This window comes from Ruegeria discodermiae, assembly GCF_030758345.1.
Classification (GTDB): domain Bacteria; phylum Pseudomonadota; class Alphaproteobacteria; order Rhodobacterales; family Rhodobacteraceae; genus Ruegeria_C.
The window spans coordinates 57,299-113,645 of record NZ_JAVAMO010000011.1 but is presented as its reverse complement, the minus strand read 5'-3'; the positions used below and the strand labels follow the sequence as shown (position 1 = coordinate 113,645).

Annotated in this window: 55 protein-coding genes and 1 riboswitch (2 of these 56 cut by a window edge); of the genes, 32 read left to right on the top strand and 23 right to left on the bottom strand. The window is 60.1% G+C overall.

The genetic code is table 11. The features are described from left to right. The 3 genes in view from coaE to Q5Y75_RS19775 are tightly spaced (each overlapping or abutting the next) and all read right to left on the bottom strand, a layout consistent with a single transcriptional unit that may run on beyond the window. Positions 1-237 carry the start of a dephospho-CoA kinase gene (gene coaE, locus Q5Y75_RS19785; protein ID WP_306200825.1) on the bottom strand. Its footprint begins 354 nt before the window's first position, so 237 of the gene's 591 nt are visible here — the first part of the coding sequence; the start codon lies at positions 235-237; its stop codon lies beyond the left edge, outside the window. Then, positions 234-1,067, bottom strand: a complete 834-nt coding sequence (locus tag Q5Y75_RS19780; RefSeq protein ID WP_306200823.1) for a shikimate dehydrogenase — start codon at positions 1,065-1,067, stop codon at positions 234-236. The genes coaE and Q5Y75_RS19780 overlap by 4 nt, the downstream gene beginning before the upstream one ends. Next, complete coding sequence (locus Q5Y75_RS19775) at positions 1,064-1,663, bottom strand: Maf family protein (protein WP_306200821.1); 600 nt, start codon at positions 1,661-1,663, stop codon at positions 1,064-1,066. Before Q5Y75_RS19775 ends, Q5Y75_RS19780 begins: the two co-directional genes overlap by 4 nt. A 402-nt stretch (positions 1,664-2,065) precedes the next feature. Here Q5Y75_RS19775 and hemJ point away from each other — a divergent pair, with 402 nt between their 5' ends. From hemJ to Q5Y75_RS19740, 7 genes are all read left to right on the top strand, one after another. Further along, complete coding sequence (gene hemJ / locus Q5Y75_RS19770; protein ID WP_306200819.1) at positions 2,066-2,515, top strand: protoporphyrinogen oxidase HemJ; 450 nt, start codon at positions 2,066-2,068, stop codon at positions 2,513-2,515. Between the two features lie 123 nt (positions 2,516-2,638). Then, a complete protein-coding gene (gene rho, locus Q5Y75_RS19765; RefSeq protein ID WP_306200817.1) occupies positions 2,639-3,910 on the top strand; it encodes a transcription termination factor Rho in 1,272 nt (423 codons plus the stop codon). Positions 3,911-3,940: 30 nt separating this feature from the next. Further along, the gene (gene mnmE / locus Q5Y75_RS19760; protein WP_306200815.1) at positions 3,941-5,227 is read left to right on the top strand and encodes a tRNA uridine-5-carboxymethylaminomethyl(34) synthesis GTPase MnmE; all 1,287 of its coding nucleotides are present in this window, start codon (positions 3,941-3,943) and stop codon (positions 5,225-5,227) included. Between the two features lie 12 nt (positions 5,228-5,239). Then, positions 5,240-7,108: a tRNA uridine-5-carboxymethylaminomethyl(34) synthesis enzyme MnmG gene (gene mnmG, locus Q5Y75_RS19755; protein ID WP_306200813.1), complete on the top strand. Its 1,869-nt coding sequence runs from the start codon at positions 5,240-5,242 to the stop codon at positions 7,106-7,108. Continuing rightward, the gene (gene rsmG, locus Q5Y75_RS19750) at positions 7,105-7,728 is read left to right on the top strand and encodes a 16S rRNA (guanine(527)-N(7))-methyltransferase RsmG (RefSeq protein WP_306200811.1); all 624 of its coding nucleotides are present in this window, start codon (positions 7,105-7,107) and stop codon (positions 7,726-7,728) included. The genes mnmG and rsmG overlap by 4 nt, the downstream gene beginning before the upstream one ends. Continuing rightward, positions 7,721-8,524: a ParA family protein gene (locus tag Q5Y75_RS19745; protein ID WP_306200809.1), complete on the top strand. Its 804-nt coding sequence runs from the start codon at positions 7,721-7,723 to the stop codon at positions 8,522-8,524. Before rsmG ends, Q5Y75_RS19745 begins: the two co-directional genes overlap by 8 nt. Positions 8,525-8,535: 11 nt before the next feature. Beyond that, the gene (locus Q5Y75_RS19740) at positions 8,536-9,429 is read left to right on the top strand and encodes a ParB/RepB/Spo0J family partition protein (RefSeq protein ID WP_306200807.1); all 894 of its coding nucleotides are present in this window, start codon (positions 8,536-8,538) and stop codon (positions 9,427-9,429) included. On the opposite strand, the gene Q5Y75_RS19735 is transcribed toward Q5Y75_RS19740, so the two are convergent. From Q5Y75_RS19735 to rph, 4 genes are read right to left on the bottom strand one after another with little or no spacing between them, the layout of a single operon-like run. Next, positions 9,419-9,772 carry a YbaN family protein gene (locus tag Q5Y75_RS19735; protein WP_306200806.1) on the bottom strand — a complete coding sequence of 118 codons (354 nt, stop codon included), beginning with the start codon at positions 9,770-9,772 and terminating at the stop codon, positions 9,419-9,421. The two genes, Q5Y75_RS19740 and Q5Y75_RS19735, sit on opposite strands and share 11 nt — an antisense overlap. 4 nt (positions 9,773-9,776) lie before the next feature. Next, on the bottom strand, positions 9,777-10,934 hold the full coding sequence (gene hemW, locus Q5Y75_RS19730) for a radical SAM family heme chaperone HemW (RefSeq protein ID WP_306200805.1): 1,158 nt from the start codon (positions 10,932-10,934) through the stop codon (positions 9,777-9,779). Continuing rightward, complete coding sequence (gene rdgB, locus Q5Y75_RS19725) at positions 10,924-11,538, bottom strand: RdgB/HAM1 family non-canonical purine NTP pyrophosphatase (protein WP_306200802.1); 615 nt, start codon at positions 11,536-11,538, stop codon at positions 10,924-10,926. The genes hemW and rdgB overlap by 11 nt, the downstream gene beginning before the upstream one ends. Beyond that, complete coding sequence (rph, locus tag Q5Y75_RS19720) at positions 11,535-12,248, bottom strand: ribonuclease PH (protein ID WP_306200800.1); 714 nt, start codon at positions 12,246-12,248, stop codon at positions 11,535-11,537. Before rph ends, rdgB begins: the two co-directional genes overlap by 4 nt. Positions 12,249-12,362: 114 nt before the next feature. Here rph and hrcA point away from each other — a divergent pair, with 114 nt between their 5' ends. Beyond that, positions 12,363-13,427 (top strand): heat-inducible transcriptional repressor HrcA, encoded by a 1,065-nt coding sequence (hrcA, locus tag Q5Y75_RS19715; protein WP_306200798.1) that lies wholly within the window; start codon positions 12,363-12,365, stop codon positions 13,425-13,427. A gap of 10 nt (positions 13,428-13,437) precedes the next feature. Beyond that, complete coding sequence (locus Q5Y75_RS19710) at positions 13,438-14,001, top strand: nucleotide exchange factor GrpE (RefSeq protein ID WP_306200796.1); 564 nt, start codon at positions 13,438-13,440, stop codon at positions 13,999-14,001. Between the two features lie 28 nt (positions 14,002-14,029). On the opposite strand, the gene mutS is transcribed toward Q5Y75_RS19710, so the two are convergent. Beyond that, positions 14,030-16,648 (bottom strand): DNA mismatch repair protein MutS, encoded by a 2,619-nt coding sequence (gene mutS / locus Q5Y75_RS19705; RefSeq protein ID WP_306200911.1) that lies wholly within the window; start codon positions 16,646-16,648, stop codon positions 14,030-14,032. A 156-nt stretch (positions 16,649-16,804) separates the two neighbouring features. Here mutS and Q5Y75_RS19700 point away from each other — a divergent pair, with 156 nt between their 5' ends. Beyond that, complete coding sequence (locus Q5Y75_RS19700; RefSeq protein WP_306200794.1) at positions 16,805-19,060, top strand: NADP-dependent malic enzyme; 2,256 nt, start codon at positions 16,805-16,807, stop codon at positions 19,058-19,060. Between the two features lie 68 nt (positions 19,061-19,128). Here the strand turns inward: Q5Y75_RS19700 and msrA are convergent, their stop codons facing one another. Next, the gene (gene msrA, locus Q5Y75_RS19695; RefSeq protein WP_306200792.1) at positions 19,129-19,791 is read right to left on the bottom strand and encodes a peptide-methionine (S)-S-oxide reductase MsrA; all 663 of its coding nucleotides are present in this window, start codon (positions 19,789-19,791) and stop codon (positions 19,129-19,131) included. Positions 19,792-19,933: 142 nt separating this feature from the next. On the opposite strand from msrA, the gene Q5Y75_RS19690 reads away from it, so the two are divergent. Both Q5Y75_RS19690 and Q5Y75_RS19685 read left to right on the top strand, forming a co-directional pair. Beyond that, complete coding sequence (locus tag Q5Y75_RS19690; RefSeq protein ID WP_306200790.1) at positions 19,934-20,845, top strand: D-amino acid aminotransferase; 912 nt, start codon at positions 19,934-19,936, stop codon at positions 20,843-20,845. Then, entirely contained in the window at positions 20,842-21,555 is a 714-nt protein-coding gene (locus Q5Y75_RS19685) for a sulfotransferase-like domain-containing protein (RefSeq protein WP_306200788.1), read from the top strand. Before Q5Y75_RS19690 ends, Q5Y75_RS19685 begins: the two co-directional genes overlap by 4 nt. A gap of 13 nt (positions 21,556-21,568) precedes the next feature. Here the strand turns inward: Q5Y75_RS19685 and Q5Y75_RS19680 are convergent, their stop codons facing one another. From Q5Y75_RS19680 to Q5Y75_RS19670, 3 genes are all read right to left on the bottom strand, one after another. Then, complete coding sequence (locus Q5Y75_RS19680; RefSeq protein WP_306200786.1) at positions 21,569-22,600, bottom strand: M48 family metallopeptidase; 1,032 nt, start codon at positions 22,598-22,600, stop codon at positions 21,569-21,571. An 18-nt stretch (positions 22,601-22,618) separates the two neighbouring features. Beyond that, positions 22,619-23,686, bottom strand: a complete 1,068-nt coding sequence (locus tag Q5Y75_RS19675) for a YjgN family protein (protein ID WP_306200784.1) — start codon at positions 23,684-23,686, stop codon at positions 22,619-22,621. A gap of 146 nt (positions 23,687-23,832) precedes the next feature. Next, positions 23,833-25,056 carry an argininosuccinate synthase gene (locus Q5Y75_RS19670; RefSeq protein WP_306200782.1) on the bottom strand — a complete coding sequence of 408 codons (1,224 nt, stop codon included), beginning with the start codon at positions 25,054-25,056 and terminating at the stop codon, positions 23,833-23,835. Positions 25,057-25,192: 136 nt separating this feature from the next. Between Q5Y75_RS19670 and Q5Y75_RS19665 the strand changes: the two genes are divergently transcribed. Together Q5Y75_RS19665 and ilvA are read left to right on the top strand one after the other, a co-directional pair. After that, positions 25,193-25,948, top strand: coding sequence for a hypothetical protein (locus Q5Y75_RS19665; RefSeq protein ID WP_306200780.1), 756 nt, complete (start codon positions 25,193-25,195; stop codon positions 25,946-25,948). A gap of 57 nt (positions 25,949-26,005) precedes the next feature. Beyond that, on the top strand, positions 26,006-27,232 hold the full coding sequence (gene ilvA / locus Q5Y75_RS19660; protein WP_306200778.1) for a threonine ammonia-lyase IlvA: 1,227 nt from the start codon (positions 26,006-26,008) through the stop codon (positions 27,230-27,232). Here ilvA and Q5Y75_RS19655 read toward each other — a convergent pair whose 3' ends face one another. Beyond that, positions 27,233-27,562 (bottom strand): Hpt domain-containing protein, encoded by a 330-nt coding sequence (locus tag Q5Y75_RS19655; protein WP_306200776.1) that lies wholly within the window; start codon positions 27,560-27,562, stop codon positions 27,233-27,235. A 159-nt stretch (positions 27,563-27,721) separates the two neighbouring features. Between Q5Y75_RS19655 and Q5Y75_RS19650 the strand changes: the two genes are divergently transcribed. Then, the gene (locus Q5Y75_RS19650; protein ID WP_306200774.1) at positions 27,722-28,993 is read left to right on the top strand and encodes a PP2C family protein-serine/threonine phosphatase; all 1,272 of its coding nucleotides are present in this window, start codon (positions 27,722-27,724) and stop codon (positions 28,991-28,993) included. A gap of 6 nt (positions 28,994-28,999) precedes the next feature. Here the strand turns inward: Q5Y75_RS19650 and Q5Y75_RS19645 are convergent, their stop codons facing one another. Continuing rightward, positions 29,000-29,446, bottom strand: a complete 447-nt coding sequence (locus Q5Y75_RS19645; protein ID WP_306200771.1) for an NUDIX hydrolase — start codon at positions 29,444-29,446, stop codon at positions 29,000-29,002. A 77-nt stretch (positions 29,447-29,523) separates the two neighbouring features. On the opposite strand from Q5Y75_RS19645, the gene hslO reads away from it, so the two are divergent. The 8 genes from hslO (at position 29,524) to Q5Y75_RS19605 (ending at position 38,771) form a co-directional block, all read left to right on the top strand. Continuing rightward, on the top strand, positions 29,524-30,510 hold the full coding sequence (gene hslO / locus Q5Y75_RS19640; RefSeq protein WP_306200769.1) for an Hsp33 family molecular chaperone HslO: 987 nt from the start codon (positions 29,524-29,526) through the stop codon (positions 30,508-30,510). Beyond that, positions 30,503-31,099, top strand: coding sequence for a CoA pyrophosphatase (locus tag Q5Y75_RS19635; protein WP_306200767.1), 597 nt, complete (start codon positions 30,503-30,505; stop codon positions 31,097-31,099). Before hslO ends, Q5Y75_RS19635 begins: the two co-directional genes overlap by 8 nt. Further along, positions 31,096-32,253 (top strand): CCA tRNA nucleotidyltransferase, encoded by a 1,158-nt coding sequence (locus Q5Y75_RS19630; RefSeq protein WP_306200765.1) that lies wholly within the window; start codon positions 31,096-31,098, stop codon positions 32,251-32,253. The genes Q5Y75_RS19635 and Q5Y75_RS19630 overlap by 4 nt, the downstream gene beginning before the upstream one ends. A gap of 198 nt (positions 32,254-32,451) precedes the next feature. Then, on the top strand, positions 32,452-34,290 hold the full coding sequence (locus Q5Y75_RS19625; protein ID WP_306200764.1) for an ABC transporter ATP-binding protein: 1,839 nt from the start codon (positions 32,452-32,454) through the stop codon (positions 34,288-34,290). After that, positions 34,287-36,119 (top strand): ABC transporter ATP-binding protein, encoded by a 1,833-nt coding sequence (locus Q5Y75_RS19620; RefSeq protein WP_306200762.1) that lies wholly within the window; start codon positions 34,287-34,289, stop codon positions 36,117-36,119. Before Q5Y75_RS19625 ends, Q5Y75_RS19620 begins: the two co-directional genes overlap by 4 nt. A 39-nt stretch (positions 36,120-36,158) precedes the next feature. Next, on the top strand, positions 36,159-37,391 hold the full coding sequence (locus Q5Y75_RS19615) for a class I SAM-dependent RNA methyltransferase (protein ID WP_306200760.1): 1,233 nt from the start codon (positions 36,159-36,161) through the stop codon (positions 37,389-37,391). A 20-nt stretch (positions 37,392-37,411) separates the two neighbouring features. After that, entirely contained in the window at positions 37,412-38,197 is a 786-nt protein-coding gene (locus Q5Y75_RS19610; RefSeq protein WP_306200758.1) for an ion transporter, read from the top strand. A 61-nt stretch (positions 38,198-38,258) separates the two neighbouring features. Beyond that, positions 38,259-38,771, top strand: a complete 513-nt coding sequence (locus Q5Y75_RS19605; RefSeq protein WP_306200756.1) for a L,D-transpeptidase family protein — start codon at positions 38,259-38,261, stop codon at positions 38,769-38,771. Here Q5Y75_RS19605 and Q5Y75_RS19600 read toward each other — a convergent pair. The 8 genes from Q5Y75_RS19600 to cysQ all read right to left on the bottom strand — a co-directional run bounded on the left by Q5Y75_RS19600 (position 38,768) and on the right by cysQ (position 47,655). Then, a complete protein-coding gene (locus tag Q5Y75_RS19600; RefSeq protein ID WP_306200754.1) occupies positions 38,768-40,201 on the bottom strand; it encodes a sulfotransferase domain-containing protein in 1,434 nt (477 codons plus the stop codon). The genes Q5Y75_RS19605 and Q5Y75_RS19600 overlap by 4 nt on opposite strands. A 6-nt stretch (positions 40,202-40,207) precedes the next feature. Then, a complete protein-coding gene (locus Q5Y75_RS19595) occupies positions 40,208-41,908 on the bottom strand; it encodes a DUF5927 domain-containing protein (protein ID WP_306200752.1) in 1,701 nt (566 codons plus the stop codon). Further along, positions 41,905-42,891, bottom strand: a complete 987-nt coding sequence (locus tag Q5Y75_RS19590; RefSeq protein ID WP_306200750.1) for a glycosyltransferase family 2 protein — start codon at positions 42,889-42,891, stop codon at positions 41,905-41,907. Before Q5Y75_RS19590 ends, Q5Y75_RS19595 begins: the two co-directional genes overlap by 4 nt. Positions 42,892-43,115: 224 nt before the next feature. Then, positions 43,116-43,877, bottom strand: a complete 762-nt coding sequence (locus Q5Y75_RS19585; RefSeq protein WP_306200748.1) for an FkbM family methyltransferase — start codon at positions 43,875-43,877, stop codon at positions 43,116-43,118. A gap of 103 nt (positions 43,878-43,980) precedes the next feature. Then, positions 43,981-45,033 carry a glycosyltransferase family 2 protein gene (locus Q5Y75_RS19580; RefSeq protein ID WP_306200746.1) on the bottom strand — a complete coding sequence of 351 codons (1,053 nt, stop codon included), beginning with the start codon at positions 45,031-45,033 and terminating at the stop codon, positions 43,981-43,983. 1 nt (position 45,034) lies between these two features. Further along, a complete protein-coding gene (gene galE / locus Q5Y75_RS19575; RefSeq protein WP_306200744.1) occupies positions 45,035-46,018 on the bottom strand; it encodes a UDP-glucose 4-epimerase GalE in 984 nt (327 codons plus the stop codon). A 39-nt stretch (positions 46,019-46,057) separates the two neighbouring features. After that, complete coding sequence (locus Q5Y75_RS19570; RefSeq protein WP_306200742.1) at positions 46,058-46,858, bottom strand: 3-deoxy-manno-octulosonate cytidylyltransferase; 801 nt, start codon at positions 46,856-46,858, stop codon at positions 46,058-46,060. Continuing rightward, on the bottom strand, positions 46,858-47,655 hold the full coding sequence (gene cysQ, locus Q5Y75_RS19565; RefSeq protein WP_306200740.1) for a 3'(2'),5'-bisphosphate nucleotidase CysQ: 798 nt from the start codon (positions 47,653-47,655) through the stop codon (positions 46,858-46,860). The genes Q5Y75_RS19570 and cysQ overlap by 1 nt, the downstream gene beginning before the upstream one ends. 120 nt (positions 47,656-47,775) lie before the next feature. On the opposite strand from cysQ, the gene Q5Y75_RS19560 reads away from it, so the two are divergent. Together Q5Y75_RS19560 and Q5Y75_RS19555 are read left to right on the top strand one after the other, a co-directional pair. Further along, positions 47,776-48,597 (top strand): ABC transporter permease, encoded by an 822-nt coding sequence (locus Q5Y75_RS19560; protein ID WP_306200738.1) that lies wholly within the window; start codon positions 47,776-47,778, stop codon positions 48,595-48,597. Then, entirely contained in the window at positions 48,594-49,190 is a 597-nt protein-coding gene (locus Q5Y75_RS19555; RefSeq protein ID WP_306200736.1) for an SH3 domain-containing protein, read from the top strand. Before Q5Y75_RS19560 ends, Q5Y75_RS19555 begins: the two co-directional genes overlap by 4 nt. On the opposite strand, the gene Q5Y75_RS19550 is transcribed toward Q5Y75_RS19555, so the two are convergent. Then, a complete protein-coding gene (locus tag Q5Y75_RS19550; RefSeq protein WP_306200734.1) occupies positions 49,187-49,789 on the bottom strand; it encodes an alpha-ketoglutarate-dependent dioxygenase AlkB family protein in 603 nt (200 codons plus the stop codon). The genes Q5Y75_RS19555 and Q5Y75_RS19550 overlap by 4 nt on opposite strands. A gap of 216 nt (positions 49,790-50,005) precedes the next feature. On the opposite strand from Q5Y75_RS19550, the gene dnaK reads away from it, so the two are divergent. The 7 genes from dnaK to Q5Y75_RS19515 form a co-directional block, all read left to right on the top strand. Next, complete coding sequence (dnaK, locus tag Q5Y75_RS19545) at positions 50,006-51,916, top strand: molecular chaperone DnaK (protein WP_306200732.1); 1,911 nt, start codon at positions 50,006-50,008, stop codon at positions 51,914-51,916. Between the two features lie 75 nt (positions 51,917-51,991). Next, positions 51,992-53,140 carry a molecular chaperone DnaJ gene (gene dnaJ, locus Q5Y75_RS19540; protein WP_306200730.1) on the top strand — a complete coding sequence of 383 codons (1,149 nt, stop codon included), beginning with the start codon at positions 51,992-51,994 and terminating at the stop codon, positions 53,138-53,140. 115 nt (positions 53,141-53,255) lie between these two features. Continuing rightward, positions 53,256-53,356: riboswitch (TPP riboswitch) on the top strand. Positions 53,357-53,399: 43 nt separating this feature from the next. Next, positions 53,400-54,203 carry a bifunctional hydroxymethylpyrimidine kinase/phosphomethylpyrimidine kinase gene (gene thiD / locus Q5Y75_RS19535; RefSeq protein ID WP_306200728.1) on the top strand — a complete coding sequence of 268 codons (804 nt, stop codon included), beginning with the start codon at positions 53,400-53,402 and terminating at the stop codon, positions 54,201-54,203. Beyond that, positions 54,200-55,177 carry an FAD-dependent oxidoreductase gene (locus Q5Y75_RS19530; protein ID WP_306200726.1) on the top strand — a complete coding sequence of 326 codons (978 nt, stop codon included), beginning with the start codon at positions 54,200-54,202 and terminating at the stop codon, positions 55,175-55,177. The genes thiD and Q5Y75_RS19530 overlap by 4 nt, the downstream gene beginning before the upstream one ends. Next, positions 55,161-55,355, top strand: coding sequence for a sulfur carrier protein ThiS (gene thiS / locus Q5Y75_RS19525; RefSeq protein ID WP_306200724.1), 195 nt, complete (start codon positions 55,161-55,163; stop codon positions 55,353-55,355). Before Q5Y75_RS19530 ends, thiS begins: the two co-directional genes overlap by 17 nt. A gap of 3 nt (positions 55,356-55,358) precedes the next feature. After that, positions 55,359-56,129, top strand: a complete 771-nt coding sequence (locus Q5Y75_RS19520) for a thiazole synthase (protein WP_306200722.1) — start codon at positions 55,359-55,361, stop codon at positions 56,127-56,129. Next, positions 56,126-56,347: the beginning of a thiamine phosphate synthase gene (locus Q5Y75_RS19515; RefSeq protein ID WP_306200720.1), read on the top strand. Its footprint extends 375 nt past the window's final position; only the first 222 of its 597 coding nucleotides appear in the window; its start codon is at positions 56,126-56,128; its stop codon lies beyond the right edge, outside the window. Before Q5Y75_RS19520 ends, Q5Y75_RS19515 begins: the two co-directional genes overlap by 4 nt.

The following is a 56,347-nucleotide window of genomic DNA, read 5'->3' as shown; positions in this document are numbered from 1 at the left end:
TTTCAGGGCGGCCGGATTGTCGGTGATGATCCGCTTCAACGCGGCGCGATCCACACGGCCATCATCAACCGCATCGGGAAAACGCGCCGCGATGGGTGCAACCGCTGCGCCCTTGTCATAAAGCCGATGCACCGCCGCATCCGCATCCCAAAGCGCGCAGCCTTCTGCGACAAACATGGCGGCGGTAGTGCTTTTGCCCATCCCGATCGAACCGGTTAGCCCGAGGCAGAAACTCATCTGAGCGCCGCCGCCCTGGTCCCCTCATCCACCACCGGGCGTTGGCCGAACCAGCGCTCAAATCCAGGCACTGCCTGATGCAGCAACATGCCCAGACCATCGACAGTGGTGCAGCCTGTCTCTTCGGCGACCCGCAGCAGCCGGGTCTTGAGCGGTGTGTAGACCAGATCGGTCACCACGCAATCGGGCGACAGCCCGTCCAGCGGCACGCGCAGTTCGGGGTTTCCGACCATGCCCAGTGAGCTTGTGTTCACCAGCAGCTTGGCCTCCTCGACCACATTGCCCGCCTGTACCCAATCAGCCACCACCACGCGCTGGCCAAAATTATCCTTGAGCCGCTCGGCACGGGAGCGGGTGCGGTTGGTCAGGATGATCTGCGGAACACCGGCCTCTGCCAGCGAAGCAATCACCGCGCGCGCGGCACCGCCCGCGCCAAGCACAACCGCCGGGCCCGCGCTCGGGTCCCAATCCGGCGCGCCACCGCGCAGGTTCGAGATAAAGCCGTAACCATCGGTGTTATCCGCGTGGATCAACCCATCATTGCGAAAGATCAGCGTGTTTGCCGCCCCGATCAGCGTCGCACGGTCGGTTACCTTATCGGCAATCGACATCACCGCCTCTTTATAAGGGATTGTCACGTTGAGCCCGACAAACCCGGCTTTGGGCAGGGTACGAATGACCGTTTCAAGATCCTGCGCAGCAACATCCATCGGGATATAGAACCCCGAGATCCCCATCGTGGTCAGCCAGTGACGGTGAATGAAGGGTGACTTGGAATGCGCAATCGGGTGCCCGATGACACCGGCCAGTGGTATCCGCATGTCTGTCATTGGTCGATAACCCCCCGCAAAGTCAGATAATTGAGCAACTCCAACAAAGGGATACCCAAAACGTTAAAATAGTCGCCGTCAATGGCGGTGAACAGCCGCACACCCTCTTCTTCCAGCTTGTAGCCGCCCACCGCGTGGCGGATGCTGTCCCAGTTTCGCCGGACGTAACCCTCCAGATAAGCATCCGTACTGTCCCGCATCCGCAGCCGCACCTGACCCACATGGCGCCAGACCGGCTTACCCCCCTCATATATCACAGCCGCCGATAATAACATGTGCCGCTTGCCGCGCATCTGTTGCAACTGGGCCAGCGCGGCCTCGGGCGAGACAGGCTTTGACAAAAGCTGCCCCTCGAAATCCAGTACCTGATCGCAACCCAGAACCATCGCCTCGGAGTTTCGTTCGCTGATCCGGCGCGCTTTCCATTCGGCCAGCGTATCTGCGATATCGCGGGGGGCTGCGGCTTCGGCCAATAGCGCCGCCTTGATCTGATCCTCGTCCACGCGCGGCACTTGAATCTCAAACGGGACAGCAGCGTTGCGCAATAACTGCGCCCGGATCTCCGAACCGGAAGCAAGCAGGAATGGGACAGACATGTGGAAAACCCCGTGAGAAAGACTGTGTTTCGATGTGAACCCTTTGCATGATTTTAAGCAAATCGCGCAAGAGCTATGAAAGATGCGGTTGCATCCCGAAATCACGCGTCATCTATCCATCCGGGACAAGGATAAGTCGCAACCGGGGGCTAATCGTGATCTTCCAGAGTTATCTCGGTTTTATCCACAAGTCACAGAGCTGTGATGTTATTTATCTTATTGTTTTAATAACATAATTTACGCCGTCAACATATCCCACCCGCTGAGCGGGCAACTTTTCCCCGCTGGGGACAAGCCCGGGTAAAACCCAATAATCCACCGAAACCTCTGTTCCAACAAAACCATCATCCTTTTTTCTTTCTTTCTTTTTTATTAGGGAGGGATCGAGCAAGGCGGGACACCATGACCGATTTTCTTTTTGTGCTTTATCCGTGGATCAAGTCACTGCACATCATGGCAGTGATATCCTGGATGGCCGGTCTCTTCTATTTGCCTAGACTTTATGTCTACCACGTCGAAAACGCCAAGGACGTCGAAGGTGCTTCGGCAATCTTCGAGACGATGGAAAACAAGCTGTTGCGAGTGATCATGCAGCCAGCAATGATTGTCAGCTGGGTCTGTGGCCTGATCATGGTGATGACCCCAGGCATTGTTGACTGGAGTTACGTCTGGCCTTGGACCAAGGGCGCATCGGTGGTTGCAATGACGTGGTTTCATCATTGGCTCGCGATCAGGCGCAAGGATTTCCTGGTTGGGCGCAACCGGCTGACCGGGCGACAGTTCCGCATGATGAACGAGGTCCCAACCGTCCTGATGGTGATCATTGTGGTCTCGGTCGTGGTAAAGTTCTGACTGGCATTTGACTCCGCCGCGCCTGCCGCCTATGTAGGCATGGTCCCGCCCGTCCGGGTGGCGTGTTTTCCAAGTCCATGAATGTCTGTGCCGCCCCTTATCGCGGCCAAGGGTCCTATCACCATGACAACCGAATCCCTCAATCTTGCCGATCTCAAAGCCAAGAGCCCCAAAGACCTTTTGGCGATGGCCGAAGAGCTGGAGATCGAAAACGCCTCGACCATGCGCAAGGGCGAGATGATGTTCCAGATCCTGCGCGAACGTGCGGACGAGGGATGGGCCATTGGCGGTGATGGTGTTCTTGAGGTGCTGCAGGACGGTTTCGGCTTTCTCCGCTCGCCTGAGGCGAACTACCTGCCGGGTCCGGACGACATCTATGTCTCGCCCGACATGATCCGCCAGTACAGCCTGCGCACCGGCGACACGATCGAAGGGCAGATCAAGGCGCCCAATGACAACGAGCGCTACTTCGCGCTGACCAATGTCACCAAGATCAACTTTGAAGCGCCCGAAAAAGCCAAGCACAAGATCGCCTTCGACAACCTGACGCCGCTTTATCCTGATGAGCGCCTGAAGATGGAGATTGAGGATCCCACCATCAAGGACCGCTCGGCCCGTGTTATCGACCTGGTGGCTCCAATCGGAAAAGGCCAGCGTTCGCTGATCGTGGCCCCGCCGCGTACGGGTAAGACCGTGATCCTGCAGAACATCGCGCACTCCATCGAGAAGAACCATCCGGAATGCTATCTGATCGTGCTGCTGATCGACGAACGCCCCGAAGAAGTGACGGACATGCAGCGCTCGGTGAAGGGTGAGGTTGTATCCTCGACCTTTGACGAACCGGCGACCCGCCACGTGGCCGTGTCCGAGATGGTGATCGAAAAAGCTAAGCGATTGGTCGAACACAAACGAGATGTTGTTATTCTCCTCGACTCGATCACAAGACTTGGTAGGGCATTCAATACTGTGGTGCCGTCCTCGGGTAAAGTTCTGACCGGTGGTGTGGATGCGAATGCGCTGCAACGCCCCAAGCGGTTCTTTGGCGCGGCGCGGAATATCGAAGAGGGCGGATCGCTGACCATCATCGCCACCGCCCTGATCGATACCGGCAGCCGGATGGATGAAGTGATCTTTGAAGAATTCAAAGGCACAGGTAACTCGGAAATTGTGCTGGACCGTAAGATTGCCGATAAGCGCGTCTTCCCGGCCATCGACATCCTCAAATCCGGTACGCGGAAAGAGGACCTTCTGGTCGACAAGGGCGATCTGGCCAAGACCTTTGTTCTGCGCCGGATTCTCAACCCGATGGGAACCACAGACGCCATCGAGTTCCTGCTGTCCAAACTCAAGCAGACCAAAACCAATTCCGAGTTTTTCGATTCGATGAACACCTGATCCTTTCGTGACCATCGCGAGGCCATCAGTATGGATACCATCTTTGCGCTGGCCAGCGCGCAAGGCAAAGCCGGCGTTGCTGTGATCCGTATCTCCGGGCCGCGAGCCCGGAGCGCGGCGGAACAGATATGTAGCGCCACCTTGCCCGCGCGTGGCATGCGATTTCACACATTGACGGATTCGTCCGACGCGGTTCTCGACGAGGCACTGGTGCTGTCCTTCCAGGCGCCCGCCAGTTTCACCGGCGAAGATGTGGTTGAATTTCAGATCCACGGCAGCCCGGCAACCATCACAGCTGTGCTGCGCACCTTATCGGACCATGACGCGCTGCGGCTGGCCGAGCCGGGTGAATTTACGCGTCGTGCGATGGAGAATGGTAAGCTCGACCTTGCTCAGGTCGAAGGTCTGGCCGACCTCATTGACGCCGAAACCGAGGCGCAGCGGAAGCAAGCGCAGACGATCCTCGCGGGTGAGCTTGGCAGGCTGGCGGAATCCTGGCGTCGCGATCTGATCCGCGCGGCCTCGCTGCTGGAGGCGGTGATCGACTTCGCCGACGAAGAAGTTCCGACCGATGTCACGCCCGAAGTACGCTCGCTGCTTAACGCCGTTATTGCCGACCTTGAGCGCGAGGCGGCCAGCGTCAAGATTTCCGAACGCATCCGCACCGGGTTTGAGGTTGCGATTGTTGGCCCTCCGAATGTCGGAAAATCCACTTTGCTCAACGCTTTGGCCGGTCGAGAAGCGGCGATCACCTCAGAGTTTGCAGGCACGACCCGCGATATTATCGAAGTGCGCATGGATCTGTCCGGGCTGCCCGTAACTCTGCTGGACACGGCTGGTCTGCGCGATACCGAAGACTACGTGGAAGGCATCGGCATCCAGCGCGCGAAGGACCGCGCTGATTGCGCTGATCTGAGGGTGTTTCTCAGTGAAACTTCGGATGACCTGAAAATTTCTCCACAGCCCGATGACATTCATGTCCGTCCCAAAGGTGACCTGCATGGGAATCAGCCTGGGTTCATATCGGGGTTGACCGGGGCGGGGATCAATCAATTGGTCACGCAAGTTTCGGAGCGATTGCTCAACCGTGCCAGCAGTCGTGGCATTGCAACCCGCGAACGCCATCGGACCGCGATGATCATAGCGATGGCAGCGCTGTCGAATGTCTCTTTGATTCTCGACTCCGGACCGGATCAGTATGATATAGCTGCCGAAGAATTGCGCACAGCAATCCGTGCGCTTGAATCTCTGGTGGGCCGGGTAGATGTCGAAAATTTGCTGGACGAAATCTTCGCGAGTTTTTGCCTAGGTAAGTGAGGAGTGTTTCACGTGAAACATTCAGAGTTTGATGTTGCTGTCATCGGGGCAGGGCATGCGGGGTGTGAAGCAGCCCACGCCGCAGCTCGGTTTGGCGTGCGTGTGGCGCTGATCACACTGAAGCAGGGTGATATCGGTGTGATGTCATGCAACCCGGCCATCGGGGGTCTGGGCAAAGGGCACCTCGTCCGGGAAATCGACGCGCTCGACGGGGTTATGGGTCGTGTTGCGGATCACGCCGGTATTCAGTTTCGCTTGCTGAACCGCCGCAAAGGACCCGCGGTCCAAGGGCCACGCGCCCAGGCAGATCGCGCACGTTACCGCTCGGCGATGCTTTCGGAAACTCAGAAACAGCGATGCCTGACCGTAGTTGAGGGCGAAGCCGTTGATTTCCTGATGAATGGCTCTGCTGTTGCAGGTGTTCTCCTAGCCGACGGATCGGAGATCCGGTCGCGCACGGTTATCCTGACCTCTGGCACCTTCCTGCGCGGGATCGTCCATATCGGCGATGTCAGCCATCCGGGCGGCCGGATGGGGGACAAGCCCTCAGTGAAGCTCGCTGAACGACTGGAATCTTTTGACCTCCCGCTGGGGCGCCTGAAAACCGGCACACCGCCGCGGCTCGACGGACGTACGATCGACTGGAGTGATCTGCAAATGCAGCCCGGCGACGATGATCCGGTCCTTTTCTCGTTCTTGTCCGATGCCCCGGTAGCGCAGCAGATATCCTGCGGCATCACACATACAAACGCACAAACGCATCAGATCATCGCTGACAATCTTGAGAGATCAGCCATGTATGGCGGCCATATCGATGGGGTGGGGCCCAGATACTGTCCGTCGATCGAGGATAAGATCGTCCGTTTCGCCGATAAGGAGTCGCATCAGATTTTCCTTGAGCCCGAAGGGCTTGATGATCACACGATCTATCCGAATGGCATCTCCACCTCTCTGCCGCGCGATGTTCAGGATGACTACGTCCATTCGATCAAGGGGCTTGAGCAGGCGGTTATTCTGCAGCCGGGCTATGCCATCGAATATGACTATGTTGATCCCCGGTCGCTATCCAACCGCTTGTCCCTGGAGTCGGTGCCGGGTCTGTTCCTGGCCGGGCAGATCAACGGGACAACAGGATATGAGGAAGCCGCAGCCCAGGGGTTGGTTGCGGGTTTGAACGCGGCTTTGGAGGCCAAAGGCGTTGAACCGGTGCTGTTTGGCCGATCCAACAGCTATATCGGCGTGATGATTGACGATCTGACGACACGCGGCGTGACTGAGCCTTACCGGATGTTTACCTCGCGGGCGGAGTTTCGATTGTCCTTGCGTGCGGACAATGCCGATCAACGGCTGACACCTGTTGGCATTGACCTCGGTTGCGTTGGCGATCGGCGTCGTGAGCAATTTCTGGAGAAAATGGAACAAGTCGATGCTGCCAAATCCATGCTCACGGAGCGCACATATACCCCGAAGCAATTGCAGGATGCGGGTATATCCGTAAATCAGGATGGAAATCGACGGGATGGGATGGCTGTTCTGGGTTTCCCGGATGTGTCTTTCGAGGATCTTCTGCCAATGATTCAAGGTTTGGACGCGGTGCAAGGACCGATCCGCCGTCAGGTTGAGCGCGATGCACTATATGCAAATTATATTGCGCGGCAGCAAAAGGACGTTGCGGCGTTAAAGCGCGACGAAAACCACCGCATCCCAGCCGGGTTCGACTTTTCGCTTCTCGAAGGGCTATCCACTGAGTTGAAACAAAAGCTTGTCTCCGCCCGACCAGAGAATCTGGCGCAGGCAGCGCGGGTCGAAGGAGTTACGCCTGCCGCGCTTGCGCTGATCCTCGCCCATCTTCGACGGTTGGATAGGGCGCGCAGCGCATGAGCGATGTCGCGCAGGAGGCCCTAGCGGGTTTCGATGTTTCACGTGAAACAATCGAGAGGCTGACAGTCTTTGGGGATTTAGTCAGAAAGTGGAATCCCAAGATCAATTTGGTTTCCAAGGCCAGTCTTGAAACCTTATGGACGCGCCATTTTGTTGATTCCCTCCAGGTCTTTCAAGTTGCGAAGCCCAGCGGCCATTGGGTTGATATCGGGAGTGGTGGAGGGTTTCCCGGGCTGGTCATCGCAATAGCTGCAATGGAAATCGAAGCAGACCTTCGCTTCACGTTGATCGAAAGCGACCAAAGAAAGTGCGCCTTTCTGCGCGCCGTACTCCGCGAAACCGGTTGTGATGCCAAAGTTCTGGCTAAGCGCATTGAATCCGTCGATCCGCAGCAGGCAGATATCCTGTCTGCCCGAGCGCTGGCCGATCTGGGGGCACTTTTTTCCTTTTGTGACAGACATTTGAAACCGGATGGCCTGGCGTTGTTTCCCAAGGGGGTCAGCTGGAAAAAAGAAGTGGATAACGCAGCGAAGCAATGGAATTTCACGGCGGATGCGATTACTAGTTTAACAGAACCCAATGCGGTCATTCTGAAAATCCGAGGAATTGCGCGTGTCTGATCTGTCTCGTCCCGAGGGCCCCCGTATCATCGCGGTTGCAAATCAGAAGGGGGGCGTTGGAAAGACAACCACTGCGATCAATCTGGCGGCTGGACTGGTTGAGCAGGGGCTGCGTGTTCTGGTGGTCGATCTCGACCCGCAGGGCAATGCCTCCACCGGTCTTGGTATTGATGAACGCGCGGGCACGACCTATGAATTGTTGATCGATGAAGCGCCGCTGACGTCGGTTATTCGGGCTACGGATATCGAAGGTTTGTCGATCGTGCCGGCAACGGTTGATCTCAGCTCGGCGGATATCGAGATGATCTCCAATGAAAAGCGCAGCTTCCTTTTACATGATGCGCTGCGACAAACAGCGATGGATGCGTTTGGCTGGGATTTTATCCTGATCGACTGCCCGCCATCGCTCAGCCTTCTGACTGTAAATGCCATGGTTGCGGCCCATTCGGTGCTGGTTCCGCTGCAAAGCGAGTTCTTTGCGTTGGAAGGCCTGTCGCAATTGATGCTGACGATCCGAGAAGTGCGGCAGACGGCAAATCCCGACCTCAGGATCGAAGGTGTTGTGTTGACCATGTTCGACAAACGCAACAACTTGTCCCAGCAGGTTGAACAGGATGCGCGTGACAATCTGGGCGCGCTTGTATTTGACACCAAGATTCCTCGTAATGTACGACTGAGTGAAGCCCCATCCTTTGCGCTGCCGGTGATGAACTATGATCCGACCTCGCAAGGTGCTGCGGCCTATCGGGCGCTGGCCGAAGAATTGCTGCGCAAACATAACAAAGCCGCCGCATAAGGCGGAGAGGAGTGAGCATGAAAACCTCGAAACCACGCGGGCTTGGGCGCGGTCTTTCTGCGTTGATGGCGGATGTGACACCCGAGCCTGTCAATTCCGAATCCGCTCCGACGCGGTCCGATATGACTGTTCCCATCGAAAAACTGCGCGCCAATCCGGATCAGCCGAGACGGAGTTTCTCACCGGAGAATCTGGAAGAGCTTGCGGCGTCGATCCGGGAGAAGGGGATCTTGCAGCCGTTGATTGTGCGTCCGGTGGATGGCGGTGAATACGAGATTGTTGCTGGTGAACGCCGGTGGCGTGCGGCGCAGATGGCGCAGCTGCACGAGGTTCCGGTCTTGGTTCGTGATCTGAACGATACCGAAGTTCTGGAAGTCGCCATTATCGAGAACATTCAGCGAGCCGATCTGAACGCGGTGGAAGAGGCGGCAGGCTATCGACAGTTGATGGACAGGTTTGGCCATACCCAGGAAAAGCTGGCCGAAGCGCTTGGCAAAAGCCGCAGTCATATTGCGAACCTGCTGCGGTTGCTGTCCCTGCCGTCGGACGTTCAGAGTTTTGTGGTGGATGGAAAACTGTCAGCCGGGCACGCGCGGGCGCTCATTACAGCGGAAAACCCTTCTGATCTGGCGAAACAGGTGGTGAAGGACGGTTTGTCGGTCCGGGCGACGGAAGCGCTGGTCAAGAAGCAGCAAAAGGATGGAAGGGGTGAGACCCCAGCCGCACCGCGCCCGTCAGCCCCAACAAAAGATGCCGATACCCGCGCTCTGGAGCGGGACTTGTCGGCGATCCTTGCGATGAAAGTGGCAATCAATCACAAGCCGGGCGCGGAATCGGGGCAGGTTGTCCTGACCTATGAAAACCTGGATCAACTGGATGATCTTTGCGCCAAGCTTAGCCGTTAGGGCGAGTCCAGATAAAGATCAGCACGCAGCTCAACACCAGCGCCTGAATGATCAGCACATAGCCGGGCGCCCCAAAAACAAGTGACAGCAGAAATACGGCGGCGACCGACATGGTAGCCGCCTTTTTTGCGCCGGGCCGGATTGCGCCGGAGCTGTGCCAATCGTCGATCATCGGGCCAAATATGCGATGGCTCAGCAACCAGTTATGCAGGCGGCTTGAGGATCGGGCAAAGAAGAACGCGGCGAGCAACAGGAAGGGAACTGTCGGCAGCAGGGGGAGCACCACGCCGATGATCGCAAGGCCAACACAGATCAGACCTAGCACTGCCCAGAGATACTGCATCCGATCAGTCCACCATCAATTCGCGCAGGATGGCATTCAGGACCGGGCGACCGCTTATCGTCGCCCGCAGTATTGCGCCGTCCTGCTCGACCATGCCCAGCTCGACGAGTTGTGACAGCTTGTGTGAGTCTATCGGGTTACCGGAAAGTTTGGTGTATCTGGCGGTATCTAGACCTTGAGACAGGCGCATACTCATCATCATGTATTCTTCGGCCTGTTCAGCGGTGGAAAGCGGCGTTCGGAGAGCGTCGCCCGAGCCGGACTTGACCGCCTTCACCCATTCGCCCGGCATCCGGTAGGTTTCGGTGGCGTATCTTTGCCCGTCAATCGTCAACCGTCCATGAGCGCCAGGGCCGATGCCTAGGTAATCGCCATAGCGCCAGTAGATCAGATTGTGCCGGGACTCCGATCCCGGGTGGGCGTGGTTCGAAACCTCATAGGCGGGCAGGCCGTGGCGGGCGCAGATGTCCTGCGTGGCCAGATACATGTCGGCGGCGGTGTCGTCCTCGGGCAATCCGCGCAGTTTGCCCCGCGCGTAACGATCGCCAAAGGCGGTGCCGTCTTCGATCGTCAACTGGTAGAGCGAAAGGTGGTCGACGGCCATGGACAGCGCTTGGGTCAGTTCGGCTGACCAATCTTCAAGCGTCTGGTTCTGTCGGGCATAGATCAGGTCAAAGCTGACCCGGTCAAAGCACTTGCGGGCGATGTCAAAGGCCGCGCCCGCTTCGGCAACCGTGTGGATGCGGCCCAAACGGCGCAGATCGTCATCGTTAAGCGATTGAATTCCCATGGAAATACGACTGACCCCGGCATCGCGGAATCCGGCAAACCGCCCGGCCTCGACCGAGCCGGGGTTGGCCTCAAGCGTGATTTCCAGATCGTTGGCGACCGGCCAGTGTTTGCGCGCGGCCTCTATCACTGCAGCAACGGTTTCGGGGTCCATCAAGGAAGGCGTGCCGCCGCCAAAAAAGATCGTGTTCAACACCCGGCCTGAAAGTGCGGGCGCGGTGCGGCTCAACTCGCTCAGATAGGCGTCGATCCAGATCTGTTGGTCGATCTGGGATGAAACATGGCTGTTGAAGTCGCAATAGGGGCATTTGGCCTGACAGAACGGCCAATGCACATAGAGGCCAAAGCCACCCTGTTGCCAGTCATCCGTCAAAGCAGCCGGTCACGAATTTCGCTACCGCATCGGCGCGGTGGCTGATCTTGTTCTTTTCCCAACGATCCATTTCCCCGAATGTCTGATCATAGCCCTGCGGCACAAACATGGGGTCATATCCGAACCCGTCAATGCCGCGCACCGGCCAGACCAGATGTCCGGGGGCAACGCCTTCGAACACTTCGTCGTGACCATCGGGCCAGGCCAGCACAAGGGTGCAGCGAAATTGCGCGAGGTGAGGGTGCGCTGTGCCCTTCGCTTCCAGTTCGTCATGCGCGCGCGTCATCGCCATCATGAAATCGCGGCCATCATCGGTTTCTGCCCAATCGGCAGTATAGACACCGGGCGCGCCACCCAGCGCGTCGATAGTGATGCCGGAATCATCGGACAGCGCGGGCAGCCCGGTCGCTTTGGCTGCGGCATGGGCCTTGATCCGGGCGTTGCCGACAAATGTGTCCTCGGTTTCCTCCGGTTCCGGCAAGTCCATTTCACCGGCGCCAATGACCGTAACCCCAAAAGGTGTTAGGAGATGCGCCATCTCCTCCAGCTTGCCTTTGTTATGGGTCGCGACCAGCAGCCGGTCGCCGGTGAATTTGCGGGTCATGCAGCGGCGGCCTTTTGTGCGGCGGCCAGTTCCGAGACGCCTTTTTCCGCCAGATCCATCAGCCGGTTCATCTGGTCGCGGGAAAAGATCGACCCTTCGGCGGACATCTGAACTTCGATCAGCTTGCCCGAGCCGGTCATGATGAAATTGCCGTCCACGCCTGCCTCGCTATCCTCGGGGTAATCGAGATCCAGCACTGGCTGGCCCGCATAAATCCCGCAGGATACAGCCGCGACCGGATCGACCAGCGGGTCAGAGATTACGTCGCCCGTTTTCATCAGCTTGTTCACTGCCAGACGCAGCGCCACCCAGCCACCGGTGATCGAGGCGCAGCGGGTGCCGCCATCGGCCTGGATCACATCACAATCGACGGTGATCTGACGTTCGCCCAGAGCAACCCGATCCACGCCAGCGCGCAGGGCGCGGCCGATCAGGCGCTGAATTTCCACGGTGCGCCCGCTTTGCTTGCCCGAAGAGGCCTCGCGCCGCATCCGGGTGTTGGTCGAGCGCGGCAGCATGCCATACTCGGCGGTGACCCAGCCTAGGCCCGAGCCCTTGATGAAAGGCGGCACGCGATCCTCGAGGGTGGCGGTGCACAGCACATGCGTATCGCCCATGCGGATCATGCAGGAGCCTTCAGCATGTTTGGTCACGCCGGTTTCGATTGAAACCGGGCGCATTTCGTCTAGTTTTCGTCCAGAGGGTCGCATGGGAATTCCTTATCCTGTTCGGCCTTGGGATACCGTCCGTGGGATGGAAAGCGCAACCCCGATTGACCTTTGTATCACATGGGTTTTAATGACTGCCCGACCGAGGATGCGCGTATGAACGATGCGACGAAACTGTTGGATGACATGAACGAACGCTCACGCGAAGTGTTCCGTCTGATCGTCGAGTCCTATCTTGATAGTGGCGAGCCGGTGGGCAGTCGCACCCTGACCCGGACACTCAGCGAAAAGGTCAGCGCCGCCACCGTGCGCAACGTGATGCAGGATCTGGAATATCTGGGCCTGCTCGACAGCCCCCATATCAGCGCCGGGCGGGTGCCGACGCAGATGGGGCTGCGGATGTTTGTCGATGGTTTGCTAGAGGTTGGCGAGCTTGAAGATGCCGACCGCTCGCGCATCGATTCCACCTTGGGCAATGAGCATTCCGATGTCAGCGGCATGCTCGACCGGATCGGCTCGGCCCTGTCGGGGGTCACGCAGGGCGCCTCGCTGGTGCTGACGCCCAAGCATGAGGCCGAGATCCGGCATATCGAATTTGTCTCGCTCGCCCATGACCGTGCCTTGGTGGTTCTGGTGTTTTCTGACGGGCATGTCGAAAACCGCCTGTTCACCCCACCGCCGGGGCAGACCCCAAGCTCAATGCGTGAGGCGGCCAATTTCCTGAACACATTGATCGAAGGGCGCACGATCGGTGCGGTGCGCCGCGACATCCAGAGCCAGATCAAGACCCGCAGACAAGAGATCGATTCGCTGGCGCGCGAGATGGTGGAAAGCGGGTTGGCCGCCTGGGATAGTCAGGATGTCGATTCGGCTCGGCTGATTGTGCGGGGCCGGGCGAATCTGCTGGGGGAAACCGATCAGGCGGAAGAGCTGGAGCGGATCAGGACGCTTTTTGATGATCTTGAGCGCAAGCGCGACATCGCGGATTTCCTCGAACTGACAGAAGAAGGCGAGGGTGTGCGCATTTTTATCGGCTCAGAGAACAAACTTTTCTCACTTTCGGGTTCCTCTCTGGTGGTGTCTCCATATATGAACTCTGATCGAAAGATTATCGGTGCTGTGGGTGTTATTGGGCCCACGCGCCTGAACTACGGACGGATCGTGCCGATTGTGAATTACACGGCGCAACTGGTCGGGAAATTAGTTTCCGACCGGAGTTAGAGGTGAAAAGATGGCAGAGCCCAAAAACGAAGATTTCCTGGACGATATTGCTGAGGTCGAGGCCGAGGAGCTTGCCGAAGAGCTAAGCGAGATCAGCAGCGAAGAGGCTGAGCTGGACGCGCTGCGCGCCGAGCGGGACCAGTACAAGGACCGGTTCATGCGCGCGCTGGCCGATGCCGAGAATTCTCGCAAACGCGGCGACAAGGCACGGCGCGATGCTGAGCAATATGGCGGCTCGAAACTCGCGCGCGACATGCTTCCGGTCTATGACAACATGAAACGCGCTCTGGAGTCCGCGACTGACGAGCAGAAAGAGGTTTCAGCCGCTTTGATCGAAGGGGTTGAGCTGACCATGCGAGCCTTGCTGGATGTGTTTTCCAAGCACGGCATCCGTGTCGTCTCACCCGAGGTCGGCGACCGGTTTGATCCGCAGATGCACGAAGCCATGTTCGAAGCGCCGCTGCCGGGCACCCGCGCTGGTGACATCATTCAGGTTTCGGCCGAAGGGTTCATGCTGCATGACCGTCTGCTGCGTCCGGCGCAGGTTGGCGTGTCGTCGATGCCAGCTAGCTGATTGTTTGCGAGCCAGATTAAAGGGGCGGTCAGGATCTGGCCGCCTCTTTCAGTTTGTAGATCAGGTCGAGCGCTTCGCGCGGCGAGAGATCATCGGGCAGGATCTCGTCAAGCATGTCGAGCACGGGTGAGGGTGCGGCTTTCACCACGGGCGCAGCAGCAGGCGCGACGGAGAATAGCGGCAGATCATCAATCAGCGTCTGTTGCTTGCCGCCCTCGCGTTCGGTCTTTTCCAACTGCTCCAGCACGATGCGCGCGCGCTCCACGACCGAGGCAGGCAGGCCCGCAAGCTGCGCGACCTGCACACCGTAAGACCGATCCGCAGCCCCCTTGCGGACCTCGTGCAGAAAGATCACCTCACCTTCCCATTCCTTGACTGAAACAGTGGCGTTTTCTACCCCCGTGAGTTTCCCCGCAAGCGCCGTAAGCTCATGATAATGCGTGGCAAAAAGTGCACGACTTTGGTTGGCGGCGTGCAGGTGCTCCAGCGTGGCCCAGGCGATCGACAGCCCATCATAGGTGGCGGTGCCACGCCCGATCTCGTCCAGGATCACCAGCGCGCGGTCATCGGCCTGGTTGAGGATGGCGGCGGTTTCGACCATCTCGACCATGAAGGTGGAGCGCCCGCGTGCCAGATCGTCGGAGGCGCCCACGCGGCTGAATAACTGGCTGACCAACCCGATATGGGCCGCATCCGCTGGAACATAGCTGCCCATCTGCGCCAGCAGCGCAATCAGGGCGTTCTGGCGCAGAAAGGTCGATTTACCCGCCATGTTGGGCCCGGTCAGCAACCAGATCGCGGCGCCGTTTTCGGTGCTGAGGTCACAATCATTGGCCACAAAGCTCTCGCCGCTCTGCTGACGCAAGGCGTGTTCCACTACCGGGTGACGACCACCATCGATGGCGAAAGCGCGGCTGGTATCGACCGTGGGACGGCACCAGTTTTCGCCGGTGGCCAGATCGGCCAGTGCGGTGGTCAGGTCGATCTCGGCCAGCCCGCGCGCGGCCTGGTTGATCTCTGCCGCCTCGTCCAGAATCGCACCAGAAAGCCTTTGATAGAGCCGCTTTTCAATCTCCAGTGCCAGATTGCCTGCATTCAGGATGCGGGTTTCGATCTCACTCAATTCGACGGTGGTAAAGCGGATCTGATTGGCGGTGGTCTGGCGATGGATATAGGTCTCGCTGAACGGTGCGTTCAGCATCTTGTCGACATGGGTGGCGGTGGTCTCGATGAAGTAGCCCAGCACGTTGTTATGCTTGATCTTCAGCGAGGTGATGCCCGTATGTTCCGCGTATTTCTGCTGAAACCCGGCAATCACGGATCGGCCTTCGTCGCGCAGGGTGCGGGCCTCGTCCAGTTCGGAATCGAACCCTTCGGCGATAAACCCGCCATCACGGGCCAGCAGCGGCGGGTCCGCCACAAGCGCCGCATCGAGCAGATTCAGCAGATCATCGAAGCCGGAGAGGTTACCGACGGAGTCCGTCAGCAGCGGCGGCAGGTCCTGTTTCCCGGCGATCTGCGAGATCGCCTCGGCCTGGGTCAAACCGTTTTGGATCGCGGCCAGATCACGCGGGCCGCCACGTTCCAATGCCAGCCGCGACAGGGCGCGATCCAGGTCGGGGGTTTTGCGCAAAGCCTCGCGCAAGTCGGAAGCGGTCAGGCGATCTTCGCATGCAAAACTGACCGCATCCAGCCGATCCGTGATCACACCCAGATTGCGCGATGGGCTGGACAGGCGCTGTTCCAGCAACCGCGCGCCGCCGGGGGTGACCGTGCGGTCGAGAACCGCCAGCAGCGACCCGGCGCGCCCACCCGAAAGCGACCGGGCCAGTTCCAGATTGCGGCGCGTGGCAGCGTCGATCTGAACCACGCGATCTTCGGCCTCTTTCAACGGCGGTTGCAACAGCGGTAGTTTGCCTTTCTGCGTGATCTCAAGATAGTCGATCAGCCCGCCCATGGCCGAAACCTCGGCACGGGAGAATTGCCCGAACGCGTCCAGCGCGCCCACGTTGAACAGCGCGCATAGTCGCTTTTCCGCCGCTGTGCTGTCGAAACTGGCACGTCCCAGCGGGGTCAACGGCACACCCATATCAGAGACTATTGCGGCGAGTTCGCCCTCTGACCCGTCCGCTACAATCATTTCGGCGGGGGCAAGGCGGGCGATTTCCGGGCCAAGCCGCACCGGGGCCAGCGGCATCACGTGAAATGCCCCGGTCGAGATATCAGCCCATGCCAGCGCGGCGGCATCACGCACCACAGCGTAAGCCGCCAGAAAATTATGCCGCCGCGCTTCCAGCAGTGAATCCTCGGTCAGCGTACCGGGGGTGACCAGCCGCACCACGTCGCGTTTCACAACCGATTTATAGCCACGCTTCTTGGCTTCGGCGGGGCTTTCCATCTGTTCGCATACGGCGACGCGAAACCCCTTGCGGATGAGTGTCAGCAGATAGCCTTCGGCGGCATGAACCGGCACGCCACACATCGGGATGTCGTTGCCCTCATGCTTGCCGCGTTTGGTCAACGCGATATCCAGCGCCTCGGACGCGGCGACGGCGTCGTCAAAAAACATCTCATAGAAGTCGCCCATCCGGTAAAACAGCAGCGCGTCCGCATGCGCGGTCTTGATGTCGAGATATTGCGCCATCATCGGCGTGACTGTGGTCAAGGCCTGCCTCTCCGTGGGTGAACCGGCGCGACCTTACAAACCCGTTTGATGTGACGAAAGGTGAAAACGTAACGCCGTTGAGGCGGCAGCAATGCTGCGCTATGAGGCATTGGCCCCTATAGCAAAAAGAAGACCCACATGCCCAAAGCCAAGATCAGCCGCGAAGAAGCGCTTGCCTTTCACATCGAACCCACGCCGGGCAAGTGGGAGGTGCAGGCCACCGTCGCCATGACGACGCAGCGCGATCTGTCGCTGGCCTACAGCCCTGGCGTTGCGGTGCCTTGCGAGGAAATCGCCGAGAACCCCGAGACGGCTTATGACTATACCAACAAGGGCAATCTGGTTGCGGTGATCTCGAACGGGACGGCCGTTCTGGGGCTTGGCAATCTTGGTGCGCTCGGCTCGAAACCGGTGATGGAGGGCAAGTCTGTCCTGTTCAAGCGGTTCGCCGATGTGAACTCGATCGATATCGAGTTGGACACCGAAGACCCGGATGAGTTCTGCCGCGCCGTGCGTCTGATGGGGCCAACCTTTGGCGGCATCAATCTGGAAGACATCAAGGCGCCGGAATGTTTCATCATCGAACAGCGCCTGAAAGAAGAGATGGATATCCCCGTCTTTCACGATGATCAGCATGGCACGGCGGTGATCTGTGCCGCCGGCCTGATCAACGCGCTGCATCTGAGCGGCAAGAAGATCGAAGACGTCAAGATCGTGCTGAACGGGGCCGGGGCAGCAGGGATCGCCTGTATCGAGTTGCTGAAATCCATGGGTGCGCGGCATGAGAACTGCATCGTTTGCGACACCAAGGGCGTGATCTATCAGGGCCGGACCGAGGGGATGAACCAGTGGAAATCGGCCCATGCGATCAAGACCGACCTGCGCACGCTGGAAGAGGCGATGAAAGGCGCGGATGTGTTCCTGGGCGTGTCCGTCAAAGGTGCGCTGACCCAGGCGATGCTGACCGAGATGGCGGAGAATCCGGTGATCTTCGCCATGGCGAATCCCGACCCCGAGATCACGCCGGAAGACGCTCATGAGGTGCGCGCCGATGCGATCGTCGCCACGGGCCGCTCGGATTACCCCAATCAGGTCAACAACGTGCTGGGTTTCCCCTATCTCTTCCGGGGTGCGCTGGATATCCATGCCCGTGCCATTAACGACGAGATGAAGATCGCCTGCGCCCATGCGCTGGCGAATCTGGCGCGTGAGGATGTGCCGGATGAGGTCGCGATGGCTTATGGCAAAAGCCTGTCTTTTGGCCGCGACTATATCATCCCGACGCCTTTTGACCCGCGCCTGATCCACCGCATTCCACCCGCCGTGGCGCGGGCCGGGATGGATACCGGCGCGGCGCGGCGCCCGATCGTGGATATGGATGCCTATGAGTTGAGCCTGAAATCCCGCATGGATCCGACCGCCAGCATTCTGCGCGGCATGAATGCGCGGGCACGTGCGGCCCAAAGCCGGATGATCTTTTCCGAAGGTGACGATCCCCGCGTGCTGCGCGCGGCAGTGATGTATCAACGCTCGGGCTATGGCAAGGCGCTGGTGGTAGGGCGACCCGACGATGTGAAGGAGAAACTGGAAAGCGTCGGTCTCAGCGATGCCACCCGCGAAATCGAAGTGGTCAATGCCGCCAACACTCTGCATCTAGATGCTTACAAAAGCTTCCTTTACGAGCGCCTGCAGCGAAAAGGGTTTGACGAGAAGGATGTGCATCGCCTGGCCGCGCGAGACCGGCACGTGTTTTCCGCTCTGATGCTGGCGCATGGGCATGGTGATGGTCTGGTGACCGGCGCGACGCGGAAATCGGCCCATGTGCTGGATCGGATCAACCACGTGTTTGATGCCGATGTTAGTAGTGGAACAGCGGGGATCACCGCGCTGCTGCACAAGGGGCGCATCGTTCTGATTGGCGATACGCTGGTGCATGAATGGCCCGATGCCGAGGATCTGGCCAACATAGCGGAACGCGCCGCCAGCGTCGCGCGCCATATCGGGCTGGAGCCGCGCGTGGCCTTTGTCAGCTTCTCGACTTTCGGCTATCCGGTCTCGGAACGCGCCGAAAAGATGCATCAGGCGCCCAAGGTGCTGGAAGCGCGGGGTGTGGATTTCGAGTTTGAGGGCGAAATGACCGTCGATGTGGCGCTGAACGCGCAGGCGCAGGCGGCTTATCCGTTCCAGCGATTGACCGGGCCAGCGAATATCCTGATCGTCCCGGCCCGGCACTCTGCCTCGATCTCAGTAAAGCTGATGCAGGAAATGGGCGAGGCCAATGTGATCGGTCCGATCCTGGCAGGGATCGGCAAGCCCATTCAGATTTGTTCCACCGTGTCCACTGCCAATGACATTCTGAACATGGCGGTGCTGGCGTCCAACGATCTGGGCTGACGGGGTCACCAGACACAAAGAAACCCGCCGATTCTCATCGGCGGGTTTTTTTCTTTTCGGCTTACCAATCAGCTACCGGCAAACGGTGCAGCGCTTCCCCAAAGCTGTTTCACCCGCGCATCCCGACCGCAGGCTTCGCGGTATAGCTTATAGGCGGTTTTCTGGCGTTTGGGGCCAAAGCGGGTGATGACAAGGTTTTTGCCCTTGTAATAATCCTGATGCGACGCATCGGCCGGATAAAACGCGCCTGCGGATTTCACCGGCGTGACGATCTTTTGTCCCAGATCGGACTGCGCCTCGGCCTTGACACGCTCTGCAAGCGCCTTTTCGCTTTTGTTAGAGACGAATATCGCCGTACGATAGCTATCGCCCCGATCACAGAACTGACCACCCGCATCGGTTGGATCAACCGAACGCAAGAACATCTCAAGCAGGCGTTCGCGCGAGACTTTTGCCGGGTCGAAGGTGATTTGCACTGCCTCGTAGTGCCCGGTGCCGCCCTTGGTGACCTGCTTGTAGGTCGGGTTTTTGACGGTGCCGCCGGTAAAGCCCGAGACCGCCCCGATCACGCCGGGGACTTTCTCGAAATCTGATTCGACGCACCAGAAACAACCGCCAGCGACAGTCAGCGTTTCGGCAGGCGCGGCTGAGGCAGGCAGGCTGCGCAGCGCGGCGGCGAAGACGATCAGGGTGAAGAGGGCAACGGGTTTGATGTGATCGGTCAGGGTCATGTCGGGTCTCCTTTGTACTGATGGTGTGGCGGTGGACCGTCTCAGGCAAGGGTGTGACATGGTTTGTCACATGCAGGTGACCTGAGTTTACCCCTTGGCCCGCGCGCCCGGCAGCAGTAGCGTGCGCGCCGGAGGAGAATTCATGGCAGATAAGATGAGCACGCATCAGGCCGAGGAGGATGCGCGGAACGAGGCCATTCTGATCTACCTGAATGGCCAGATCGTTCCGAAAGCAAAAGCCCTGGTCAGCGTCTATGACAGTGGTTTCATGCTGGGCGACGGCGTGTGGGAGGGGCTGCGACTGTATAACGGGCGCTGGGCGTTTCTCGACGAACATGTTGACCGGCTGTTCGAGGCTGCCAAGGCGATCGATCTGGATATCGGGCTGGATCGTGACGGCGTTATCAACGCGCTGCTGGATACGCAGACGGCTAATGGCATGACCACGGATGCCCATGCACGGCTGATGGTGACGCGCGGGGTCAAGACGCGCCCCTTCCAGCATCCCTCGCTCAGCCGACAGGGGCCGACCGTGACGATCATCATGGAACATTCCCGCCCGAACCTGCCGCGTCCGATCCGACTGGCTACTGTGCCGCATTTGCGTGGGCTGCCGATGACGCAGGACCCGAAACTGAACTCACATTCCAAGCTGAATTGCATTCTGGCCTGTATCGCTGCCGAAAAAGCAGGCGCAGACGAGGCGCTGATGCTGGATGTGAACGGGTTCGTGAACACCACCAATGCCTGCAACTTCTTTATCGTGCGCAAGAGTGCGGTTTGGACCTCGACCGGGGATTACTGCATGAACGGGATCACGCGGCAGAAGGTGATCGACCTGTGTCAGGCCGATGGTATTCCGGTTTATGAGCGGAACTATTCTCTGGTCGACACCTACGGCGCGGATGAGGCGTTTCTGACCGGAACTTTCGGTGCGCAGACCCCGGTGGGCGAAATTGACGGGCGCGTGATTGGAACTGGTGAAATGGGGCCGATGACCAGCCATATCCGCACACTCTACAAGGCCTTGATAGATCGGGAGAGCGCGACATGAAGATCGCCATGTGGTCCGGCCCGCGTAACCTGTCGACGGCCATGATGTACAGTTTCGGCGCGCGTACCGATTGCGCGGTGATCGACGAGCCGTTTTATGCCGCTTACCTCGCGCGCACCGGCATCGATCACCCGATGCGCGGCGAGGTTCTGGCCGCTCAGGAACAGGACCCCGATCAGGTCGCGCGTTATCTGTCCGGCCCGCATCCGGGCGCGCGGCCCTATTGGTACCAGAAACACATGACCCAACACATGGTCGAGGGCATTCCGCGAGACTGGATGCGCGAGGTCTGCAACGTCTTTCTGATCCGCCACCCCGCGCGGGTGATCGCCAGCTACGCGGCCAAGCGCGAAAACCCGGTGCTGGACGATATCGGGTTTCGCCAGCAGGTGGAGTTGTTTGAAGAGGTTAAATCCTGGGGCGGAACGCCGGTTGTGGTCGACAGCCACGACATCCGCGCCAACCCCGCCGCGACGCTGGAAAAGCTGTGTGACAAGATCGGCGTGCCGTGGTCTCCGCATATGTTGAGCTGGCCCAGGGGGGGCCACAAGGCGGATGGCGTCTGGGCGGCGCATTGGTATGGCGCGGTCTGGCAATCCACCGGATTTGCCGAACCCGAGGGTCCGTTACCGGATGTGCCGGAAGACTTGCAGCCCCTGCTGGCGGCCGCGATGCCCTATTACGAACAGATGACCGCAGACTGTATCTGAACCCGAGGGTCCCTTACCGTAGGTCGTCAATCCGCCGCAGATTGCGTTTGCGATCCTCGAATCCTGGATGGGTGCTGAGCCAATCCACATGCTCCGGCAGATCGAGGCTGTCGAAGAAATCCAGAAGCCCGCCCGGATCATATCCGGCCTGTTGTGCCAGGCGCGCGCCGAAACTGTCTGCCTGCAGCTCATGCTCTCGGGAGTAGGACAGCGACAGGATCAGGTTGCCCTGCAACAGCGTGTCCTCAAGGATCGGACCGGTATCGCCTGCGAGCATGGAGATCAGGACAAAGCCACCGACCGAGCGATAGACCTGCTTGAGCCCGTGATGGCCCGCGACATGGCCCATCTCGTGACCGATCACACCCGCCAGCGCGTCGGCAGAGGCGGTCTCGGCCAGTGTATCGGTGACGATGATGGTGCCACCCGGCAGGGCAAAGGCGTTTGGCCCCATGCCGGGCATGTGGCGGAAGGCAAGCTGGTAGTCATGGACCGCGCCCTCGGGGGCGAGATGCTCCTGCAAGCGGTCGAAGATCTGCTGCACCTCGGCCTGTGTCTCGGCGTCAAGCCGGCTGGGCGCGCTCATCACCCGGTCCATGCTGGCCAACATGCCCTGATCCATCGCGCTGACAACGGGCTCCGGTGTCAGCCAGACTGCCACATGTACCAGCGCGGTCAGGCCGTATTTCCACATCGCCCAGGCACCGATGATGCAGGCCAGCACAACGGCGATCAGTCTTGGATGAAACTGTTCGAACCCGTACAACGCCGCGTGATCACCCAGCAACGCGTCCACCGTGTCGTGATCCTCGGTCAGAAACAGGGTGCCGTCGGGCAGGATGATGCGCCGTTCCGCCTGCCCCAGGCGTGGCTCGATTTTTACGTCACTCAGGGCCGACTGCGTTACAATCTTCTGCCTCGGATTGATCAGCCAGACCTGATCCTGCCCCACCGCCAGCCGCACGCTCAGCTCACGCGAGCTGAGCGGTGGATAGGCGCGCCCCTGGATCGAGGCACTGCCTTGGGTTGAGCGGATGAAGGGCATCTGATCGGCCTGTTGCGGTTATACCGCGACCTCGATCCCGAACCCTTCGAGATCACCATAAGCGTCGCCGACCGCATTGCCGCTTGCGGTTTCCTCATCCACGAAGTCATCCAGAGAGCCGCCGGGATAGAGCGTGGTATGAGCTGCCAGATAGCGCGCGCGCCGCAGATGCGCCCAGGGCATCATCAGGCCAAGGGTCAGTATCACCACCAGGAAGTTCGACACCGAAATCCACATCAGTTTCAACGGCGAAACGCTGGAATGAAAGCTGTGCGTCCCGTCCAGCGTGAGGTTGTTATAGACCGTGTTGCGCACCATCGCGTGATAGATGAGAGCCGCCGGAACAATGGCGACCAGGAAGATGACGTAGATCAGCCCCACATCAATCAGGGCCGCGACCTCATCCGAGCCGGAGTCAAAGGCCTGGAGCGCGCGCGGGATATCCAGGTTGGTGCCAGCGATGGCAAAGAGGATCATCAGCGAGCCAAGACCCCAGATGATGGCTGCCACCAACGCCTTGTAGAAGGGGCCAATCGCGCTGTTGAAGTTGAACCGCGTGGTGCCAAGCCCATGACTATTGGCCAGAAAACGCTGAGTGGCGCGGGTGACAAAGGGCCACGCGGTATAAAGCGACAGGGCAGCGAGGAAGGGATAGAGGTAATAGACCTTTAGCGCAGACCCAAAGCTGCCGTGAAAGGTGAAGCGGATATTTGACCAGCTGGACATGCGTGCATTGAACCGCAACGACCGCACCAGAAGATAGGGGATCAGGGCGATCAGGCCCAGGATCATAACCACCGCCGCAATCTCATTCGTGCTCAGCAATGCGTAAGCCACAATCCCGGCAATGACGATCAGCCGCCCGATCAGGATCTGCATGCCGGTGGCGTGATAATCAAAGTTGCGCCCGGCCACATAGGTGTTCTGATAGAAGTACTTTTTGGTCCGCACCTTGGCCCAGGCGCTATAGATACCAAGAGTCAGGATCGACAGCAGCAGGTTGACGATCCAGATTCCGAAGAACTCTCTCGCTGTGCCGCGAAACTCGAACCCCGCCCTTGATGTAAATGCGCTGCTTCCCTGCATGTCCGCCTCTGTGTTCTGCCAGATACCCGTTACGCGGACCGCCCGGTTTCACCTTGGGCGGCCCGTATTCGGGATTCGCAGAACAAAGGGGCAAATATTTGTCAGAGTTGTAGCGCTCCGGGGGTATCTACAACTCTGACGCGTATTTATTTCAGGCGCTTTTCGCGGGCGGCCAGCAGTTTCAGACGCAGCGCGTTGAGCTGAATGAAGCCCGCCGCGTCTTTCTGATCGTAAGCACCGGCGTCTTCCTCGAAGGTCACATGCGCCTCGGAATAGAGCGAATGATCCGACCAGCGACCCACGGTTGAGGCCAGACCCTTGTAGAGCTTCACGCGAACAGTACCGGTGACATGGTCCTGAGATTTGTCGATGGCGGCTTGCAGCATCTCACGCTCAGGGCTGTACCAGAAGCCGTTATAGATCAGCTCGGCATATTGCGGCATCAGCTGGTCTTTCAGATGCATCGCGCCCCGGTCCATGGTGATCGACTCAATGCCGCGATGCGCCTCCAGCAGGATGGTGCCGCCGGGGGTTTCATAGATACCGCGCGATTTCATGCCCACAAAACGGCCTTCGACCAGATCGAGACGGCCAATGCCGTGCTTGCCGCCATATTCGTTCAGCTTGGTCAGGATGGTCGCGGGGCTCATCGCTTCGCCATTGATGCTGACCGCGTCACCTTTTTCGAAACCGATCTCGATGAATTCCGGTTCGTTCGGCGCATCCTCGGGGTGGACGGTGCGTTGATAGACATAGTCGGGCGCCATATCGGCGGGGTCTTCTAGAACTTTGCCCTCGGAGGACGTGTGCAGCAGGTTGGCATCGACCGAGAAGGGCGCCTCGCCGCGCTTGTCCTTGGCAATCGGGATCTGGTTGGCTTCGGCAAACTCCAGCAGACGGGTGCGGCTGGTCAGATCCCATTCACGCCAGGGCGCAATCACCTTGATGTCGGGGTTCAGCGCGTAGGCCGCCAGTTCGAACCGCACCTGATCGTTACCCTTGCCGGTGGCGCCATGGGCGACGGCATCGGCACCCGTGGCCTCGGCAATTTCGACCAGACGTTTTGAAATCAGCGGCCGCGCGATCGAGGTGCCCAGCAGATAGAGCCCCTCATATTGCGCATTGGCCCGGAACATCGGGAAGACGAAGTCGCGGACGAACTCTTCGCGGATATCCTCGATATAGATATTGTCGGGCTTGATCCCCAGCAGCTCGGCCTTCTTGCGAGCAGGCTCCAACTCTTCGCCCTGACCCAGATCGGCGGTGAAGGTCACCACCTCGCACCCGTATTCGGTCTGCAGCCATTTCAGGATGATCGACGTATCAAGCCCGCCGGAATAGGCCAGCACAACTTTCTTGGGCGCGGACATGGAATTTCCTCTCAATCGAATGACGGATGGCCCCTAGCGGTTTTTCGGCAACAGGGCAAGCTGGTGCCGACATGTCACCTTGGCGGCGCGGGCGAATTCAGAAAGATTGGCGCACGAATAGATTGAGAGGATTGCCATGAAGGGTTGGAGCTTTTTTCTGCATTCCGTGAAGCTGGTGTTTCGGAACCTGCAAGAAGCCCTGCAGATCGGACTTGTTCCCTCGGTGATCATGGCGTTTCTGATTGCCCTCATTTTCAACCAGAGCGGCCTTTCCATGGGTCAGATCTCGGGTGATGTCGCGATAGACTTGGTCGAATCGCAGCAAGAAATCAGGCCCGGCTGGCTGTTTCTTGGTGGGCTCGTCTGGGGTCTGATCACGCTTTGGATTTTTGTGGCTTGGCACCGGTTCGTCTTGCTTGAAGAATACCCAAAGGGCTGGGTGCCACCGCTCCACTTTGACCGGATGCTGGGGTATTTCGGACGCGGTTTGATGATTATCGTTCTGATTGTTGTGATCGGTTTGGCCGCGTCGCTCATTACAGCTTTGCTCGGCCCGCTCGGCGTCGTGGTGATGATCGCGGTATGGATTTTTCTCATCGTTTTGCTCTACCGTTTGAGCGTTGTCCTGCCTGCCGTTGCCATTGGCCGCCCGATGAGTTTTGGCGATGCTTGGCGGGCAACCGAGGGCAGTACCGGCGCAATTTTGTTGTTGGTCGTGATCATGGCGATTGTTCAGCTGGGCTTGCAGGTGGTCTTCGGTGTCGCGATTTCGATCCTTCCGATCCTTGGTATCGCGGTTCAGGTCATCGTTACGCTGATCTTCTCCCTGATTAACGTCAGCATTCTGACCACGCTCTATGGTCACTATATCGAAGGCCGGGCGCTCGACTGACCCTGTACACGGATGTATTCCTTGCCATGAGCGCGCGCATACGGCAGTGACGCGCTCATGACTGATTTCATGACCCGCGCCCGCGCCGCCGAGCAGGCGATGCGTTCCGTTTTTCCGCCGACGCCGTTGCAGCGAAATGCACATCTGTCCGAACGCTATGGCGCCGATATCTGGCTCAAGCGCGAAGATCTGAGCCCGGTGCGGTCTTACAAGCTGCGCGGGGCCTTCAACGCCATGCGCAAGCAGCAGGGCCAGGACCTGTTTGTCTGTGCCAGCGCGGGCAATCACGCGCAGGGTGTGGCCTTCATGTGCAAGCATATGGGGGTGCGGGGCGTGATCTTCATGCCGGTCACCACGCCTCAGCAGAAGGTCCAGAAGACCCGGAAATTCGGTGGTGAGCAGATCGAGATTCATCTGACCGGCGACTATTTCGACGACACGCTGGCCGCCGCGAAGGACTGGTGTGCGCAGAATGGCGGGCATTTCCTGTCGCCCTTTGACGATGAAGATGTGATCGAGGGGCAGGCCTCGCTCGCGGTCGAGATTGAAGAGCAGTTGGGCGGCGCGCCCGATCATGTGGTGCTGCCGGTGGGCGGCGGCGGCATGTCCTCGGGTGTGGCCACCTGGTTTGGCGACCGCACCCATTGCCTGTTTGTGGAACCGGCGGGCGGCGCCTGTCTGCGGGCGGCGCTGGCGGCGGGGCATCCGGTCACCCTGGGCCATGTGGATAACTTTGTGGATGGCGCGGCGGTGGGCCGGATCGGGGAAAAGACCTTTGATCTGTTGCAAAAAACCCATTTGTCGGATGTGCTGGTCCTGTCCGAGGACCGGATCTGCGTCACCATGATCGACATGCTGAATGTGGAAGGAATCGTTCTGGAGCCGGCGGGGGCGCTGGCCATCGAGGCGGTCGAAGAAGTGCAGAGTTTTGTCCGGGGCCGCAGCGTTGTCTGTGTTACCTCGGGCGGCAATTTCGATTTCGAACGCCTGCCGGAGGTAAAGGAACGCGCCCAGAGATATTCGGGCGTGAAGAAGTATTTCATCCTGCGTTTGCCGCAAAGACCGGGCGCTTTGAAGGAGTTTCTGGGGATTCTGGGCCCCGAGGACGACATTGCACGGTTTGAATATCTCAAGAAATCCGCGCGCAATTTCGGATCTGTTCTGATCGGGATAGAGACCCTCAAGCCGGAAAACTTCGAGCGCCTTTTTGCCCATCTGGACGATGCCGGATTTACCTATACCGATATTACCAATGACGAAACGCTGGCGCAGTTTGTGATCTGATCAGAGCAGATGCGCCTTGGCTTCGGCCTGAAAGGCGATCCGTGAGTTTTCGAATTCGGCAATGATCTCGGCGATGTCCACAGAGTCGGCATTGCCATTTGCGGCCTCTCGCTCGCCATTCTGGCACAATGTGGAAAAGGTTTTGAAACCAAGGCTGAGCGCGCCGCCCTTCAGGAAGTGCAGATCACGCTCCAATGTGTTGTGATCCGGGGTCACCCGCAAGCGCGCGATTACCTCGCCGACCTCTTCCAGAAACAGATCGAACACCTCTTCGAAATCATCCTCGCCAACCTCGTCGCGCAACTGCGCGACGCGGGACCAGTCAATCATCTTGCACCTCGCGGGGCTGTTCCGCCCTGCGCGTAGTCTGGCGAAGAGGTCGTAAACACAAGGTTAAGATTCTCGCGCAATCGTTGTTTCATAAGATGTTAAGGTCACGTGCCTAGGCTCGGCCTGTGTCGGGATCGAAATCGTGTCCGGGGTTTAACGGTGCTGCAGTCTGGATCGGCAGAAGAGCATTCGCAGAAGGTGTTGGGTTCGATTCGCCATGTGCTGGTTGTCGATGACAGTCGGCTGCAACGGCGCATCCTTGCCAGCTCGCTCAAGAAATGGGGGCTGGAGGTGATTGAGGCCGATAGCGGCGAAGAGGCGTTGCGAATCTGCGCTGAAAACCCGCCCGATCTGGTGCTGAGCGATTGGGTCATGCCCGGCATCAGCGGGCCGGATTTCTGCCGCGCCTTTCGCGATCTTGAAACAAATTGGTATTCCTATTTCATCCTGCTGACCTCGAAGAGCGAAAAGAACGAGGTCGCGCAGGGGCTGGATGCGGGGGCAGATGATTTCCTGATCAAGCCTGTCAGCTCGGACGAGTTGCGCGCGCGTATATCTGCTGGTGACCGTGTGTTGGGCATGCAGCGTGAATTATCCGAAAAGAACAGGCAGATCGAAGAGGCATTGGAAGAGCTGAAGCTGGCACATGATGCCATCGACAAGGACCTGATTCAGGCCCGCAAGATCCAGGAATCGCTGGTCCCCGAGCTCAGCCGCGAATTCGGTGCCTCGCGGGTCAGCCTGCTGCTGGAACCGTGCGGGCATATCGGTGGCGATCTGGTGGGGATGTTCTCGCCCGGCGCAGGGCGGCTGGGGTTCTACAGCATCGATGTCTCCGGGCACGGTATCACCTCGGCGATGATGACTGCCCGGTTGGGCAGCTATCTGTCGGGCAGCTATCTGGATCAGAACCTGGCGATGGAACGCCGTTTCGACAAGTTCTATTCCCTGCGCCAGCCGGAAGAGGTTGCCCATATCCTCAACGCCCGTTTGCTGACCGACCGCGGTGTCGAGGAGTATTTCACCATGGCCTACGGCATTGTTGATCTCGAAAGCGGCATGTTGCGGCTGGTTCAGGCTGGCCATCCGCATCCGCTGTTGCTGCGCCGTGATGGCACGACCGAGTTTCTGGGCGAGGGTGGTGTGCCGATCGGCCTGTTGCCGGACGTCCCCTACCACCAGATAGAAACCAAGCTGGAACCCGGCGACCGGGTGTTGATGTATTCCGATGGCTTCACCGAATGTCGGCTGGAAAACGGCGAGATGCTGGATGAGGACGGTCTGTTGGACCTCGTGCATGCCTGCGACTCCGAGCTTCAGGGCAGGGCGTTCCTGGATGCGCTCTATGACAAGCTGAGTCAGCGCATGTCGCCAGATTTCGGAATTGAGGATGACGTATCGGCCACGTTGTTCGAATTCAACGGGCCGTGACCGGGATCACAAAACGCCGATGCAATAGCTGTTAGCGAAGAACCGGTCACCCGCATTGCCCAGCATCTGCGCGGCATCAGGGGCGCTCATCCAGAGCGCTTCGTGAAACGCCTCTGTCGGTGGTCCGAGGCGGCGGACGGGGCGGGCCATGTAGATAAGGCAGATCTTTTCCGCCCAGAGGTCGTATTCCGGCATGTAGGCAAAGCGGCGAAATGCGCCGACCCGGCGCGGCGCGGCGATCTGCCAGCCGGTTTCCTCATACACCTCGCGATGCAGGGCGGGCAGCGGTGATTCGCCCGGATCGATGCCGCCGCCGGGCAGTTGCAGGTCTGGCCCCGGCTCCATCTGACAGGTCAGCAACAGTGAACCGGACCGTGGCAGCAGGGCATATACCCCGGCACGCCGGACATAGTGACGTCCCGGTACGGGTCTTTCGCCAAAACGTCTGATCATGTATGCGCCTCTTTCAACTCGGCTTGCCCACCCTATATGGTCGCGGTATGCCAATCTGTGGCGCGTAAGGAAACCCCATGACACTCAGTACCAAAATCGCGTGGGACGATACGGTCCTGCCATTTCAACTTGATGTTCCGGATATGCGTGGCCGGATCGCCCGGCTGGACGGCGTGCTTTACGGTATTCTCAAGCAGCATGACTACCCGCCAGTGGTCGAGGCGCTGGTGGCCGAAATGGCTTTGCTCACCGCCTTGATTGGTCAGACCATCAGTCTGCGCTGGAAGCTGTCCCTGCAGGTGCAGTCCAAGGGTCCGGTGCGGATGATCGCAACCGATTATTACGCCCCCGAGAAAGCAGGCGACACGGCCCGTATCCGGGCATATGCCAGTTTCGACCGCGACCGCTTGAGCGATGGTGCGCCCTTTGATCAGGTGGGCGAGGGCTATTTCGCCATCATGATCGATCAGGGCAGCGGCACCCAGCCCTATCAGGGTATAACGCCCCTGGCTGGCGGATCGCTCAGTGCCTGTGCCGAGGCCTATTTTGCCCAGTCCGAACAATTGCCGACCCGCTTTTCGTTGAGCTTCGGGCGGTCCTCGGAACCCGGCACGGCCGAGCATTGGCGCGCCGGTGGCATCATGTTGCAGCATATGCCCAAGGCATCGCCCTTTGTGGCCAGTGCCGAAGGCGAGGGCAACATCCTAAGCGCCGCCGATCTGGTTGAGGGTGAAACCGGCGAGAACTGGAACCGGGTCAATATCCTGCTCGACACGGTCGAGGATTTGGAACTGATCGGGCCATCCGTTCCGCCCACCGACCTGCTAGTGCGGCTGTTTCACGAGGAACAGCCGAGGGTCTATGACGCCCAGCCGGTGCGCTTTGGCTGCACCTGCACCGAAGATCGCGTCCGCCAAAGCCTGTCGATCTATTCGGCGCAGGATATTGCCACGATGACCACCGACGAAGGTGTCGTGACCGCCGATTGCCAGTTCTGCGGTGCCCACTACGTGCTGGACCCGAAAACGGTCGGGTTCGAGGCGGATACGGACCCCAGTGACTGATCTGGTCGAAAACCTTCGTGCGGCCCTGGCCCGTCCCGGGCTGGGGTCGAGCGATTTCGATCTCAACCCCGAGGCGGTGCTGCCAGAGGGCCGCAAATTGCGGCCTGCTGGGGTTCTGGTCCCGATCCTGATACAGGAGGACGGGCCAAGGTTGATCCTGACCAAACGGTCCTCGGCCCTGAAACACCATCCCGGCCAGATCGCCTTTCCCGGAGGCAAGCAGGATGAAGGCGACGCGGATGTCAACGCCGCGGCCTTGCGCGAAGCCGAAGAAGAGATCGGCCTGCCGCGCGATCTGCCGCGCGTGATCGGCCATCTGCCCTCGCATGAGACGGTGACCGCGTTTGATGTGACCCCGGTTGTCGCAGTGCTGGATCGACCTTTCGAGGTGGTGCCCGAACAGGGCGAGGTCGAAGAGGTCTTCTCCGTCCCGCTTGCGCATGTCACTGAGCCTGCAAATTTCCTGGTCGAAGCGCGACGTTGGCGTGGACAGCGGCGTAGGTATTTCGTGGTGCCTTATGGCCCCTATTACATCTGGGGCGCGACCGCGCGTATCCTGCGCGGGCTGGCCGCGCGGATGAATCCGTGACCCAGATCCGCGATAGTTGGCTGACACGCCCGGCCACGCAGGCGGTGTGCCGCGCGCTGACGGATGGCGGGGCGCAGGCGCTTTTTGTTGGCGGGTGCGTGCGTAACGCGCTGTTGGGCGCGCCGGTTGCGGATATCGACATCTCGACCGATGCGGTGCCGGATCGTGTGATCGAACTGGCGCAGGTGGCGGGGATCAAGGCGGTGCCGACCGGCATTGATCATGGCACGGTTACGCTGGTCAACGATGGCATTCCGCATGAGGTGACCACCTTTCGTCGTGATGTTGCAACCGATGGCCGCCGCGCCGTCGTCGCCTTTTCCACCGATCTGGCCGAGGATGCGGCACGGCGCGATTTCACCATGAACGCGCTCTATGCAAGGCCTGACGGCACCGTGCTTGATCCGCTGGGCGGGATCGATGATCTGAACGCCCGCCGGGTCCGGTTCATCGGCGTGGCGCAGGACCGTATCCGAGAGGATTACCTGCGCTCGCTGCGCTATTTTCGATTTCACGCGTGGTATGGCGATCCGGCACTGGGGTTCGACCCGGATGCCCTGTCGGCAATTGCCGAAAACCTGGAGGGCTTGGCTACGCTCTCACGTGAGCGGGTGGGCTCCGAGATGCTGAAACTACTGGCTGCCCCCGACCCGGTCCCGTCGGTTGCCACCATGCGTGCCATCGGGGTTTTGACAGCGCTGCTGCCGGGTGTGGATGATCGGGCCTTGGCCCAGCTGATTCATCTGGAATCCGAGGCGGGCCTCGCGCCCGACCCGTTGCGTCGGCTTGCTGCGCTGGGCGCGCCTGAGCAGCTGGAAACTCTGCGTCTGAGCCGGGCGCAGACAGGAACACTTGCAAAGATTTATGAGGCCGCGACCGGCACCGCGCAGGCGGGCGAACTTGGCTACCGGATCAAGGCAACACTGGCGATGGAATCGCTGGTCTTGCGCTGCGCCTTGCTGGAACAGCCTTGGAATCCCCGGTGGAAACCCCAAGTCGAGATCGGGGCCGCCGCGCGGTTTCCGGTGGCCGCGCGCGATCTTATGCCAACCTATCAGGGACCGGCCCTGGGCGCGAAACTGGCCGAGTTAGAGACGAAATGGATAAAGTCTCAGTTTGAAATTTCGCGCGACGAACTGCTTGGAATGATGTGATTTTTGCCGAGCAAAAAATTTCCGGGTGACAACCCGCCCGGTTTCCAGTTAGCTTGCGCTCAGTCAAATATAGGGAGGGCTGCGAATGTATCACGGGATCTGGTTCCGCTAACGCTGGGATAACCGACCCGTATCGGGTGGTGTCCTGGCACCGCCACTTTCGTATGTCTTTTGTTTGCTCATTCCGGAGCACCCCCTATGTTTCGTTACTTCGAAAATCTCGTCGACCCTTTTGTTGCCTATCCAGAAAACGACCGGCCGCCGCGCAAGCTCTGGCCGTTCATGCTGGCTTATTCGCAGCCGTTCAAGCGGGTCTTTGTCTGGGTCTCCCTGGTCTCGATTGTTGTTGCCGCGATCGAGGTCGGGCTGATCTACTATATGGGTCGCGTTGTCGACCTGCTGACCGGTGATCCGCAGCAGGTCTGGGCCACACATGGTACCGAGCTGATCCTGGTGGCGTTGTTCATCCTGTTCCTGCGGCCGATCATCCAGTTCGTCGATGTACTGCTCCTGAACAACGCGATCCTGCCCAACTTTGGTACGCTGATCCGCTGGCGGGCGCATAAACATGTGCTGCGTCAGTCGGTGGGCTGGTTCGAAAACGACTTTGCTGGGCGGATCGCCAACCGGATCATGCAGACCCCGCCCGCCGCCGGTGAGGTGGTGTTTCAGGTCTTTGACGCGATTTCCTATTCGGTTGCCTATCTGATCGGCGCCGCGATCCTGCTGATGGCGGCGGACCCGCGGTTGCTGTTGCCGTTGCTGATCTGGTTCGCGCTCTATGCCTGTCTGGTGCGCTGGACGGTCAAGCGGGTTGGCCCGGCCTCGCAGGCGGCCTCGGATGCGCGGTCGGCGGTAACGGGTCGGGTCGTCGACAGCTATACCAATATCCACTCGGTCAAGATGTTCGCGCATCACAACCTGGAACTCGACTATGCCCGCGAGGCGATCGAGGAAACCCGCCGGACCTTTCAGGTCGAGATGCGGATTTTCACCACGATGGATGTTGTGCTGACCTTGCTGAACGGTCTGCTGATCGTCGGAGTTGTCGGTTGGGGCATCTGGCTTTGGTATCACGGGGTGTCGACAGTTGGGGTTGTCGCGGCGGCGGCGGCGCTGACCCTGCGGTTGAGCGCCATGACGGGCTGGATCATGTGGGCGCTGACCAGCTTCTTCCGCGAACTTGGTGTCGTGGCCGAAGGGATGGAGACCATCGCCCAACCTATCGATCTGGTGGACGCGCCCAAGGCCGAACCCCTGTGCTTGAGCGATGGCCGGATCGAAATCCGCGAGCTGTCGCACCATTACGGGCGCGGCGCGGGTGGTCTGGATCGCATCAGCATGACCATCGAGCCGGGCGAAAAGATCGGCTTGATTGGTCGGTCCGGTGCCGGTAAATCGACCCTAGTCAAGCTGCTGTTGCGGTTCTATGACGCCGAATCCGGCGAAATCCGGATCGATGGTCAGTCGATAGCCGGTGTGACGCAGGACAGCTTGCGGCGCAATATCGGTATGGTTCAGCAGGACAGTTCACTGCTGCACCGCTCGGTACGCGACAATATCCTCTATGGTCGCCCCGATGCGAGCGAGGATGAGATGATCGCGGCTGCAAAACGGGCCGAGGCGCATGAGTTCATTCTTGATCTGGCCGACCCCGAGAGGCGGCATGGCTATGACGCCAAGGTCGGTGAGCGCGGTGTGAAACTGAGCGGTGGTCAGCGACAGCGGGTGACGCTCGCACGGGTGATCCTGAAAAACGCGCCGATTCTGCTGTTGGATGAGGCGACCTCTGCGCTAGATTCCGAGGTCGAAGCGGCCATTCAGGATACGCTATACGGCATGATGGAAGGAAAAACCGTGATCGCCATTGCCCACAGGCTCAGCACGATTGCCCGGATGGATCGCATCTTGGTCATGGATCGGGGCCATATTGTCGAGCAGGGGCCTCATGCCGAATTGCTGGCGCAGGGCGGGCTTTACGCTCAGTTCTGGGCGCGGCAATCGGGCGGGTTCATGAACCCGGAGGCCGCTGAATGAGGCTGGCGGACCTGATCGATCCGTTCCGCAAGATCGACACGCCCCCGCCGCAACGGCTGGGGGCGTTCATGCGCTGGTGCCTTGCTGGCGCTTGGCCGATGCTCTTCGTCGCCGCCGCATTTTCGGCCACGGCTGGCATCATGGAGGCGGGCACGGCCTGGATATTGGGGCGCGTGATCGACGCGGCAACGATGGGCGGTCAGGAGGCGTTCTTTACCGTCGCTAACCTCGGCATGATCCTGGGCGCCGTGGTGTTTTTCCTGCTGATCCGTCCGGTGTTCTTCGGCCTCACTGCTTTGTCGAACAATTATATCGTCATGCCCAACATCCCGCCGCTGGTATTGGCGCGGTTGAACCGCTGGACGCTGGGCCAGTCGGTGACGTTCTTCGACGATGATTTCGCCGGGCGAATCGCGCAGAAACAGATGCAGACCTCAAACGCCATGTCGTCAGTTGTGTCCGAAACGATCAGTGCGATGGTCTTCGCGATGGCCTCGTTGGTTGGGACGCTGGCGCTGCTTGGCTCGATCCATCCGCTGGTGTTGCTGCCGTTCATTGGCTGGCTGGGGGCATATTTCTTTCTGATCCGCTGGTATCTGCCGCGCATCCGCAAACGCTCGGCCGCTCGGGCGGGGGCGCGGGCCATGGTGTCGGGCCAGATCGTCGATGCGATCACCAATATCAAGACGGTCAAACTGTTCGCCCATGCCGATCACGAGGAAGGCGCCGCGCTTGAGGCGCTGGATGAGATGCGCGAGCGGTCGCTGGAATTCGGCAAGCTCTCTGCCAGTTTCCGGTTCATCCTGATGTGCCTTGCAGGGATCCTGCCGGTCATGTTGCTGGGCGTCACGCTGCTGTTGTGGCAATCAGGCAGTGCCACGACAGGCGACATTGCCGCCGCCGGGACAATCTCGATCCGGATCGCGCAGATGTCCGGCTGGGTCAGTTTCACGCTGATGGGGATGTACGCCAATGTCGGCGAGGTCGAGAACGGCATGAAAACGCTCGCCGTCGCCAACCGGATCGAAGATGCGCGCGGGGCGGATGATTTGCAGGTCACGGCGGGTGAGATCGTCTTTGACGATGTGGGCTTTGCCTATGGGCGTGACATTGGCGGGGTTCAGGGCATCGACCTGACTATCAAACCGGGTGAGAAACTGGGCATTGTCGGCGCCTCGGGGGCCGGGAAATCGACCTTGGTTTCGCTGCTGCTCCGGCTCTATACAGGCGAAAAAGGCGCAATTCGCATCGATGGGCAGGATATCGCGAAGGCCACGCAGGACAGTTTGCGCAGGCAGATCGGCATGGTCACGCAGGAAACCGCCATGTTCAACCGGTCAGCGCGTGACAATATCCTCTATGGTCGTCCTGACGCGAGTGAGGCCGAGTTGATCGACGCCGCCGAAAAGGCCGAGGCGCACGAATTCATCCTGGGCCTGCAGGACGGGCAGGGGCGCACCGGCTACGACGCGCATCTGGGCGAGCGGGGCGTGAAACTGTCCGGCGGGCAGCGGCAACGGATCGCGCTGGCCCGCGCGATCCTGAAAGACGCGCCGATCCTGGTGCTGGACGAGGCGACCTCGGCGCTGGATTCCGAGGTCGAAGCCTCGATCCAGACCGCTCTCAGCCGGGTGATGCAGGGCAAGACCGTGTTGGCCATTGCGCATCGCCTGTCCACGCTCGGCGAAATGGACCGGATCATCGTGATGGATCAGGGGCGGATCGTCGAAAACGGCGCGCATGACGCCTTGCTGGCGAAAGGCGGGCTTTATGCGCAGTTCTGGCACCGGCAGTCAGGCGGGTTCATCCGGACCGAGGCGGCGGAATAAGGGTTTTTTGTCGCCCGCCGCCCCTGTATCAGGCGGGTCATGAGCCAGATTTACCATATCGAGCGATTGGGGCACCAGGGTGATGGGATCGCCGAAGGCCCAATCTATGCGCCGCGTACCTTGCCGGGCGAACGGGTCAGCGGCGTGCTGGACGGGCGCAACCTGACCGACATTCGGATCGAAGAGCCCTCGCAAGACCGGGTCAAGCCGCCCTGTCGCCACTACCGCGCCTGCGGGGGATGCCAGTTGCAGCATGCCAGCGATGGGTTTGTTGCCACCTGGAAACAGGAGGTGGTGCGCGCAGCGCTTTCCGCTCAGGGCATCGAAACGGATTTGCGGCCGATTCATACCTCGCCTGCTGCCTCGCGCCGCCGGGCAACGCTGGCGGTGCGGCGTACCAAAAAGGGTGCGCTGGCCGGGTTTCACGGCCGCGCCTCGGGGGTGATCACCGAGATTGCCGAGTGCCAGTTGCTGGACCCGGCCCTGCTGCGCGCAATCCCGGTGGCCGAGGCGCTGGCCCTGCTGGGCGGCAGCCGCAAAGGCGCGCTTGCGGTGACGCTGACCCTGTCCGATGCCGGTCTGGATGTGGCGGTGAAGGGCGGCAAACCGCTGGACGGTCCGCTGGTACTGGCGCTGGCGCAAGCCACCGAACATCACGGTCTGGCCCGGCTCACCTGGGAGGACGAGGTGATCGCCATGCGCGACCCGCCCACCCAACGCTTCGGCACCGCAACCGTTCTACCGCCGCCCGGTGCATTCCTTCAGGCAACCAAAGACGGCGAATTGGCCCTGTTAGAGGCTGTTTCTGAAGCCATTGGGGACGCGAAGCGGATCGCCGATCTGTTCGCTGGCTGTGGCACGTTCAGCCTGCCGCTGGCGCGCAAGGCCGAGGTGAACGCGGTCGAAGGCGAGCGCGAGATGACCCGCGCGCTGGATACCGGATGGCGCAAGGCAAGCGGTCTCAAGAAACTCACCACCGAGGCGCGCGACCTGTTCCGCCGCCCCCTGATGCCGGATGAACTGGCCAAGTTTGACGCGGTCGTGCTTGACCCGCCGCGCGCTGGAGCCGAGGCGCAGGTCGCCGAGATTGCCGCCGCCCGTGTACCGGTGCTGGCCTATGTGTCCTGCAATCCGGTCAGTTTCGCGCGCGATGCGAAGACATTGATCGACGCGGGATACGGGCTGAACTGGGTGCAGGTGGTCGATCAATTCCGCTGGTCGTCCCATGTGGAGCTTGCGGCGTCATTCTCGATCGCCCATATGGGCGCCTGACTGAGCAGGAGCAGACAGATATGGGGTTCAGAGATCGGTTGGGCGCGTTTGTGGAACATGCCCGGTTCGGGCAGTTCATCACCGGTGTCATCATCGTCAACGCGGTGCTGCTGGGGATGGAGACGTCGCCCGCATTGATGGACAGGTTCGGGTCGCTGATCGCCGGTCTCGACTCGGTGTGCCTGGCGATCTTCGTCATCGAAATTCTGATGAAGCTGATCGCGCGGGGCCATCGGTTTTTCCTCAGTGGTTGGAACGTCTTTGATTTCCTCGTGGTGAGCATCGCTTTAGCGCCTGCCACCGAAGGGCTGTCGGTGCTGCGGGCGCTCAGAATCCTGCGGGTGCTGCGCGTGATCTCGGTCGCGCCCAGTCTGCGCCGCGTGGTTGAGGGTTTTGTCAAAGCGCTGCCGGGCATGGGCAGCGTCTTTGTCCTGATGGCGATCATTTTCTACATCGGCGCGGTGATTGCGACCAAGCTGTTTGGTCACAGCTTCCCTGACTGGTTCGGTGATCTGGGCCTGTCGGCCTATACGCTGTTCCAGATCATGACGCTGGAAAGCTGGTCGATGGGCATCGTGCGTCCGGTGATGGCGGCCTATCCCTACGCTTGGGTCTTCTTTGTGCCCTTCATCATGGTGACCACCTTTGCAGTGGTGAACCTGCTGGTCGGCCTGATCGTGAACTCGATGCAGGACGCCCATCATGCCGAAGATGAAGTCAAAACAGATGCCTATCGCGACGAGGTCCTGATGCGGTTGGAAGCCATCGAGGCCCGCCTCGTAGAGCAATCACCGACAAAAAAGTGATTTTGATATTTCGTGATTTCGTTTTATGCGGGTAAAAAAGAGAAAAACGAGGCAGACGGCAATGGATCGGCGGACATTTTCACTGGGCGCGGTCGCGACGCTGAGCGTTTCGGCTTGTGGCAGCAGTTCAGCAAAGCGGTTTCGTACCTATAACGGGCCCGAGGTGACCTCGGTTGTAGTCAACAAAGGCGCGCGGCGGATGTATCTGCTGCATAACGAGCAGGTACTTAAGGAATACGATATCGATCTGGGCTTTGCGCCCGCTGGCGACAAGCGGATCAAGGGCGACGGCAAGACGCCCGAAGGCACCTATTGGATCGACCGCCGCAACCCCAACAGCAGCTTTCACCTGTCGTTGGGCATTTCCTATCCCAACTCCAAGGACATCGCCGAAGCCAAAGCGATGGGGAAAGAGCCGGGCGGCGACATCTTCATTCATGGCGAGCCGAACCGGAACCGGCGCAAGGCCAGAAACCCGGATTGGACCGCAGGCTGCATCGCGGTGAAGAACGAAGAGATGGAAGAGATATATGCGATGGTGACCGACTGGACCCCGATCGCCCTGCGCCCCTAAGGCGCGCGCCAGTTGGTGAACCCGAACTGAATGTAATCTCGCTGATAGGTATTGGCGCAGGTTTTTTCCAGATCAGCATCATAGATATCGGCCAGCGCATAAGGCGCGTCCGCTATCCTGGTCAGTGGTGCAGGCGGGTTGGGATGGCCAAGCTGACTTGCGAGTGCGGGCAGCTGTGCTTGGATCTCATCCTCGCGCAGCACCAAGTCCGGCAGTGCAAAACCGGCGAAACCTGCCAGCGTTTCGGTCTGACTGCCCCAGCTTCCATCCACCCGGATTGAGGTCTGCCCTGCCAAGTTCAGACGCAGAAATGCCAAAAACGCCTCGAACGCTGCGCGGTGATCGTCTTTGGTGTAGCGGTCATCCGGCGCTTCTTGCGGCAGCGGCAGCCTGTAGTGATCCCTGAGTATGCGCCGAATCCGCAGATAGCTGCCTTGTTCGGTGGCAAGGATTTTACGGCAAAAGACCGTGTGCGCCCGCGCCAACGGATGGCAGACCACCGTGAAACGGCGGTGTTCTGGCCGGTCTCGCATCCAGCCGCGGATGGCCTTCTGGTTGGCGCCAGAGGTCAGAGTGACCTCAGGCACATCATCCAGCGCGGCCATCCAGTGTTTGACCACATCGTCGGGTCCGCCCGCCACAGGCATGAACATCAAAGGCGTCTCGGCCGCCAGAACATAGCTCGGCACGGTCGGACCCCGACGCGGTTCGAAATTCGGTGTGCGTGTCAGGTTGAACCGGTCCAGCTTAGTCAGGGCTTTGACCATGCCTTTCGGGTTCGAAACCTTGGCCTCGACCGGGTCGGGATTTTGCCGCATCAGGTTCTGATCCAGCTCTTTCAGGCGCCCCTTGATGCCAAGCCAGGCGGCGAGCCCGTTCAGAACCTCGACATCCTGCAGGTCTTCGTAGTCCAGATAAAACGCCGTCTGCCCCGTCTTTTGCAGCGCGTTCAGCAAGGTTACCTGAAAGGCTTGAATCGTTTCGACGTGATCCACAAATTCCTGCCCGTCGAATTTGGCCTTGGCTTCTTTTCGGCGCTTTATGTTGGTGAGTTGCCATTGCTTGGTGGCGCGCGCGATTTTCCACGAGACATAGCTGTCCAGCGGGTTGCGGGTCAGGATGATTTTGGCGCAGCGCGGATCGGACAGTGCATGTTCCAGAATTCGTGGATCGTGATCGTGGAAATAGCGAAACCCGCCCAGCGTGCCGGGGACATCACGGATCGCCGCAATCAGGGATAGCGGATCGCGGTCGCGCGCCTCTTGCGAGATGTTCAGGATGTCAGAGTATTTCGGCCCGCCGATGAAATGCGGATTGAACGCCTCGCCATAGCTGGTGATGCCCGGCAGCGCGTTCAGGTTGGCCTCAAGAAAATTCGAGCCGGTGCGCATCTCGGCAAAAACGATGAAATAGTCGAAGGCAGTGGGCATGTCGCGTCAACGCACCAGATAGGGCTTGCGCAGTGGCCGCGACTGATTCACCAAATCCGGTTCGACCGGAAAATCGCCCATCAGGTAGGGATGCATGCCCTGGTTCTTGAGGTTTTGCAGGAACTGCCCAAAGCCACTAAGATCAACCATCGTCGGCGCTTCGGTGAGCTGGGGTGCCGGGCCTGTGGTGATCTCGTCGATGATCATCTGAACCGGCTCCATCGGCGATTCCACAAACTCGGCCATGGACCAGATGCGCACCCGCGCCTTGGTCAGTGGGGAGCGCAGGATGCTCAGATGCTCGCTTTCGATCTTTTGCAGCCGCGCGGCTTCGGCGCGCAGATCAGCGAAGTTGCTGTTTGACCGGAACAGCGGCACCGCCCAGGCACCGGTGATCACCGAGACCTGCGCGTTGGTATCGCGAGCGACCAGATCGTTGATCTTCTGATTGTCGCCGGGCCCGAACTGGAAACATTGCCGTTCGCCGCGGGTGTTCCAGATCAGGCTGGTCAGAAAGGCGGTCGGATTATAGTCGCGCAACACGGCATTGTCGCAGAGCGCGCCGTTGATCATCGTGTCACCACCGGCAAAATGGACCCGGTCGGGCGCAAATAGATGACCGTGCACGCGCATCCCGGTTGCCTTTTTCAACCAGGGTTCAAAGTCCTCGAACAGCTCGGCAAAGCCCTGGAAGACCGAATAAGGGTTTGATGTCAGCCCGTTTTCGTTGCCATGGCGCGGAAAGCGGCTTTGCATGTAGAGCCCGTCGCGCCCGCGCGTGCGTCGTTCCACCGCCTTGGCAAAGATCCGGTCGATCTTGCCGGGGTTGGGCTCGGTCCGTTTCATCGCCTCGGACTGGTCGGTCAGGAACGCCTGATAAAGCCGGTTGGCGCGAGGCCAGATCTTGCGGGCCACAAAGCAGTCGGAGCGCCGCAAAAGCTGCAGGTGATCGTCATAAAAGATATGCGGCTTGCCCCTGAAATCGAACTTCGACAGTGTCAACGAGCGGCTTTCGATACGACTGGAATACTGCCGCGCCAGGGTCTGATAATAACTCTCGTCAGGGATCCAGACCTGCCGGAAATACCGGTCATAGGCGGTGCGCTTGGGGTCTTGCAGGAGCGCCGACAGGGTTTGACGGGTCAGGCACCACCATTGGCTGCCCATATGCGGCGTCAGCCCGTCGGGGATCTTCCGCTTCAGGCCCAGCGCGCGTTGCAACTCGACATATTTGTCGAACAGGAAGCGGTTTTTTCGCCACGAGAACGGAAAGCGCAGCGTGAACCTTTCGCTGTCCAGCCCGCCGACTGTCCAGGGCACATCGGCGGTGGTGGCGCTTTCGATGAAGTCGGTGCGCGGCCGCTCATCCAGATAGTCGATCAGCTCCTGCACAGGGCGCAGCGGCAGGCAGGCACCGGAGGCCAGAAAGACGTGCCGCACATCCGCAAAGCTCTCAAGCATCTGCTCTGATGCAGATTGCGAGGCGGCCACGATCCCCCAGCCACCCCATTCGCATTTGTGGCGCTTGCAGAACAGGATGTCGGGATCATTTGCGCAGGTCGAGCGGAAAGCGTCATAGATCGGGCGGGGGATCTTTCGATCGACATGGATGATAACCGGACAGCCCGCCGCGCGCCAATGACGCGCCACCTGTTCAGCGCGATCCAGCGCGGTATGTACCAGCATGACGATGCCAACGCTGCTCATGCCCAGTTCCCCTTGGACATCAGACCGAGGATCTCCAACTGGCGCCAGTTGATGTAGCGCTCTGACCATTTACACCACATGTCGGGTTGATCCTGTTCCGCCTTTTCATAGGCGCGGTACTCTGCCGATTTGGCATAATGCTGGTTGCGCTGCAATTCCTCTGCGGCCTTGGCGGAAAACGTGTCCAGAAATTTGGTGTGGAGCAGTGCGCCGCTGGCCTTTTCGCCGCCCCATTCTTCGTAGACCTGGTTCAGCCCGCGCGGCAACAGCGCGTGGGTGGAGCTGACATAGGCATATTTGCGCTGCCATTTGACCAGCGGTATCTTGTTGAGCGCCGGAGCTTTCTTGGGCGTTTCGGCAAAGAACACGCGGCTGCGCGGCCCGCCCTGAATCCAAAGGTTGCCATAGGTCAGGTTCTTGGTGATCGAATAGTTGCCGGTGTCAAACCACTGCGCGATTTCCAGCGGGTCCTGACCGGGCTGATAGGCTACGTCGCTCAGCTTGCCCTTGGGATAGACATCGACCAGCATCGCCCCAAAGCTGCGGATCGAAGAGCCATCCAGCCAGTCGGTCAGCGCCTGGATCGGGCGGGTGTCGCAAAACGGGTAGATAAAAAACTCGTCCGGGTCGACAACCAGCGTCCAATGGTCATGCGCATAGGTCCGCTTGAGGTAGTTCATCCAGTCAACACCATGGGTCGCCCGGCGATAGCTGTGGCGCGTGTGCCAGATCGAGATGTCGCTTTGCCCGGACAGGTAGTCCAGCGTGCCATCGCTGCTGTCATTATCGACCAGCAGGAAATGATTGATGCCCATCTCTCTGTAATATTTCAGGAAATAGGGCAGCCTGATCTTTTCGTTGCGGATGGTGCTGACCAGCAGGACGTCGCCGGGTTTGATCGCGCTGGTATTGTCCTGAACATTTGACAGTTCGCGGCTCTTGCGCAGGCATCGCAAAAGACGGCGCCTGCGCCGCAACCTCATACGATACGAATCCCATAGACCCACGAAATGTCCAACCCTTGAGTGGTGCGACCGGACAGGCCCCTCCGGAAAAATCCGGCAAGGACAGTTGGTGCAACATATAGCCCATTTATTCGTATTGAATATTAATGGGTTTAAAATGCGTTATCATTTGGGCTTTTGTGCCACGCTCCGGTGCATACGTGATGCTCAAGACCCTATCGAGGGGAAATCTGGCACCGCCGTCACCCTTTGAGCAGGAAACTGGGAAATTGCCCCAGCGCGCGGGGGGTCTGAAAGGCCTGCGCGATGGGGCCTGTAACCTCTTCGCTCTGGCAATGACTGTAGAACTCCAGGCTTTCGCCAAGCGCACGCATCGCCTCGGGGCGGTTCTGTTCGTCCAGGAACGGCGCATGGGTCGACAGATAGAGCGCCGGGCGCTGGGCGCGCAGCCAGGGCAGCAGCGTCGGCAGCAGTGAAAACTCCGCCCCTTCGACATCCATCTTGACGAGCGACACCCCGCTCAGGTCAACGGATTGGGTGAACTGATCCCAGGACAGGCTGATCACATCGGTGCCCTGTTCCGGATCACCCAGCACCGAGGTCATCGAGTCTCCTGCCTCGCCACCCAGGCTGGCCATGCGAACGATGCCGGTATCCTTCCAGAGCGCCACGCCAAAGGCCGAGACGTTGCGGATATTGTTCAACTCAAGATTCCAGATCAGATGGCGATAGGCCACCGGATCAGGCTCGAAACACCAGACATGACGCGCGCGGCGTGAGGCATAGAGAACGGTCGGCCCTGTCCAGGCACCGATATCGACATAATCGCGGTCGGGCGACAGGTTCTGGTCCAGCACGGCAAAGGTCTCGGGCTCCCACTGGCCCGCGGTTGTCTTGCGCCAGAATTTCGAATGATAGGGGTCCAGCCGGAAGGGTTCGCCATTCAGGGCGCCGTTGTAGTAGCCGCGTGCGCGGTAGAGCATTTTGCGCGCTTTGGTGAACATGGCCTGCCTCCGTTTCGTTTCTGCGCCCGCAGCGTCTTGTGGCCGCCGAGTCGCCTTACCTAGATAGCGGGGCAAGGTCGATAGGTCTTTGATCGGCCCCGTGCTACAGACCCTCCCAACCGCCGCCGCTGAGCAGGCCCAGACGCTGCAACTGCTGCCAGCCCTCATAGCGCTGCGTTTGCGAGCCCCAGAGGGTCGGCGCGCTGGCGATCCGGTCGTAATAGGTGCCAAATTCTTCGGGATGGGTGAAATGCTGTCCGCGCCGCTGCTCGATCGCGGATTTGGGCAGGATCTCGGGCAGGAATTTGGTGTGGAGCAACACGCCCGAAGGGGCGGTGCCGCCCGGTCCGTCATAGGCGAAGTTCAGATCGCGCGGCAGGATCGAATGGCAGGAATTCACATAGGCATATCGCCGTGACCAGCGGATCAGCGGGATTTTGTTGAGCGTGGGCGAGCGTTCCGGGCGGTCGGCGAAGAACACCCGTTCACGCGCTCCGCCCTGCACCCAGAGATTGCCCAGCGGTTGCTGCCACTGGCCGCGATACGGGTCGGGATCGAAACCGTTCACCACCTCCAGCGGGTTAGCTCCGGGATTGTAATCTTGCGCGCCGATCGGCCCTTGCGGGTAGAGGTCCAGCATCAGCGCGCCAAACACCCGCCGGTTTTGCGCATCGAGCCAGCCGGTCAGATCGCGCAGGTCACGTTGGTCGCAATGGGCGAATACCAGCAATTCATCCGCGTCCGCCATCAGCACCCAATGCCCATGGGCATAGCGCATCTGCAACCATGTCACCCAGTCCAGACCAAACCGCGCATCGCGATATGGGGCATCAGTATGCCAAAGCGAGACGTCCGGCTGATCGCGCAGCAACCCGGTTGTGCCGTCGTCGCTGTCATTATCGACGATCAGAAAGTGATTGATGCCAAGGGTGCGGTAGTAATCCAGGAAATGCGGCAGCCGGGTGATCTCGTTGCGCATGGTGGCAACCAGCAGGATATCATCCGGTTTGATCTTCTTGGTCCGGTCCGCCAGCGCGCGCAGGTGATGGCGGCTGCGCAGAGACCGCCAGAGCAATCGCCGCCGTTTCCACCGCAAGCGATAAGCGTCTGTCCAGCCTATCGCTCTCCGCGGGTCGGAGGTGACGACGCGCGCCACCCTATTTCTCGTAGTGCCCGTTCTGGTGCCAGCGCCAGGCGTCGGCGATCATCTGATCCAGTTTCGAGCGCTCCGGTTTCCAACCCAACTCCTGCAGGGCGCGGACCGAGCCCGAGACCAGCTTTGTGCAATCTCCGGCGCGGCGCGGCCCGATCTCATAGGGGACCTCGCGATTGGTGACCGATTTCGAATGATCGATCACTTCGCGCACGGAAAACCCCGACCCGGTGCCCAGATTGAACACCTTGCTGCCCTTGCCTTCGCGCAGCCAGTTCAGACCCAGAACATGCGCATCCACCAGGTCGCAGACATGCACATAGTCGCGGATGCAGGTGCCGTCGGGCGTGTCGTAATCGGTACCGAACACGGTCAGCGCGTCCCGTTTGCCGTCGATCGCGTCCAGCATGAGTGGCACCAGATGGGTCTCGGGGCGGTGGAATTCACCCACCTCGCCCTCGGGATCGGCGCCCGCCACGTTGAAATAGCGGAAGATCACATGGCGCAGCCCATGCGCAGCCTCGAAATCGACCAGAATATCCTCGATCGCACGTTTCGAGGCGCCATAGGCGTTCAATGGTAGTTGCGGCGTGTCTTCGTCCAGCACCACATTGTCATGCTCGCCATAGGTGGCACAGGTCGAGGAGAAGACAAAATCCAGACATCCTGCGGCCACCGCCGCCTCGATCAGGTTCAGCGAGCCGGTCACGTTGTTCGACCAGTAGCGGCCAGGCTGCGACATGGCCTCGCCGACTTGGCTGAGGGCTGCGAAATGCATCACCGCGGCGGGCTGGTATTTGGCAAAGACCTCATCCAGCCGGGCGCGGTCCAGCAGGTCGCCCTGCTCGAACGGGCCGAATTTCACCGCGTCCTGCCAGCCGGTCACCAGATTGTCGAATGTGACAGGGGTGAATCCCGCTGCCGCGAGCGCCTTGCAGGCATGCGAGCCGATATAGCCCGCGCCACCCGTTACCAGAATATTCGTCATGCGCCGATTTGCCTTATACAGTGTCTATTATGGGCACGATTATTCGAGCCCCATATCCTTCATCATCGCTTCCAGCCGGGGCACGTCTTCGGGGTTGTTCAACTCCCAGAACTGGCGGCCTTTGGCTTGCACTTCGACACATTGCACCCGGTGGCTCTGCTCCATGAAGCGCAACTGTTCCAGACCTTCCAGCTCTTCCAGAGGGCCGATGGGCCAGCTCGGGTAAGAGGACAGCGCCTCGGGCCGGTAGGCGTAAACGCCAACATGGTGAAAGACCGGCGTGGGCGCGTCATCGCCGTAGGTCTGGCTGGTGAAGGGCACCACTTCTTTCGAGAAATACATCGCGGTGTGATCGGCTGAGAACACCGCAGTCGTGCCGCCGACCCGGTCGTTTTTGCGGTCATGCAGAAAGCTGTTCAGCGCCGCACCTTCGCAGCGCAGTACAGGGGTCGCGACACCGGCACCTGGGCTTTGACGCAGGGCGGCCACCAGATCCTCGACAAACCAGTGCGGGGTCAGCGGCGCGTCGCCCTGCAGGTTCACGATAATTTCATAACTCCCGCCCAGCGCTTCATGCGCTTCGGCGCAGCGTTCGGTGCCATTGCGGCAGGTGTCCGAGGTCATCACAACCTCGGCCCCGAACCCCTCTGCTGCGTCGCGAATCCGGTCGTCATCCGTTGCCACCACCACACGATCGATGCCCGAGACTGCACAGGCAGCACGCCAGGACCGTTCGATCAGAGTCTGCGATTTGCCGGTCGCGCCCTTGAGAGGCACCAGCGGTTTGCCGGGGTAACGGGCCGAGGGATAGCGCGCGGGGATGACGATCAGGACGGACATCAGGCCTCTTTCAACTCCACACCGGGCGCGTAGGCGATGAAGAACGGGTTGGCATAGCCGTCCTTGCCATAGATCAGAGGTTCATGCGTATCAAAGCGCACCACCTTGCCGCCCGCGCCTGCCAGCACTGCGTGCCCCGCAGCGGTGTCCCATTCCATGGTTCGGCCCACGCGGGGATAGATATCCGCCTCGCCAGTGGCGACCAGACAGAACTTGAGCGACGAACCCGCGCTCTTGCTGTCCTTGACGCTGTATTTGTTGATGTAGTCGTCGGTGGCCTGATCGCGATGCGATTTCGAGGCGACGACCATCAGCGCCGAATTATCCGCGTTAGAGACTGTTATCGGCGTGGTTGCCCCCGCCTGATCCTTGTCCAGAGCGCCGCTTTCTTCGACCGATTGGCCATCGGCCTGCGTATAGAACATGCGTCCTTTGGCGGGCGCGTAAACGACGCCCCGCGTGGGCGTGCCGTTTTCGACTAGGGCAATGTTGACGGTGAAATCGCCGCGCCGGTGGATGAACTCCTTGGTGCCGTCCAATGGATCGACGATCAGGAAGGTGTCGCCCTTGGCAGAATGCGAGGCCGCCTGTTCCTCGGTGACAAGCAGGATATCGGGAAAGGCGGCGCGCAGCCCGGCCGAGATCAGCGCATCGGCGGCCTCGTCCGCTTCGGTGACCGGGCTGTCATCGGATTTGACCTTCACGTCGAAATCGTCGGAGTTGTAAATCTCCATGATCTTGTCCCCGGCTTCCAGGGCCAGCCGCCGAATGACAGGAATTAGGTCGTCATAGGTCACAAAAAAGCTCCGATCTTGTGATTTGTTGCTCTGAGGCATTGGTGCTCTTATGCTGTTCCTGTAACGGAACGGCAAGATTTCCGTGCGAGATTTTGGGCAGCATTACGGGACGAGCCAAACGTGTTTCGATACCGCCGGAATACATCTCTGCTGAGCGGCGCGCTCACCATGGCCGAACTGATCTTTCATTCGGTAGCGCGCAGCGTGCGGTCCAAACACAACAATGCCTTTCTCGCGTTGGGGCAGAACATGCTGCAGGTGGTCGTCATGGTGGCGGCGTTTTACTTCATGTTCCAGCTCTTTGGGATAAGAACCGCACCGCTGCGCGGGGATTTCGTGCTGTTTCTGCTCACCGGCGTGTTCTTGTTCATGACCCATGTGAAATCGGTTGGCGCCGTGATGGGCGCGGAAGGGCCGACAAGCGCGATGATGCTGCATGCGCCGATGAACACCATCATCTCGATCAGCGCCTCGGCCTTGGGGATTCTCTATATCAACATCCTGACCGTGTTTCTGATCCTGTTCGGATATCACGCAGTTTTCGACGCGGTTGAGCTTCAGAATCCCGCCGGTGCCTTTGGAATGCTGATACTCGCCTGGTTCACCGGCTGCGCGGTCGGGTTGATGTTCCTATCGATAAAGCCCTGGTTTCCAACGACGGTCGGGATCATGTCGACCGTCTATCGACGGGCGCAGATGATTGCGTCGGGCAAGATGTTCGTGGCCAATACAATCCCGGCCTCGATGCTGGTGGTGTTCGACTGGAACCCGTTGTTTCACATCATTGACCAGAGTCGTGGTTTTGCCTTCCGCAACTATTTCCCGCATGTCACCAGTTGGCACTACGCGCTTGGCGTTGGTGTGGTGCTGATCATGCTGGGTCTGATGGGCGAGTTCTATACCCGCCGCCACGTCTCAGCCAGCTGGTACGCTAAACGATGAGGCTGCTTTGCGCGCTGATGATCCTGCTGGCAACAGGTCAGGTTGTTGCGGCGGATTCATGGCCACGGCTTTATGCGGTGACGGGCGTTGCCGCCGACGATGCCCTCAATATCCGCAGCGAGCCGCGCGCCAGTGCTGACAAGATCGGTGCGCTGGCCCCGGATGCGCGTGATGTCGAAATCGTACGGCGCGATGAAAGCGGCAATTGGGGTCGGGTCAATATCATGGAACATGGCGGCTGGGTCGCGATGCGGTATCTTGCTGCGCAGTCCCCCGGTTTCGACGCCGAGTATTCTGGACCGTTGCACTGTTACGGGACCGAACCCTTTTGGTCGCTGAGCGCTGATCCTGATGGTGCAGCAGAGTTTCGGTTCTTTGACGCCGAACCTGCAGCGTTGCGCGCGGGTGGCCGCCAACCAGCGATGGGCTATTCCGACCGATTGCGCTTTGCGCTGGGCGACAGCGGACAGGCGATCATCCGGCGGGCCGAGTGTTCCGACGGCATGTCCAACAACGCCTTCGCGCTTGAGATCGATTTGATCCTGGATGACGATCGCTTCCTGACCGGGTGCTGCTCGATCGCCGCGCGTTAGGTCACAACCCGCAGGGTCAAGTTGATCCGGCCGCCCTTTGGCAGCAACCGCGAAGAGCCGAAGCGGATGCGATCGATCCCGTGATAGGTCAGCCGCGCAGGCCCGCCCATCACCACCACATCGCCCGAGTTCAGCCAGGTCGATTCCGTTTTGCCGCCGCGCGTGGTGTTACCGATGCGGAACAGCGCGTCATCGCCCAGCGAGACCGACACGACCGGCCACGAGAAATCGGCCTCATCCGTGTCCTGGTGCAGCCCCATACGCGCGCCTTCGCCGTAGTAGTTGATCAGGCAGCTGTCGGGCCGCCGGTCAAGCCCGGTCAGCTCCTGCCAGATCCGCAGCACGTCTTCGGGGATCGCGGGCCAGGGCAGCCCCTTGGGATGCTGCGCCTCATAGCGATACCCGGCCCTGTCGGTGATCCAGCCAAACTCTCCGGCCGAGGTCATGCGCACCGACATTTTCTGGCCCCGCGACGTCACCGGAGAGATGAGTGGCGCCGCTTTCAGAATCGGTCGCAGGGTTTCGATCAGACCCGCCTGCGCGGCAGCATCCAGATACGATTTCCTGATGTCGAACCCGCGCAAAAGCAGCCTGCTCATCCCCGACTTCCCATTCCTTGCCAAAGCCTTGCCAAAAAGGTCACAGATTCGCGAAAACCCGCGTTTCAGAGTGCTTGCAGCGCCTGTGCCCGACCCCTATATACGCCGGGACGCGCGATGGTGTAGTGCTGTCGCGCAACACTGAATCGGAATTTGAATGCCAGAACGGGTTCAAGTTCCGGGACATCGCCTTGAAATAGAAAGGGATCGAAACGCATGAGCAAAGTTATTGGGATCGACCTTGGGACCACAAACAGCTGTGTCGCCATCATGGACGGCTCGCAGCCAAAGGTTATCGAAAACGCAGAAGGGGCACGGACCACGCCCTCGATCGTCGCCTTCACCGATGAAGAGCGTCTGGTCGGTCAGCCGGCAAAACGTCAGGCGGTCACCAACCCCGACAACACCGTGTTTGGCGTCAAGCGCCTGATCGGTCGTCGTTACGACGACGCGGCGGTTGCGAAAGACAAGAAAATGGTGCCCTACGCCATCGTTGATGGCGGCAATGGCGACGCCTGGGTCGAGGCCAAGGGTGAGAAATACTCGCCCAGCCAGATCTCGGCCTTCACGCTGGGCAAGATGAAAGAAACCGCCGAGAGCTATCTGGGCGAGGAAGTCACGCAGGCCGTGATCACCGTTCCGGCCTATTTCAACGACGCACAGCGTCAGGCCACCAAGGATGCGGGCAAGATCGCCGGTCTGGAAGTGCTGCGGATCATCAACGAGCCGACAGCCGCTGCGCTGGCCTATGGTCTGGACAAGGAAGAAACCCAAACCATCGCGGTCTATGACCTTGGCGGCGGGACCTTCGACGTGACCATTCTGGAAATCGACGATGGGTTGTTTGAGGTGAAATCCACCAACGGCGATACCTTCCTGGGTGGCGAAGACTTTGACATGCGGATCGTCAACTATCTGGCGGACCAGTTCAAAAAGGAAAACGGCGTCGATCTGTCCAAAGACAAGATGGCCCTGCAGCGTCTGAAAGAAGCTGCGGAAAAGGCCAAGATCGAACTGTCCTCGACCTCGCAGACCGAGATCAACCAGCCGTTCATCTCGATGGACCCGTCCTCGGGCCAGCCGCTGCACCTGGTCATGAAACTGACCCGTGCCAAGCTGGAACAGTTGGTGGGCGACCTGATCAAACGGTCGATGGACCCCTGCAAGGCGGCTCTTAAGGATGCTGGCCTGTCCGCGGGTGACGTGGATGAGGTGGTTCTGGTCGGTGGTATGACCCGGATGCCGAAAGTGGTCGAAGAAGTGACCAAATTCTTCGGTAAAGAGCCGCATAAGGGTGTGAACCCTGATGAGGTTGTCGCCATGGGCGCCGCCATTCAGGCCGGTGTTCTGCAAGGCGACGTCAAGGATGTGGTTCTGCTCGACGTGACCCCGCTGTCGCTGGGCATCGAAACGCTGGGTGGTGTCTTCACCCGCCTGATCGACCGCAACACGACGATCCCGACGAAAAAGTCGCAGGTCTTCTCGACCGCCGAGGACAATCAGAACGCGGTGACCATCCGCGTGTTCCAGGGCGAACGCGAAATGGCCTCGGACAACAAGATCCTGGGTCAGTTCAACCTCGAAGACATTCCGCCCGCACCGCGCGGTATGCCGCAGATCGAGGTGACATTCGACATCGACGCCAACGGCATCGTGTCTGTGTCGGCCAAAGACAAGGGCACCGGCAAGGAACACAAGATCACGATCCAGGCCTCGGGTGGTCTGTCTGACGATGACATCGAACAGATGGTCAAGGATGCCGAAGAGAACGCCGAAGCCGACAAGGCCCGCAAGGAACTGGTCGAAGCCAAGAACCAGGCGGAAAGCCTGATCCACTCGACCGAAAAGTCGGTGGAAGAGCATTCCGACAAGGTTGATCCAACCACCGTCGAGGCCATCGAGCTGGCGATTGCGGCGCTCAAGGACGAGCTTGAGACCGAGAATGCCGACAAGATCAAATCGGGCATCCAGAACGTGACCGAAGCGGCCATGAAACTGGGTGAGGCGATCTACAAGGCGAGCCAGGAAGAAGGCGATGACGAACCCGCCGCGGCCGATGCCGCACCTGGTGAGGACGACATCGTGGACGCCGAGTTCGAAGATCTCGACGACGACAAGCGTAACTAACGGGTAAACCGTGCCTGATTGGGCCGGTCCGGTATCCGGACCGGCCCATGCTCGTTGAGGCAGAAGGAAAATCGGATGTCAAAACGCGACTATTACGATGTGCTCGGCGTGTCCAAGGGCGCTTCGGCGGATGAGATCAAGAAGGGCTATCGCCGCAAAGCCAAAGAGCTTCATCCCGATCGCAACAAAGACAATCCCAATGCGGAGTCGCAGTTCAAGGAAGCCAACGAAGCCTATGAGGTTCTGAAGGACGCAGACAAAAAGGCCGCCTACGACCGGTTTGGCCACGCGGCCTTTGAAAACGGCATGGGCGGTGGTGGCCGTCCGGGCGGTGGCTTTGGCGGAAACGGCGATTTTTCCAGCGCGTTTTCGGATGTGTTCGACGACCTATTTGGCGATTTTATGGGCGGCCAGCGTGGTGGCGGCGGCCGTCGGGCGGCGCGCGGTTCGGACCTGCGCTATAATCTGCGGGTCTCGCTTGAGGACGCGTTTGCCGGTTTGCAAAAGACGATCAATGTGCCCACATCAGTGGCCTGTTCCGCCTGTGAAGGCACCGGGGCCGAAGGTGGTGCGGAGCCCACATCCTGCCCGACCTGTTCCGGCATGGGCAAGGTGCGCGCTCAGCAGGGTTTCTTTACAGTTGAACGCACCTGTCCGACCTGTTCCGGCCTTGGGCAAATCATCAAGAACCCTTGCAAGGTCTGTCAGGGTGCGGGCCGCGTCGAAAAGGACCGCGCGCTGTCGGTAAATATTCCGGCAGGTGTCGAAACCGGCACTCGTATCCGTCTGGCGGGCGAAGGTGAGGCCGGGATGCGCGGCGGCCCTCCGGGCGATCTCTATATCTTTGTCGAGGTCGCGCAGCATGACCTATTTGAACGCGATGGCGTGAACCTTTATTGCCGCGTGCCGGTCTCGATGGCCAAGGCCGCGCTGGGCGGGTCCATCGAGGTGCCGACAATTGACGGTGGCCGGGGCCGGGTTCAGGTGCCCTCGGGCAGCCAGTCGGGCCGCCAGATGCGCCTGCGTGCCAAGGGCATGCCTGCGCTGCGCGGTGCCGGTGTTGGCGACATGTTCATCGAACTGGCGGTGGAAACCCCGGTCAATCTGACCTCGCGCCAGAAGGAACTGCTGCGCGAGTTCGAAGAGATCAGCGATGACAACAACCCGGAATCGCACAGCTTTTTCTCTTCGGTCAAATCCTTCTGGGACGGCATGAAGGGTTAAAGCCCGCGAAATTCCCTATATCAGAGCCGGTCCAATGGATCGGCTCTTTTGTTTTGCTCTTGTAGCGCTGTGTCATTTCTCCCCTTGATTCTTTGTCGCGACCCTGAGATGAACGCGCAAACCGTTGGGGTGCCTCCGGGCTGAGAGCCGCATCTGCGCCAACCCATCGAACCTGATCCGGGCAGTGCCGGCGTAGGAAACGGTCTCAGAATACCGAGCGTGCCCACCGCCCATTGTCCCCAAAACGGGAGTGCAATGGATGACGCCAATTGCCCTGACCATCGCAGGCTCCGATAGCGGGGGCGGTGCCGGTATCCAGGCCGACCTCAAGGCGATGTCCGCGCTGGGTGTTTATGGCGCCAGCGTCATCACCGCCGTCACTGCGCAGAACACTCAGGCTGTGACCGCCGTACATGGCATCCCACTGGAGGTGATCCGTGCCCAGATCGACGCGGTGCTCTGCGATCTGGATGTGGGTGCGATCAAGATCGGCATGCTGGCCTCGCCCGAGATCATCCATACGGTTGCCGAGGCCTTGCGGGGCTTTGGTGGCCCCGTTGTCCTTGATCCGGTGATGATCGCCAAATCCGGCGATGCGCTGCTGGCCAATGAGGCGGTCGCGACCCTGCGCGACGTTCTGATCCCGCGCGCCACTGTCATCACCCCGAACCTGCCCGAAGCGGCACGCTTGCTTGAGGTCAAACCGGCCCAGACGCAGGAGCAGATGTTTGCGCAAGCGCAGGCCCTGATCGGGCTGGGCGCGCAAGCGGTGGTAATGAAGGGCGGTCATGCCGATGGGCCGGTCTGTCACGACATGCTGGTGAACGGCGTGGGTCTGCTGGCCGATTATACTGCGCCGCGCCGCGCCACGATCAATACCCATGGCACCGGTTGCACGCTATCCTCTGCCATCGCCGCGGGGCTGGCAAAGGGGCAGGATCTGGAAGAGGCCATGCAGCGCGCCCATGGATACCTGCAGGGCGCTATCCTAAAGGCCGACGATCTGAAGATCGGGCAGGGCCACGGGCCGGTGCATCACTTTCATCAGGTCTGGGAACAATGACGCTGCATTCTGTCATAGGGGCCGGTGTGGCCGGTCTGACGGTGGCGACTGAACTGGCCGCGCGCGGCGCGCAGGTGCAGGTCTTTGACCCTGCTGGCCCACCTGGCCCGCATGGTTGTTCCTGGTGGGCGGGCGGCATGCTGGCGCCCTGGTGCGAATATGAAAATGCCGAGGAGCCGGTGCTGCGCCACGGCCAGACTGCCATTGATTGGTGGGCGCAACATACAGAGGTGGATCGCTCCGGTACGCTGGTTGTGGCCCATCGCCGCGACCTGCCCGACCTGCGTCGTTTCTCGCGCCGCACCGAAGGCTATGCGCAGGCGGGTCGCGACGAAATCACCCAATTAGAGCCTGATTTGAGCGGTTTCGAAGCTGGGCTGCACTTTCCACAAGAGGCCCATCTCGATCCCCGTTCTGCGCTGAAAAGCCTACGCAAGGCGCTTGTGGCAAAGGGCGTCCCTTTCTACACCGAACCCGCGTCTGCAACGCTCGAAAACGCCATTGATTGCCGCGGCTATGCCGCCCGCGACCAGCTCGTCGATCTGCGCGGAGTGAAGGGCGAGATGCTGGTTATCCGCTGCCACGATGTGACGCTCCGCCGTCCGGTGCGTCTGCTGCATCCGCGCATCCCGCTTTACGTGGTGCCGCGTGGCGAGGGTATCTTTATGCTGGGCGCGACTATGATCGAAAGCGAGGATAAGGCGCGGATCACCGCCCGCTCGATGCTGGAACTGCTTAGCGCCGCCTTTGCCCTCAACCCGGCCTTTGGTGAGGCGGAAATCCTGGAAACCGGGGTCGACCTGCGCCCGGCCTTTCCCGACAACCTGCCCCGTATCCGGCGCCGGAACGGGCGCATCTATGCCAACGGCCTCTACCGGCACGGCTATCTTCTGGCCCCGGCCCTGGCGCAGGGTGTCGCCGATCTGGCGCTAGAGAACACACATTCGGAGTTCGTCGATGAAGATCATCGTTAACGGTGACCCCCGCGAGGTGGCGGCCACAACCCTGTCCGAGTTGTTGGCCGAATGCGGCTATTCCGGGCGCGTGGCAACGGCGGTGAACGAGGTCTTTGTCGCCTCATCCGCCCGGATCCGCCACGCGCTTGCCGATGGCGACCGCGTCGAAATCCTCGCACCGATGCAGGGGGGCTGAGCAATGCGCAGCTTCTACGGCAGCCAACTGGCCAACCCGCTGATGCTGGGTACGGCGCAATATCCCAGCCCTGCGATCCTTGAGGCAGCGTTTCGCGACTCGAAGGCCGCCATTGCCACCGTCTCACTACGGCGCGAGGGGGCAGGCGGTGCCGGGCAGAGCTTCTGGCAGATGATCCGAGATCTGGAAGTGCATATCCTGCCCAACACCGCTGGCTGTCACACGGTGAAAGAAGCGGTCACGACTGCCCATATGGCACGCGAGGTGTTCGACACCCCCTGGATCAAGCTAGAACTGATCGGCCATACCGACAGCCTGCAACCGGATGTTTTTCAACTGGTCGAAGCCGCCCGCATCCTGACCGAGGACGGGTTTGAGGTCTTTCCCTACACCACCGAGGATCTGATCGTGGGCGAGCGATTGCTGGGCGCGGGCTGCGAGGTACTGATGCCCTGGGGTGCACCGATCGGGTCGGGCCGGGGGTTGGCCAACGAATACGCGCTGCGCGCCATGCGGTCCGAATTTCCCGACACGCCGCTGGTGGTGGATGCCGGGATCGGCCTGCCCAGCCACGCCGCCCACGCGATGGAGCTGGGGTTTGACGCCGTCCTGCTCAACACTGCGGTCGCCCGCGCCGGTGATCCCGCAGCGATGGCCCGGGCCATGGCGCAAGCGGTCGAGGCGGGCAGGTTGGCCTGTCAGGCCGACCCGATCGAACCACGTGATATGGCGACCCCGTCAACCCCGGTGATCGGAAAGGCGTTCCTGTCATGACGCTCGACCGGTTTTATCCGATCTTTGATGATGTTTCCTGGCTGGCGCGCATGCTGCCGCTGGGCGTCAAGCTGGCGCAGCTTCGCATCAAAGACCGCCCCGAGGCGATCATCCGCACGCAGATCCGCACTGCGGTTGATCTGTGCCGAACCCATGACGCGGTGCTGGTGGTGAACGACTATTGGCAGATCGCCATTGATGAAGGGTGCGATTGGCTG

Excerpts from the sequence above, each read along its gene's own strand:
- Q5Y75_RS19585 (WP_306200748.1), bottom strand. The coding sequence starts at position 43,877 with ATGTTCACCAAAGCGCGCAAAATGCTCTACCGCGCACGCGGCTACTAC.
- Q5Y75_RS19550 (WP_306200734.1), bottom strand. The coding sequence starts at position 49,789 with ATGAGCAGGCTGCTTTTGCGCGGGTTCGACATCAGGAAATCGTATCTG.
- Q5Y75_RS19735 (WP_306200806.1), bottom strand. The coding sequence starts at position 9,772 with ATGCAGTATCTCTGGGCAGTGCTAGGTCTGATCTGTGTTGGCCTTGCG.
- Q5Y75_RS19605 (WP_306200756.1), top strand. The coding sequence starts at position 38,259 with ATGGATCGGCGGACATTTTCACTGGGCGCGGTCGCGACGCTGAGCGTT.
- Q5Y75_RS19680 (WP_306200786.1), bottom strand. The coding sequence starts at position 22,600 with ATGCCCTTCATCCGCTCAACCCAAGGCAGTGCCTCGATCCAGGGGCGC.
- Q5Y75_RS19530 (WP_306200726.1), top strand. The coding sequence starts at position 54,200 with ATGACGCTGCATTCTGTCATAGGGGCCGGTGTGGCCGGTCTGACGGTG.
- mutS (WP_306200911.1), bottom strand. The coding sequence starts at position 16,648 with ATGATGGCGCAATATCTCGACATCAAGACCGCGCATGCGGACGCGCTG.
- Q5Y75_RS19570 (WP_306200742.1), bottom strand. The coding sequence starts at position 46,858 with ATGTCCGTCCTGATCGTCATCCCCGCGCGCTATCCCTCGGCCCGTTAC.
- Q5Y75_RS19610 (WP_306200758.1), top strand. The coding sequence starts at position 37,412 with ATGGGGTTCAGAGATCGGTTGGGCGCGTTTGTGGAACATGCCCGGTTC.
- Q5Y75_RS19620 (WP_306200762.1), top strand. The coding sequence starts at position 34,287 with ATGAGGCTGGCGGACCTGATCGATCCGTTCCGCAAGATCGACACGCCC.
- Q5Y75_RS19775 (WP_306200821.1), bottom strand. The coding sequence starts at position 1,663 with ATGTCTGTCCCATTCCTGCTTGCTTCCGGTTCGGAGATCCGGGCGCAG.
- hslO (WP_306200769.1), top strand. The coding sequence starts at position 29,524 with ATGACACTCAGTACCAAAATCGCGTGGGACGATACGGTCCTGCCATTT.
- hrcA (WP_306200798.1), top strand. The coding sequence starts at position 12,363 with ATGAACGATGCGACGAAACTGTTGGATGACATGAACGAACGCTCACGC.
- ilvA (WP_306200778.1), top strand. The coding sequence starts at position 26,006 with ATGACTGATTTCATGACCCGCGCCCGCGCCGCCGAGCAGGCGATGCGT.
- Q5Y75_RS19780 (WP_306200823.1), bottom strand. The coding sequence starts at position 1,067 with ATGACAGACATGCGGATACCACTGGCCGGTGTCATCGGGCACCCGATT.
- Q5Y75_RS19700 (WP_306200794.1), top strand. The coding sequence starts at position 16,805 with ATGCCCAAAGCCAAGATCAGCCGCGAAGAAGCGCTTGCCTTTCACATC.
- Q5Y75_RS19520 (WP_306200722.1), top strand. The coding sequence starts at position 55,359 with ATGCGCAGCTTCTACGGCAGCCAACTGGCCAACCCGCTGATGCTGGGT.
- Q5Y75_RS19685 (WP_306200788.1), top strand. The coding sequence starts at position 20,842 with ATGAAGATCGCCATGTGGTCCGGCCCGCGTAACCTGTCGACGGCCATG.
- Q5Y75_RS19625 (WP_306200764.1), top strand. The coding sequence starts at position 32,452 with ATGTTTCGTTACTTCGAAAATCTCGTCGACCCTTTTGTTGCCTATCCA.
- rsmG (WP_306200811.1), top strand. The coding sequence starts at position 7,105 with ATGAGCGATGTCGCGCAGGAGGCCCTAGCGGGTTTCGATGTTTCACGT.
- rph (WP_306200800.1), bottom strand. The coding sequence starts at position 12,248 with ATGCGACCCTCTGGACGAAAACTAGACGAAATGCGCCCGGTTTCAATC.
- thiD (WP_306200728.1), top strand. The coding sequence starts at position 53,400 with ATGACGCCAATTGCCCTGACCATCGCAGGCTCCGATAGCGGGGGCGGT.
- galE (WP_306200744.1), bottom strand. The coding sequence starts at position 46,018 with ATGACGAATATTCTGGTAACGGGTGGCGCGGGCTATATCGGCTCGCAT.
- Q5Y75_RS19615 (WP_306200760.1), top strand. The coding sequence starts at position 36,159 with ATGAGCCAGATTTACCATATCGAGCGATTGGGGCACCAGGGTGATGGG.
- Q5Y75_RS19670 (WP_306200782.1), bottom strand. The coding sequence starts at position 25,056 with ATGTCCGCGCCCAAGAAAGTTGTGCTGGCCTATTCCGGCGGGCTTGAT.
- mnmE (WP_306200815.1), top strand. The coding sequence starts at position 3,941 with ATGGATACCATCTTTGCGCTGGCCAGCGCGCAAGGCAAAGCCGGCGTT.
- dnaK (WP_306200732.1), top strand. The coding sequence starts at position 50,006 with ATGAGCAAAGTTATTGGGATCGACCTTGGGACCACAAACAGCTGTGTC.
- dnaJ (WP_306200730.1), top strand. The coding sequence starts at position 51,992 with ATGTCAAAACGCGACTATTACGATGTGCTCGGCGTGTCCAAGGGCGCT.
- rho (WP_306200817.1), top strand. The coding sequence starts at position 2,639 with ATGACAACCGAATCCCTCAATCTTGCCGATCTCAAAGCCAAGAGCCCC.
- Q5Y75_RS19555 (WP_306200736.1), top strand. The coding sequence starts at position 48,594 with ATGAGGCTGCTTTGCGCGCTGATGATCCTGCTGGCAACAGGTCAGGTT.
- hemJ (WP_306200819.1), top strand. The coding sequence starts at position 2,066 with ATGACCGATTTTCTTTTTGTGCTTTATCCGTGGATCAAGTCACTGCAC.
- Q5Y75_RS19710 (WP_306200796.1), top strand. The coding sequence starts at position 13,438 with ATGGCAGAGCCCAAAAACGAAGATTTCCTGGACGATATTGCTGAGGTC.
- Q5Y75_RS19600 (WP_306200754.1), bottom strand. The coding sequence starts at position 40,201 with ATGCCCACTGCCTTCGACTATTTCATCGTTTTTGCCGAGATGCGCACC.
- Q5Y75_RS19690 (WP_306200790.1), top strand. The coding sequence starts at position 19,934 with ATGGCAGATAAGATGAGCACGCATCAGGCCGAGGAGGATGCGCGGAAC.
- rdgB (WP_306200802.1), bottom strand. The coding sequence starts at position 11,538 with ATGACCCGCAAATTCACCGGCGACCGGCTGCTGGTCGCGACCCATAAC.
- Q5Y75_RS19590 (WP_306200750.1), bottom strand. The coding sequence starts at position 42,891 with ATGAGGTTGCGGCGCAGGCGCCGTCTTTTGCGATGCCTGCGCAAGAGC.
- thiS (WP_306200724.1), top strand. The coding sequence starts at position 55,161 with ATGAAGATCATCGTTAACGGTGACCCCCGCGAGGTGGCGGCCACAACC.
- Q5Y75_RS19645 (WP_306200771.1), bottom strand. The coding sequence starts at position 29,446 with ATGATCAGACGTTTTGGCGAAAGACCCGTACCGGGACGTCACTATGTC.
- Q5Y75_RS19675 (WP_306200784.1), bottom strand. The coding sequence starts at position 23,686 with ATGCAGGGAAGCAGCGCATTTACATCAAGGGCGGGGTTCGAGTTTCGC.
- Q5Y75_RS19595 (WP_306200752.1), bottom strand. The coding sequence starts at position 41,908 with ATGAGCAGCGTTGGCATCGTCATGCTGGTACATACCGCGCTGGATCGC.
- Q5Y75_RS19655 (WP_306200776.1), bottom strand. The coding sequence starts at position 27,562 with ATGATTGACTGGTCCCGCGTCGCGCAGTTGCGCGACGAGGTTGGCGAG.
- msrA (WP_306200792.1), bottom strand. The coding sequence starts at position 19,791 with ATGACCCTGACCGATCACATCAAACCCGTTGCCCTCTTCACCCTGATC.
- Q5Y75_RS19665 (WP_306200780.1), top strand. The coding sequence starts at position 25,193 with ATGAAGGGTTGGAGCTTTTTTCTGCATTCCGTGAAGCTGGTGTTTCGG.